Source organism: Microbacterium sp. 2RAF4, from assembly GCF_052115285.1.
GTDB lineage: Bacteria > Actinomycetota > Actinomycetes > Actinomycetales > Microbacteriaceae > Microbacterium > Microbacterium oxydans.
In genome coordinates this window covers 1,682,489-1,738,801 of sequence record NZ_JBFRGI010000002.1, presented here as the reverse complement: position 1 = coordinate 1,738,801, position 56,313 = coordinate 1,682,489, and the positions used below count along the sequence as shown (strand labels likewise).

Annotated in this window: 58 protein-coding genes (2 of these 58 only partly in view); 31 read left to right on the top strand and 27 right to left on the bottom strand. The window is 68.5% G+C overall.

The window, feature by feature from the left end; genetic code table 11:
* The 6 genes from AB4070_RS12855 to AB4070_RS12830 all read left to right on the top strand — a co-directional run.
* Positions 1-363, top strand: the final stretch of a protein-coding gene (locus AB4070_RS12855) for an ABC transporter permease (RefSeq protein ID WP_441980422.1). It extends 1,260 nt beyond the left edge of the window; the window shows 363 of its 1,623 coding nt (coding positions 1,261-1,623); the start codon falls outside the window, past its left edge; the stop codon is at positions 361-363.
* 10 nt (positions 364-373) lie between these two features.
* On the top strand, positions 374-862 hold the full coding sequence (locus AB4070_RS12850; protein ID WP_441980421.1) for a GbsR/MarR family transcriptional regulator: 489 nt from the start codon (positions 374-376) through the stop codon (positions 860-862).
* Between the two features lie 237 nt (positions 863-1,099).
* Positions 1,100-1,489, top strand: a complete 390-nt coding sequence (locus AB4070_RS12845; protein WP_282847811.1) for a GntR family transcriptional regulator — start codon at positions 1,100-1,102, stop codon at positions 1,487-1,489.
* Positions 1,486-2,400 (top strand): ABC transporter ATP-binding protein, encoded by a 915-nt coding sequence (locus AB4070_RS12840; protein WP_441980420.1) that lies wholly within the window; start codon positions 1,486-1,488, stop codon positions 2,398-2,400. Before AB4070_RS12845 ends, AB4070_RS12840 begins: the two co-directional genes overlap by 4 nt.
* On the top strand, positions 2,400-3,086 hold the full coding sequence (locus AB4070_RS12835; RefSeq protein WP_441980419.1) for a hypothetical protein: 687 nt from the start codon (positions 2,400-2,402) through the stop codon (positions 3,084-3,086). The genes AB4070_RS12840 and AB4070_RS12835 overlap by 1 nt, the downstream gene beginning before the upstream one ends.
* 147 nt (positions 3,087-3,233) lie before the next feature.
* Positions 3,234-4,358 (top strand): FUSC family protein, encoded by a 1,125-nt coding sequence (locus AB4070_RS12830; protein WP_441980418.1) that lies wholly within the window; start codon positions 3,234-3,236, stop codon positions 4,356-4,358.
* Between the two features lie 5 nt (positions 4,359-4,363).
* Here AB4070_RS12830 and AB4070_RS12825 read toward each other — a convergent pair whose 3' ends face one another.
* Positions 4,364-4,954, bottom strand: a complete 591-nt coding sequence (locus AB4070_RS12825; RefSeq protein ID WP_058630841.1) for a winged helix-turn-helix domain-containing protein — start codon at positions 4,952-4,954, stop codon at positions 4,364-4,366.
* A gap of 74 nt (positions 4,955-5,028) precedes the next feature.
* Here AB4070_RS12825 and AB4070_RS12820 point away from each other — a divergent pair, with 74 nt between their 5' ends.
* The gene (locus AB4070_RS12820) at positions 5,029-6,396 is read left to right on the top strand and encodes an MFS transporter (protein WP_441980417.1); all 1,368 of its coding nucleotides are present in this window, start codon (positions 5,029-5,031) and stop codon (positions 6,394-6,396) included.
* 24 nt (positions 6,397-6,420) lie between these two features.
* Here the strand turns inward: AB4070_RS12820 and AB4070_RS12815 are convergent, their stop codons facing one another.
* Positions 6,421-6,639 (bottom strand): SCO4848 family membrane protein, encoded by a 219-nt coding sequence (locus AB4070_RS12815; RefSeq protein WP_441980416.1) that lies wholly within the window; start codon positions 6,637-6,639, stop codon positions 6,421-6,423.
* Positions 6,640-6,709: 70 nt separating this feature from the next.
* Between AB4070_RS12815 and AB4070_RS12810 the strand changes: the two genes are divergently transcribed.
* The 4 genes from AB4070_RS12810 (at position 6,710) to AB4070_RS12795 (ending at position 12,132) form a co-directional block, all read left to right on the top strand.
* Positions 6,710-7,390 (top strand): RNA polymerase sigma factor, encoded by a 681-nt coding sequence (locus tag AB4070_RS12810; RefSeq protein ID WP_441980415.1) that lies wholly within the window; start codon positions 6,710-6,712, stop codon positions 7,388-7,390.
* Positions 7,387-7,842, top strand: a complete 456-nt coding sequence (locus AB4070_RS12805) for a hypothetical protein (RefSeq protein ID WP_441980414.1) — start codon at positions 7,387-7,389, stop codon at positions 7,840-7,842. Before AB4070_RS12810 ends, AB4070_RS12805 begins: the two co-directional genes overlap by 4 nt.
* A 57-nt stretch (positions 7,843-7,899) precedes the next feature.
* Positions 7,900-9,468 (top strand): S8 family peptidase, encoded by a 1,569-nt coding sequence (locus AB4070_RS12800; RefSeq protein WP_441980413.1) that lies wholly within the window; start codon positions 7,900-7,902, stop codon positions 9,466-9,468.
* A 213-nt stretch (positions 9,469-9,681) separates the two neighbouring features.
* A complete protein-coding gene (locus AB4070_RS12795) occupies positions 9,682-12,132 on the top strand; it encodes a CHAT domain-containing protein (protein ID WP_441980412.1) in 2,451 nt (816 codons plus the stop codon).
* Between the two features lie 322 nt (positions 12,133-12,454).
* On the opposite strand, the gene AB4070_RS12790 is transcribed toward AB4070_RS12795, so the two are convergent.
* Genes AB4070_RS12790 through AB4070_RS12770 form a run of 5 tightly spaced genes read right to left on the bottom strand, consistent with a single transcriptional unit; the run spans position 12,455 to position 16,945 of the window.
* Positions 12,455-13,231, bottom strand: a complete 777-nt coding sequence (locus AB4070_RS12790) for a DeoR/GlpR family DNA-binding transcription regulator (RefSeq protein WP_441980411.1) — start codon at positions 13,229-13,231, stop codon at positions 12,455-12,457.
* Positions 13,231-14,085, bottom strand: a complete 855-nt coding sequence (locus tag AB4070_RS12785; protein ID WP_441980410.1) for a class II fructose-bisphosphate aldolase — start codon at positions 14,083-14,085, stop codon at positions 13,231-13,233. Before AB4070_RS12785 ends, AB4070_RS12790 begins: the two co-directional genes overlap by 1 nt.
* Positions 14,082-15,026: a 1-phosphofructokinase family hexose kinase gene (locus tag AB4070_RS12780; protein WP_441980409.1), complete on the bottom strand. Its 945-nt coding sequence runs from the start codon at positions 15,024-15,026 to the stop codon at positions 14,082-14,084. Before AB4070_RS12780 ends, AB4070_RS12785 begins: the two co-directional genes overlap by 4 nt.
* Positions 15,023-16,024 (bottom strand): ROK family protein, encoded by a 1,002-nt coding sequence (locus AB4070_RS12775; RefSeq protein ID WP_441980408.1) that lies wholly within the window; start codon positions 16,022-16,024, stop codon positions 15,023-15,025. Before AB4070_RS12775 ends, AB4070_RS12780 begins: the two co-directional genes overlap by 4 nt.
* 24 nt (positions 16,025-16,048) lie before the next feature.
* Positions 16,049-16,945 (bottom strand): SIS domain-containing protein, encoded by an 897-nt coding sequence (locus AB4070_RS12770; protein WP_046748083.1) that lies wholly within the window; start codon positions 16,943-16,945, stop codon positions 16,049-16,051.
* Between the two features lie 292 nt (positions 16,946-17,237).
* Here AB4070_RS12770 and AB4070_RS12765 point away from each other — a divergent pair, with 292 nt between their 5' ends.
* The 3 genes from AB4070_RS12765 to AB4070_RS12755 are packed head-to-tail and all read left to right on the top strand — an operon-like array spanning position 17,238 to position 20,417.
* Positions 17,238-18,482 carry an extracellular solute-binding protein gene (locus AB4070_RS12765; RefSeq protein ID WP_441980407.1) on the top strand — a complete coding sequence of 415 codons (1,245 nt, stop codon included), beginning with the start codon at positions 17,238-17,240 and terminating at the stop codon, positions 18,480-18,482.
* A 31-nt stretch (positions 18,483-18,513) separates the two neighbouring features.
* On the top strand, positions 18,514-19,485 hold the full coding sequence (locus AB4070_RS12760; RefSeq protein WP_441980406.1) for a carbohydrate ABC transporter permease: 972 nt from the start codon (positions 18,514-18,516) through the stop codon (positions 19,483-19,485).
* 2 nt (positions 19,486-19,487) lie between these two features.
* Positions 19,488-20,417 (top strand): carbohydrate ABC transporter permease, encoded by a 930-nt coding sequence (locus AB4070_RS12755; RefSeq protein ID WP_171011063.1) that lies wholly within the window; start codon positions 19,488-19,490, stop codon positions 20,415-20,417.
* 45 nt (positions 20,418-20,462) lie between these two features.
* Here AB4070_RS12755 and AB4070_RS12750 read toward each other — a convergent pair whose 3' ends face one another.
* Both AB4070_RS12750 and AB4070_RS12745 read right to left on the bottom strand, forming a co-directional pair.
* Positions 20,463-21,629 (bottom strand): ROK family protein, encoded by a 1,167-nt coding sequence (locus AB4070_RS12750; RefSeq protein WP_441980405.1) that lies wholly within the window; start codon positions 21,627-21,629, stop codon positions 20,463-20,465.
* A 161-nt stretch (positions 21,630-21,790) separates the two neighbouring features.
* Positions 21,791-22,090 (bottom strand): chorismate mutase, encoded by a 300-nt coding sequence (locus AB4070_RS12745; protein ID WP_021200128.1) that lies wholly within the window; start codon positions 22,088-22,090, stop codon positions 21,791-21,793.
* Between the two features lie 63 nt (positions 22,091-22,153).
* Between AB4070_RS12745 and AB4070_RS12740 the strand changes: the two genes are divergently transcribed.
* Positions 22,154-23,329, top strand: a complete 1,176-nt coding sequence (locus AB4070_RS12740; RefSeq protein ID WP_441980404.1) for an AI-2E family transporter — start codon at positions 22,154-22,156, stop codon at positions 23,327-23,329.
* 64 nt (positions 23,330-23,393) lie between these two features.
* On the opposite strand, the gene AB4070_RS12735 is transcribed toward AB4070_RS12740, so the two are convergent.
* From AB4070_RS12735 to AB4070_RS12690, 10 genes are all read right to left on the bottom strand, one after another.
* Positions 23,394-24,308, bottom strand: coding sequence for an ABC transporter substrate-binding protein (locus AB4070_RS12735; RefSeq protein WP_441980403.1), 915 nt, complete (start codon positions 24,306-24,308; stop codon positions 23,394-23,396).
* A gap of 74 nt (positions 24,309-24,382) precedes the next feature.
* The gene (locus AB4070_RS12730; protein ID WP_441980402.1) at positions 24,383-25,105 is read right to left on the bottom strand and encodes an ABC transporter permease; all 723 of its coding nucleotides are present in this window, start codon (positions 25,103-25,105) and stop codon (positions 24,383-24,385) included.
* Complete coding sequence (locus AB4070_RS12725; RefSeq protein ID WP_441980401.1) at positions 25,102-25,785, bottom strand: ABC transporter permease; 684 nt, start codon at positions 25,783-25,785, stop codon at positions 25,102-25,104. The genes AB4070_RS12730 and AB4070_RS12725 overlap by 4 nt, the downstream gene beginning before the upstream one ends.
* On the bottom strand, positions 25,782-26,654 hold the full coding sequence (locus AB4070_RS12720; protein ID WP_113681710.1) for an ABC transporter ATP-binding protein: 873 nt from the start codon (positions 26,652-26,654) through the stop codon (positions 25,782-25,784). Before AB4070_RS12720 ends, AB4070_RS12725 begins: the two co-directional genes overlap by 4 nt.
* A gap of 79 nt (positions 26,655-26,733) precedes the next feature.
* Complete coding sequence (locus AB4070_RS12715; RefSeq protein ID WP_441980400.1) at positions 26,734-27,036, bottom strand: DUF427 domain-containing protein; 303 nt, start codon at positions 27,034-27,036, stop codon at positions 26,734-26,736.
* A gap of 162 nt (positions 27,037-27,198) precedes the next feature.
* Positions 27,199-28,635, bottom strand: a complete 1,437-nt coding sequence (locus AB4070_RS12710) for a dihydrolipoyl dehydrogenase family protein (protein ID WP_193762149.1) — start codon at positions 28,633-28,635, stop codon at positions 27,199-27,201.
* Between the two features lie 115 nt (positions 28,636-28,750).
* Complete coding sequence (locus tag AB4070_RS12705) at positions 28,751-29,158, bottom strand: hypothetical protein (RefSeq protein WP_441980399.1); 408 nt, start codon at positions 29,156-29,158, stop codon at positions 28,751-28,753.
* A gap of 407 nt (positions 29,159-29,565) precedes the next feature.
* Positions 29,566-29,853, bottom strand: a complete 288-nt coding sequence (locus AB4070_RS12700; RefSeq protein ID WP_441980398.1) for a hypothetical protein — start codon at positions 29,851-29,853, stop codon at positions 29,566-29,568.
* Positions 29,854-29,923: 70 nt separating this feature from the next.
* Complete coding sequence (locus tag AB4070_RS12695; RefSeq protein WP_441980397.1) at positions 29,924-31,561, bottom strand: hypothetical protein; 1,638 nt, start codon at positions 31,559-31,561, stop codon at positions 29,924-29,926.
* 175 nt (positions 31,562-31,736) lie between these two features.
* Positions 31,737-32,321 (bottom strand): biotin transporter BioY, encoded by a 585-nt coding sequence (locus tag AB4070_RS12690; protein ID WP_441980396.1) that lies wholly within the window; start codon positions 32,319-32,321, stop codon positions 31,737-31,739.
* A 30-nt stretch (positions 32,322-32,351) separates the two neighbouring features.
* Between AB4070_RS12690 and AB4070_RS12685 the strand changes: the two genes are divergently transcribed.
* On the top strand, positions 32,352-33,908 hold the full coding sequence (locus tag AB4070_RS12685; RefSeq protein WP_441980395.1) for a class I adenylate-forming enzyme family protein: 1,557 nt from the start codon (positions 32,352-32,354) through the stop codon (positions 33,906-33,908).
* Positions 33,905-35,149, top strand: coding sequence for a beta-ketoacyl-[acyl-carrier-protein] synthase family protein (locus AB4070_RS12680; protein ID WP_441980394.1), 1,245 nt, complete (start codon positions 33,905-33,907; stop codon positions 35,147-35,149). The genes AB4070_RS12685 and AB4070_RS12680 overlap by 4 nt, the downstream gene beginning before the upstream one ends.
* Before the next feature lie 25 nt (positions 35,150-35,174).
* On the opposite strand, the gene AB4070_RS12675 is transcribed toward AB4070_RS12680, so the two are convergent.
* On the bottom strand, positions 35,175-36,284 hold the full coding sequence (locus AB4070_RS12675; RefSeq protein WP_441980393.1) for a lactonase family protein: 1,110 nt from the start codon (positions 36,282-36,284) through the stop codon (positions 35,175-35,177).
* A gap of 10 nt (positions 36,285-36,294) precedes the next feature.
* Complete coding sequence (locus AB4070_RS12670; RefSeq protein ID WP_282848746.1) at positions 36,295-37,581, bottom strand: adenylosuccinate synthase; 1,287 nt, start codon at positions 37,579-37,581, stop codon at positions 36,295-36,297.
* Positions 37,582-37,820: 239 nt separating this feature from the next.
* Between AB4070_RS12670 and AB4070_RS12665 the strand changes: the two genes are divergently transcribed.
* Both AB4070_RS12665 and AB4070_RS12660 read left to right on the top strand, forming a co-directional pair.
* Positions 37,821-38,801, top strand: coding sequence for a DMT family transporter (locus tag AB4070_RS12665; RefSeq protein ID WP_441980392.1), 981 nt, complete (start codon positions 37,821-37,823; stop codon positions 38,799-38,801).
* 58 nt (positions 38,802-38,859) lie between these two features.
* On the top strand, positions 38,860-39,555 hold the full coding sequence (locus AB4070_RS12660; RefSeq protein ID WP_441980391.1) for a Pr6Pr family membrane protein: 696 nt from the start codon (positions 38,860-38,862) through the stop codon (positions 39,553-39,555).
* A gap of 54 nt (positions 39,556-39,609) precedes the next feature.
* Here the strand turns inward: AB4070_RS12660 and AB4070_RS12655 are convergent, their stop codons facing one another.
* Positions 39,610-41,034 (bottom strand): NAD(P)-binding domain-containing protein, encoded by a 1,425-nt coding sequence (locus AB4070_RS12655; protein WP_441980390.1) that lies wholly within the window; start codon positions 41,032-41,034, stop codon positions 39,610-39,612.
* Between the two features lie 202 nt (positions 41,035-41,236).
* A complete protein-coding gene (locus AB4070_RS12650) occupies positions 41,237-41,599 on the bottom strand; it encodes a winged helix-turn-helix transcriptional regulator (RefSeq protein ID WP_441980389.1) in 363 nt (120 codons plus the stop codon).
* A gap of 224 nt (positions 41,600-41,823) precedes the next feature.
* Between AB4070_RS12650 and AB4070_RS12645 the strand changes: the two genes are divergently transcribed.
* The 8 genes from AB4070_RS12645 to AB4070_RS12610 all read left to right on the top strand — a co-directional run bounded on the left by AB4070_RS12645 (position 41,824) and on the right by AB4070_RS12610 (position 48,688).
* Positions 41,824-42,117, top strand: coding sequence for a hypothetical protein (locus AB4070_RS12645; protein WP_058630884.1), 294 nt, complete (start codon positions 41,824-41,826; stop codon positions 42,115-42,117).
* Positions 42,118-42,314: 197 nt separating this feature from the next.
* A complete protein-coding gene (locus tag AB4070_RS12640; RefSeq protein ID WP_441980388.1) occupies positions 42,315-43,421 on the top strand; it encodes an AAA family ATPase in 1,107 nt (368 codons plus the stop codon).
* A 26-nt stretch (positions 43,422-43,447) separates the two neighbouring features.
* The gene (locus AB4070_RS12635; protein WP_441980387.1) at positions 43,448-44,335 is read left to right on the top strand and encodes a DUF58 domain-containing protein; all 888 of its coding nucleotides are present in this window, start codon (positions 43,448-43,450) and stop codon (positions 44,333-44,335) included.
* The gene (locus AB4070_RS12630) at positions 44,322-44,813 is read left to right on the top strand and encodes a hypothetical protein (RefSeq protein WP_058630886.1); all 492 of its coding nucleotides are present in this window, start codon (positions 44,322-44,324) and stop codon (positions 44,811-44,813) included. The genes AB4070_RS12635 and AB4070_RS12630 overlap by 14 nt, the downstream gene beginning before the upstream one ends.
* Positions 44,804-45,790, top strand: coding sequence for a VWA domain-containing protein (locus AB4070_RS12625; protein ID WP_441980386.1), 987 nt, complete (start codon positions 44,804-44,806; stop codon positions 45,788-45,790). The genes AB4070_RS12630 and AB4070_RS12625 overlap by 10 nt, the downstream gene beginning before the upstream one ends.
* A complete protein-coding gene (locus AB4070_RS12620) occupies positions 45,787-46,848 on the top strand; it encodes a VWA domain-containing protein (protein WP_441980385.1) in 1,062 nt (353 codons plus the stop codon). Before AB4070_RS12625 ends, AB4070_RS12620 begins: the two co-directional genes overlap by 4 nt.
* A complete protein-coding gene (locus tag AB4070_RS12615; RefSeq protein WP_441980384.1) occupies positions 46,845-47,588 on the top strand; it encodes a hypothetical protein in 744 nt (247 codons plus the stop codon). Before AB4070_RS12620 ends, AB4070_RS12615 begins: the two co-directional genes overlap by 4 nt.
* Positions 47,585-48,688: a hypothetical protein gene (locus AB4070_RS12610; RefSeq protein ID WP_441980383.1), complete on the top strand. Its 1,104-nt coding sequence runs from the start codon at positions 47,585-47,587 to the stop codon at positions 48,686-48,688. Before AB4070_RS12615 ends, AB4070_RS12610 begins: the two co-directional genes overlap by 4 nt.
* Positions 48,689-48,704: 16 nt before the next feature.
* On the opposite strand, the gene AB4070_RS12605 is transcribed toward AB4070_RS12610, so the two are convergent.
* The gene (locus AB4070_RS12605; RefSeq protein ID WP_441980382.1) at positions 48,705-49,700 is read right to left on the bottom strand and encodes a hypothetical protein; all 996 of its coding nucleotides are present in this window, start codon (positions 49,698-49,700) and stop codon (positions 48,705-48,707) included.
* 67 nt (positions 49,701-49,767) lie between these two features.
* Entirely contained in the window at positions 49,768-50,739 is a 972-nt protein-coding gene (locus AB4070_RS12600) for an alpha/beta hydrolase (RefSeq protein ID WP_441980381.1), read from the bottom strand.
* Between the two features lie 204 nt (positions 50,740-50,943).
* On the opposite strand from AB4070_RS12600, the gene AB4070_RS12595 reads away from it, so the two are divergent.
* Entirely contained in the window at positions 50,944-51,354 is a 411-nt protein-coding gene (locus AB4070_RS12595; RefSeq protein ID WP_441980380.1) for a pyridoxamine 5'-phosphate oxidase family protein, read from the top strand.
* Positions 51,355-51,391: 37 nt separating this feature from the next.
* Here the strand turns inward: AB4070_RS12595 and AB4070_RS12590 are convergent, their stop codons facing one another.
* Positions 51,392-52,099 (bottom strand): ZIP family metal transporter, encoded by a 708-nt coding sequence (locus tag AB4070_RS12590; RefSeq protein ID WP_441980379.1) that lies wholly within the window; start codon positions 52,097-52,099, stop codon positions 51,392-51,394.
* 195 nt (positions 52,100-52,294) lie between these two features.
* Between AB4070_RS12590 and AB4070_RS12585 the strand changes: the two genes are divergently transcribed.
* Entirely contained in the window at positions 52,295-53,560 is a 1,266-nt protein-coding gene (locus AB4070_RS12585; RefSeq protein ID WP_441980378.1) for an MFS transporter, read from the top strand.
* Positions 53,561-53,754: 194 nt separating this feature from the next.
* The gene (gene argG / locus AB4070_RS12580; protein WP_441980377.1) at positions 53,755-55,200 is read left to right on the top strand and encodes an argininosuccinate synthase; all 1,446 of its coding nucleotides are present in this window, start codon (positions 53,755-53,757) and stop codon (positions 55,198-55,200) included.
* 77 nt (positions 55,201-55,277) lie between these two features.
* On the opposite strand, the gene AB4070_RS12575 is transcribed toward argG, so the two are convergent.
* Positions 55,278-55,946: a GntR family transcriptional regulator gene (locus AB4070_RS12575; RefSeq protein ID WP_441980376.1), complete on the bottom strand. Its 669-nt coding sequence runs from the start codon at positions 55,944-55,946 to the stop codon at positions 55,278-55,280.
* A 233-nt stretch (positions 55,947-56,179) separates the two neighbouring features.
* Here AB4070_RS12575 and AB4070_RS12570 point away from each other — a divergent pair, with 233 nt between their 5' ends.
* On the top strand, positions 56,180-56,313 hold the 5' end (the start) of the coding sequence (locus AB4070_RS12570; protein ID WP_441980375.1) for a TetR/AcrR family transcriptional regulator. The gene runs 517 nt beyond the window's last position; 134 of the gene's 651 nt are visible here — the first part of the coding sequence; the start codon lies at positions 56,180-56,182; its stop codon lies off the right edge, out of view.

Here is a 56,313-nt window from a genome sequence, read left to right as displayed (position 1 = left end):
GGGATCCGGGTGAACGGCGGCGCTGATTCGCTCTATCGGATCGTGGCGGTGGCGGGGCTCGGCCAGGCGATCGCCGCATCGGTCTTCGCCGTGCTCACCGCGCTCGTCTTCGTCCTGCTCCCGCGCGCGACGACGGCCGTCGCGTGGAGCCTCGTCCTGCTGGCGACCCTGTTCGGGATGTTCGGTCCGTTGTTCGGACTGCCGGAATGGACGATGAACCTCTCGCCGTTCGGGGTGACCCCGGTGGTGGACGGCAGCGGCGTGGATGTACGCGGCCTGTGGTGGCTCGTGCTCGCCCTGGTCGCGGGAGGCGCAGGAGCCCTGACCCTGATGCGACGCCGTGAGCTCGCCCCCGGAGCCTAGGAGGAGCACGATGCCCGACGACAGCGGCGCACCCTCGCCCGACTCCCACCGCGGGATGGAACCCGCCGAGCAGGCCGCCGCCATGATGACCGCCGCCGGGATGCCCCGGATGCCGGCGCGCGTGATGATGGCGCTGGTCGCCGCTCCCGAGGGCGGGTACACGGCCGCCCAGCTCGGCGAGCGCCTGGGCGTCTCGGCCGCCGCCGTCTCCGGTGCGGTGCGCTACCTGCAGCAGCTGCACTTCATCCAGCGTCGCTCCCGTCCCGGCGACCGGCGCGACCGTTACGAGTTCGTGCACGATCCGTTCTACAACTCGATCGTCGGGAACATGCCGGTGTATTCGCGCCTCTCCGAGTACATCGACGAGATCGCCGCGGAGCACGACGACGATCAGGGCGCCCACGACCGCGCGATCGAGCTCGCCGAGTTCTTCCGCTTCCTCTCCACGCGCATGCTGCAGATCGTCGAGGACTGGCGCGAGCACCGCCGCGACTCCTGATCACTCCGCACCCCACACCCTCACCCGCACCTCCGCACCCGCACCCCTCCGCGCACCTCCGCGAAAACCCAGACCTTCCACCCGCATCACGCGTGTCACTCCTACGGCCGAGGCCGACGCGCGGAGCGGGCACCGGATGGTCTGGGTTTTGGCACCAGCGGCTGCCCCCCTTGACACTCATCCAGGTTCTGTGGTTACTTAGTCAAGTAACTAACCCACAAACCACGCGGAGGACTCGTGATCGAAGAAGGCAAGCCGCTCTTCCTCCAGATCGCCGAGCAGATCGAGGACTCGATCGTCGACGGCACACTCAGCGAGGAGGCGCAGGCCCCTTCCACGAACGAGCTCGCCGCGTTCTACCGGATCAACCCCGCCACCGCAGCGAAGGGAGTCGCCATGCTCACCGACAAGGGAGTGCTCTACAAGCGCCGAGGCATCGGCATGTTCGTCGCCGACGGTGCCAGGGAGCTGCTCCTCGGCGAGCGCCGCGCCGCGTTCGCCGATCGCTACATCGACCCGCTCCTCGCCGAGGCCCGCACGCTCGGGCTGGGCGCGGAAGATCTCGCGGCGCTGCTCAGGCAGCGCGCCGCACTGAACATCGACGCAGAAGGGAAGACCCCCGCATGACCACCGTCATCGAGGTGCAGAACCTCACCAAGCGCTACAAGGAGAAGCGAGCGCTCGACAACGTGTCGCTCGCCATCGAGGGAGACGCGATCTACGGCCTCCTCGGCCGGAACGGTGCAGGCAAGACCACGCTCATGTCCATCCTCACCGCGCAGAACTTCGAATCATCCGGAACCATCAAGGTCTTCGGCGAGCACCCGTACGAGAACGCGCACGTGCTCAGTCGGATCTGCTTCGTCCGCGAGAGCCAGAAGTATCCGGACGACGCGTATCCCAAGCACGCTTTCAAGGCTGCGAGCCTGTTCTTCCCGAACTGGGACCAGGCGCTCGCCGACGAACTCATCGCCGAGTTCCAGCTGCCGATGAAGCAGACGATCAAGAAGCTCTCGCGCGGTCAGCTCTCCGCCGTCGGCGTGATCATCGGTCTCGCCTCGCGCGCCGAGATCACCTTCTTCGACGAGCCCTACCTCGGCCTCGATGCCGTCGCCAGACAGATCTTCTACGACCGACTGGTGGAGGACTACGCGGAGCATCCGCGCACGATCATCCTGTCCTCGCACCTGATCGACGAGGTGTCGAACCTCATCGAGAAGGTCATCGTGATCGACGATGGGCGCATCCTGCTCAACGAAGACACGGATGCGGTCCGCGAACGCGCCGTGACCGTGGTGGGCGACGCCGCCAAGGTCGACGCCTGGGTGGGGGCGCGGGAGGTGCTGCACCGGGAGTCGCTCGGCCGGGTTGCGTCGGTCACCGTCCTCGGCGCCGTGTCGTCGGAGGATCGCGCCGAGATCACCGCGTCCGGACTCGACCTCGCACCCGTCTCGCTGCAGCAGCTGGTCGTGCGGCTCACGCAGAAGGTCGCGACCGATCCCACGAGAGAGAACGCAGCGAAAGAGGAGGTGCGCTGATGCGACGCACGGTCAACGTCATCCGCCTGCAGCTGATCAACAAGGGCACCTTCGTCTGGTATCCGCTGATCATCCTCGCCGCAGCCGTCGTGATCTCGGTCATCATCTACGCGATGATCCCGGTCGACACCCCCAAGTACGGCGGAGGCGGCCAGGCTCCGCTGTGGTACTTCTTCGCGATCGGCATGTCGGCGATGACTCTGACCTTCCCGTTCTCGCAGGCCATGAGCATCACCCGCAGGGAGTTCTTCTTCGGCACGCTGCTGACGGCGATCCTCGGCAGTGCCCTCATGGGAATCCTGTTCCTGATCGGCGGCGGCATCGAGGTCGCCACGAACGGCTACGGCGTGAACGGCTACGTCTTCTACCTGCCGTGGCTGTGGGACGCCGGGCCCCTCGGCGCCTTCGTGGTGTACTTCACCCTGGCCCTGTTCTTCTTCGTGCTCGGGTTCACCGGGGCGACGATCTACAAGAGCTGGGGACAGCTGGTGCTCCTCATCGTCAGCATCGGGCTCTCGCTGGTGCTCATCGGACTGGTGTTCCTGGCGACGCGTCTCGACCTGTGGAACCACGTCGGCGCGGCGATCATGGACCTCGGCGCGCTGGGACTGGCACTGTGGGGACTCCTTCTCACCGCGATCTTCACGGGAGTGTCGTTCCTCGCGTTCCGCAGGACCATCCCCTGATCCTCCGCGAGAGAACACGAATGCCGCGACCGCACACCCCGTGCGGTCGCGGCATCGTGGCTTTCGTCACCGGATCCCCCTAGCTTCGGAGCACGGCGGACGCAACCGGGTGCCGAAGAGCCGCGACGGTCACTACGCTCGGTGCGCGTGAAGATCCCTCCTCGTCTGCGGGCCCGCCGTTCGGGTATCGCCCGCTCGCTGCATGAAGCCGTGCTCCCCGCGCGCCTCCTGCTCGTCGCGAAGACGATGCTCGCGGTCGGGCTGGCCTGGGCGATCGCACCGCACATGCCCGGTGTCACCGACGAGTACCCCTACTACGCTCCGCTCGGCGCGCTGGTGAGCATGTATCCGACCTTGATGGGCTCGGCGAGATCGAGTCTGCAGACCTTGCTCGGGCTGGCCACCGGAATCGGCCTGGCGACACTCATCGTGATCACGGTGGGTCCGTCCTGGTGGTCGATCCCTCTCGTCGTCGGCCTCGGCGTCCTCGTGTCGGGGACGGGGTGGTTCGGCGTCGGTCGCGAGTATGTGCCGATGGCCGCCCTGTTCGTGCTGATCATCGGCGGGCAGAACGCCGACGACTACTCGCTCGGGTATCTGACGCAGATGGCGGTCGGGGTGATCGTCGGCCTGGTGGTGAACCTTGTCATCGCGCCGGCACCGCTCACCATGGCAGCAGCGGGACGGGTGGCCGACTTCCGTGAGCAGCTGGCCGCGCATCTGCACGACATCGGTTCGGCGGTCTCGGAGTCGTGGCCTCCCGAGCACGAGCAGTGGGCCGACGACGCGGCATCGCTGGCCGACACCTCCTCGGAGTTGAGGGCGGCCCTGACCGAGGCGGAGGAGAGTCGTCGCGGCAATCCTCGCGCCAAGGGACACCGCTCACGGATCCAGCAGAGCCACGATGAACTCGCTGCCCTCGATCGCATCGGCCACCTCATCCGCGACATCGCCGACGAGATCGCCGACACCATCTGGGAGCGGCCGGCCGGACTGGCACTCGACCCCGCTCTCCCGGAGCCCCTGTCGGCCGCGTGCCATGCGGTGGCCGAGGTGATCGCGCACGGCGATGCCTCCTCGAGCGAGGATCACCGCGTCCGCGCCGAGGCGGCGCGCGCGATCCGGCTGCTCCTCGAGACCGTCGACGATCGCACGGTCGACGTCCGACGGTCGATGGGTCCGGGAGTGCTCACCGCCATGCACCTGCGACGCATCCTGATCCTGAGCGGTACAGGCTCCCCCTCCGGAAAGAGGGAGGAGGAGGTCGAGTAGCCGCGTCAGATGGTGTCGTCGGCGGCGATCACATCCACCTGCCAGTAACGGCCATCGGGGTCGGTGTCGTCGTGCGCATCGTCGGCAGCACTCATCACGTCGTTGATCTTCACCATCAGGTCGTCGAATTCGGCCTCGGTCAACCGCATCGTGCGCTGGGTGAAGGCGGCGTGCACCTCTGCCGTGCGACCGGCGACGTATTCAGGCGTCCAGGCGGTCACGCGGCGCATCAGGTCGTGGTGATCCTCGACCAGCGCGGCGATCACGGCGCTGCCGAGCTCCTCGTCGGCGACCGGACTCTCCGGGCCGCCCACGTTGAGGGGGCCCTTGTGCCCCGTCCAGACGCGGTCGCGCCGATCGCGGGCCTTCTCCGGCGCCTCTTCGATCAGCCCGGCATCGGCGAGCGCGCGCAGGTGGAAGCTGGCGCTGTTCGCCGGCACGCCCAGTTCCGCGGCGATGTCGGCGGCGCGCAGGAAGTCCCGCCGGGCGAAGAGGCGGATCATCTGGCGCCGAAGCGGGTGCGAGTAGGCCTTCAGCATGGCCGATGTCATCCAGGCGGGGTCATCGCGCGCGCTCTTCGTGCGATCCTCCGTCATCCCCCGATCCTACCCGCACTTCCCATTGCGCAATAAGACTTGCGCAATACTTCTTGCGCATCTAGTCTCGACGCATGACCACCCTCACCGAGCCTCATCGCCTGTGGCGGAACACGCGCTATCTGACCTGGCTGGTGAGCGATACGAGCAAGGGGCTCGCCGGCGCGTTGTTCGGCTTCGCGATCCCCCTGCTCGCTCTGATCGTGACGAACGACCCTGCTCAGGCGGGCATCATCGGCGGGGTCGGGATGGCGGCCCGACTCCTCACGACCCTTGCGGGTGGCGTGCTCGCCGACCGCCATCGCCGTATCGCGCTGATGCTCCTCGGCTCGCTCATCGGCATCGTGCTGGCTGGCGGCTTCACGCTTCTCGCCCTGGGGGACGCCCTGACCTTCGGGTCGCTGCTCGTGGTCGACGTACTGCTCGCCGCGCGCAGCGGACTCTTCGACGTCGCCGGCGAGAGCGCCATCAAGGAGATCGTTCCCGACGATGCGATGGGGCGCGCCCAGGCAGCGAATCAGGGGCGTGATGCCGCTCTCCAGCTCGCGGGTGGTCCGCTCGGCGGTCTGCTGCTCGGCGTCGGCGGCTGGCTCGTCGGCGTGGTCATGACCCTGTGCCACGTGATCGCGGCCCTGACCGCGTGGATGCTGGGGCGTCAGGCGCGTCGCGCCGGAGTGGTCGACGCGGGCGAAAACCCAGACCATCTGCGTGCTGCGCAGCGCGTCGAGCCCGAACACGCCGCGGGCACGGCGGATGGTCTGGGTTTCGGCACCTCGACCGCCCCGCCCGCGGCCAAGCCCAACGCGTGGAAGGAGCTCCGCGAAGGATTCGGGTGGCTGCTCTCCCGGCCAGACCTCGGCGGAGTGCTGCTCATCACGACGGTCATCAACCTCGGCTTCAACGCCACGATCACCACCATCATCTACGCCCTCCAGCAGGACGGACACTCCGAGCTTCTGATCGGCACCCTGAGCGCGTCGATCGGCGCCGTGATGCTCGCGGGAGCCGTGGTGGCCCCGCTGCTCATCCCGCGCATCAAGGCCGGAATCCTGGCGATCGCGGGGCTCTCCGTGATCTCGGCAGGTGCCATCGTGCTGTCGATGGTCACCGACCCGCTGATCATCGCCGTGGTGCTCGGCGTCTCGGTGCTGCTGGTCCCGGCGCTCAACGCCGGCATGATGGGCTACTTCATGGTCGCGACCCCGAGCCACCTGCTGGGGCGTGCCAACAGTGCTGCCGGTGTTCTCGGCATGGGCGCGATGCCGCTGGCACCACTCATCGCCGGCTTCGGCCTCGCCTGGATCGGCCGGGAGTGGACCACCCTGGTGTGCGCAGCGCTCTGCCTCGTCGCCGTGGCGATGGCCCTCGGCAACCGGGCGCTGCGCGCTCTGCCCGTCGAGTCCCGCTGGGCCGAGCACGCGAAGCAGTACGAGAGGGCCTGAGCTCCCAGGAGAACGCGGTCGGCGCTAGAGCGCTCCGGTCAGCGCGGCGATCCCCGCCAGCAGTGACACGAGAGCGAGCACGAGCGCGACCGCGATGAGGACGGCATGCACCTTGAGGAACGCCGTGGCCTTGCCGTTCTCGTCCCGCGCGCGGGGGTCCCTGGCCACACGCTTGTAGAACTGCGGCCAGACCAGGGCGTTGAAGGCGGCGTTGAGGAACAGCACGATGGCGAGGGGGATCACCCCTCCACGGTATCGACTTCTTCTATGGGCCTCCCCGCGCGATCATCCGCGCGGATTCTTGGATGCAGACATGTATCAGAAAGCCCTTGCCGCGCTCCTGGTAGGTGTGATCACAATGGGCTTCATGATCGACGGTGCACCCGGCACCGCTCACGATCCTGCCTCGGACGACGGGCGCGCACGCTGGGAGCGCGCCGCGGATCTGTTCGACGCATGGCGCGAGAGCGACAGCCGCGCGATGGACGAGCTCGTACGGCTGATGACGCCCGTGCTCTGGCACGTCGTGCGTGCCTACGGGCTGGAGCGCACCCTCGCCGAAGACGTCGTGCAGACCACCTGGCTGCGACTCGTCCGCGGCCACGACTCGATCAGCGACTCACGGGCCGTGTCGGCCTGGCTCACGACCACTGCCCGCCGGGAGGCCTGGAAGGTCGCGAAAGCGCACGGCAAGGTCGACACGACCGACGCGGACGACCTCGACACGTTGCTGCCCGAACAGGCGTCGGCCGAAGAGCACGCCACCCTCGGCGACGAGAACCGCCGATTGTGGGCGGCTGTGCGGCGTCTGAACGAGCGCTGTCAGAAGCTGCTGCGCGTGATCGCTTTCGAGGATCGTCCGGACTACGCCCGCATCGCCACCGACCTCGCCATGCCCGTCGGCAGCATCGGCCCCACGCGGAATCGGTGCCTCGCGAAACTACGCGCCCTGCTGGACGCGCCACCGACAGCGCAGGCAGGGGGATTCGCATGACCGAACACGAGGACGCCCAGATGTTCGCCCGGCTCCGCTCCCTGTGGAGCGAGGTGGATCCGATGCCCGCCGGCCTCATCGACCGCATGGTCGCCGCGGTCGCCGCCGACGGCCTGAACCGCGAATACGCGCTGCTCACCCTGGTCGAAGGGCAGCTCGGCGCGGTGCGGGGCGAGGCCGACGCGCTCACCCTGCAGTTCAGCGACGGATCGACGAGCATCCTGCTGCACGTGACGACGACGGCTTCCGGACGCCGTCGCGTCGATGGCTGGGTCGACACCGCAGCCGCCGAGATCGTCCTGACGCAGGGCGAGAAGACCAGGTCGACCACGCCGGAGGAGACCGGACGCTTCGTGTTCGACGACGTCCCGCCCGGTCTCACACACGTTCGGCTGACCACCGTGATCGGGAACGAGACGCGCACGCTGGCGACCCCGCAGTTCGAGCTGTGACCACGGGCGCCGCCCGTCGATGAAGACGCGGGTCCGCCCGCAGGAAGAGGATGACGCATGGATCAGCCCAAGGGATGGACCTGGCAGGACCGCGCGGAGGGATCGATCCGACGGGGCACGGCGCTCGACCCGAGCACGGAGCCGGTGGACGGTATCCGTGCGTTTCCGACGGCGTACCTGCCGGAACGCCTGCTGATCACCCGTGCCCTCGGCGATGAGGAGGCCTACGACCGGGAGGTGCGCACGCTCCGCGACGCGGCGGACACGTTCGGCTGGCAGCTCGAGATCGAGGACGACACCCGCTCAGCGGTCGACGGCGAGCTGGTGCCGGGAGTTCCCGGTTTCCTGCGCGCACGACTGCGCACGCCGGATGAGCCGGTGCGCGGCGAATCGCCCGTCGCACCGGATGCCTGGCGGGTGCTCCAGCGCGCACGCCGCATGTCCCGCTCCACGATGCCGCGCACGAGCCTCGACCACGTGCTCTCCATCGATCCGGTCGGGCTCAATCCGTTCACCAGGACGAACCCGTTCACCCGCACCAATCCGTTCACCCGCACCAACCCGGTGCGCGGCGCGGGTGGTGCCGGCGGCAGCGACGACTACCTCGAGCCCGGACGCGGAGCACGACAGCCGGTGACCTGGTTGGGGCCTGCACCCGTGCGCGGTCCCAGCCCGAAGCGTGGACGACGACCCGTCGTCGCCGTGCTCGACACCGGCTGCGGGGAGCACGCCTGGCTTCCCGCTGACATCGTCACCCGCACCGTCGACCTCGACGGAGTGCCGGTCGGGCTGACCGATGACGCCGATCCGGAGCGCTACCCCGACCTGTACGGGCAGCTCGACGGGGAGATCGACGCGGTCGCCGGTCACGGCACCTTCATCGCCGGGCTCGTCCGACAGGCTGCTCCCGACGCCGACATCCTCTCGATCCGGGTGGCGGGAGCGCTCGGCGTCGTGGACGAGAGCACGCTCCTCGAGACGGTCGCCCAGGTCGTGACGTTGCTGGCGCGCCACCGCGAGAACCCGAAGACGGGCTTCCCGATCGATGTGCTGAACCTGTCGCTCAGCTACTACCACGAGACGCCGACCGACGGACTGTTCAGCCTCACGCTCTACCAGCTGCTCGCCAAGGCCCGCGAACTCGGCTGCGTGGTGGTGTGCTCAGCGGGGAACGACGCGATCGATCGCCCTTCCTTCCCGGCATCCCTGTGGCCATGGCCGGGCGCGGACAACGGCATCCGCCGGGACAGGAACGCACCGCTCGTCTCCGTCGGAGCGTTGAATCCGTCCGGCCAGTCGGTCGCCCTGTTCTCGAACATCGGTCCGTGGGTGCAGGCCTACGCACCCGGAGCCGCTGTGGTGAGCACCTCGCCCGCGTTCGTGGGAGGCACCCAGGCGGCGACGAGGGCCGACGTCGAGGGTCTGCGCCGCGAGACGATCGACCCCGACGACTATCGCGGAGGCTTCGCGGTGTGGAGCGGCACGTCGTTCTCGGCGCCGTATGTCGCGGCGCGGGTCGCCGCGCAGCTCGGCACCGTGCCGGTCGGCGGAGCGACCCCCAGCGCTGCGGCGAAGGCGGTGGCCGCCGTCCTGAAGTCGCTGCCGAGCCCGGTCGATCCCGTCTGACGCGCCCCCGGGACGAGCCGTCCGTACCGATGCGGGCGGCTCGTCCTGGTGCCGGGCGGCTGCCCGGGGCGCCTGGCGGTGCACCTGCAGGACGAATGCACGGATGCCGGATCAGGACGCGGCGCGTCATCCGACGAATGAACTTTCTCCCGACGGGTGTCGCGCTCCGTCCGCGCTCTTCCCCGCAGCCCGTGAGCACGGCATCCTGGAGGGATGCCCCTGTCCGCGATCGAGCTGCACCGGCGCGGAGTCGAGGCGGCGAATGCCCGGCGGTTCGCGCAGGCGAGGCGTGCCCTCGACGCGGCATCCGTCCGCGCGGACGACCCCGATCTCCGCGCGCGCATCGACGGCACGGTCGCCTACGTCCTCGCGCAGACGGGGAAGCCGGCGGCCGCCGAACAGCTGTGCCGCGAAGCGCTCGGCCGACCCGGTCTGCGGAGCGAGACGATCGCGGTGCTCAGCGGACAGCTCGGCACACTGCTCATGCACGGTGGTCGGCTGGCCGAGGCGGAGATCGAGCTCAGCCGCGCGATCGACACGCTCAGCGTGATCGGAGACGAGACGACCGAGCTCGCGAACTGCCTGATGAACCGCTCGGTGGTGCGGATGCAGCAGCGCGAGCTCGAGACCTGCATCCAGGATCTGCGGCGCGCGGTGGCCGTGTACGAGGCGAACGGCGACGAGGAGCCACTCGCCGAGGCCAGGCACAACCTCGGGTACGCAGCCCTGCTCGGAGGCGACCTCGTCACCGCGCTCACCCTCATGACACGTTCCCGCCCGAAGCTCGCCGCGATCAGCGATCTCGCTGCAGCCATCAGCGACCTCGATCGCGCGGAGGTGCTGCGCGACGCGGGACTCACGACCGAGGCCGAAGCACTCCTCGAGCAGGTCGCCGCCCAGTTCGGTGCCCAGCGGATGCGACAGGCCAGAGGCGAGTCGGAGTTCCACCTGGCTCGCTCTCTCCTGCGTCATGATCCTGCCGCGGCCGAGCGCGCAGCACGCACCGCAGCGCGGCGCTTCACCGCGCTCGCGAACGACGGGTGGGCGGCCCGAGCAGAGGCGGTGCGGCTGGAGGCGCAGCAGCGAGCGAAGCCGCATCGCCGCATCGACGACGCGGAGTTCGCTCGGACGGCGAAAGCCCTCGCGCGGAGTGGCTTCCACACGGAGGCGACGGGGCTGCGGCTGAGTGCACGCCGTGATGGCTCGGGCCGCCTGCCGCGAATCGACGACACCGCCCCGACACCCCTTCGCCTCCGCGCCGAGGAGGTGCGTGCCGCCCGCGCCGCGGCTGCCGGTCGTGACCGCGACGCCCTGCGCGCCGCCGTAGACGGGCTCGAGCTGCTCACCGCCTGGCAGCAGTCGTTCGGCGCCCTCGACCTCCAGGCCTCCGTCGCCATGCACGGCAGCGATCTGATGTTCGCGGGGCTCTCTGCTGCAGCGCGATTGCGCGACCCCGCCACGCTGTTCGAGTGGTCCGAGCGTGCGCGGCACCTCAGCCAGCAGGTCGCCCCGGTGCGACCGCCTCACGATGAGTCGCTCGCGGTGGACCTGGCCGAGCTGCGGATGCTGCGCGCCGAGCTGGCCGGGGGCGACTGGACGACGGATCCGAGAGTGCGGGCACTGCGCGACAGGGTGCGCGAGCGGCAGTGGGCGACGACCGGTTCCGGGGGAACCAGGGAGCGGCTCGGGCTCGCGGAGGCGACGGCGCTGCTCGCCCCGGACCAGGCGGTCCTGTCATACATCTTCACCGGATCCGACTTGCATGCCGTGGTCGCGACATCGGCCGGCGCGACCATCGTCGACCTGTCGTGGCGGCGGGTGCGGACGGCGCTCGACGGCCTCCGCGCCGATCTCGATATGGCCGCGCTGACGCGTGGGGGACTGATGGGTTCGGTCACCGAGCGGGCGCTCACCTCCCGGCTGGCGGTCCTCGACGCCGAGCTGCTCGATGCGGCGCAGTCCGCCGCGCCGTCCGCAACGCGCTTCGCGATCACGGTGCCTGGTGTGCTCGGCGGTGTTCCCTGGGCGATGCTCCCCGGAATGTCCGGCGTGCCCTTCACCCTCGCGACGTCTGCCTCCCGCCTGCTGGGCGGCCCCTCTCGCGTGAGGACGGCACCGTCGATGATCGGCTTCGCCGCCGGTCCCCGGGTCTCGCGTGCCGCCGAAGAGATCGAGCGCGCGGCGGCGACCTGGCGGGGGACCGGCCGCACACCGCGAATCCTGGAGCCTTCGGACGCGACGGTCGCCGCCGTCACCGAGCTCGCGGCGGCCACCGACGTGCTCCACATCGCCGCGCACGGAAGGCACGCGGTGGACAACCCGCTGTTCTCCGGATTCGAGCTCGCGGACGGCGTGCTGTTCGGCTACGACGTCGACCTGATCCCGAAGGTCCCGTCGACCGTGATCCTGTCTGCGTGCGAGCTCGGGCGCTCTTCGGTGCGGTGGGGCGAAGAGGCGTTGGGTATGACGCGGGTCTGGTTGCACGCGGGTGCCGACTGCGTGATCGCGGCCCCCGTCGCCGTTCCGGATGACGTCGCAGCCGAGCTGCTCAGCGCCGTGCACACCGGCCTGTCTGAAGGCGCCGCACCGGCCGTTGCGCTCGCGCGGGCCTCCGCCGAGACCGGCCTGAGCGCCCCGTTCCAGTGCCACGGCAGCGGATTCTGAAACTTTTGCTCCATTCGATGTATCAGAAGGGAGGCCGCTCGCTCCTGTTCTTCGGAAGGTGCCATGCGAAGGGCCTCGAAGGGAGAGGCGCGAGGGAGGCGCAGTCGGATCTGGGGATCATGCGCACTGGGGAGCGCGAACACGACACGGACACCATCTGCTCGAGGATGATGCGGCAGGCCGCCGCGGCACCCTCAGAGGGCCTCGACGATCTGGGGACGTCGGGGCCCTTGGGGTGTCCCGGGGGGAGCGACGCTCCTCAGAGCTCGAGGAAGTCGCCGAGCCAGGCGCGCACCGAGGCCAGACACTCCCCCAAGACCCGTCAGGCGACCAGCACCGCGTAGCCAGCCCCACGAAGGGCTGCGAGCACCTCGGTGTCGGCTCCAGCGTCGGTGATGACGGTCGGGAAGAGGTCGACGCCACCCACGGTCGAGAACGCCTCGACGCCGAGCTTGCTGCCGTCGGTCACCACGACCGCTCGGCGCGCGCGTTCGGCCATCATCCGGTTCACCGCCGCCTCGCGCTCGTCCTGTGTGGTCGCACCGGCGGCGGCGTCCATCCCGTTCACGCCGATGAAGGCGATGTCGAGCCGCACTCCGCGCAGCAGCTGCTCCACGAACGGACCGACCAGTTCGTAGCTGCGCGAGTGGATGACGCCACCGGTGACGACCACCTTGATGTCGGGGCGCGTGGCGAGCTGGGCAGCGATGTTCACGGCATTGGTGACCACGGTGATGCCACCGCTCCCCGCGAGGTCGTCCCGTGCGGCGAGGGCGGCGGCGATCGCGGTCGTGGTCGTGCCGCCGGAGAGCCCCACCACCATGCCGGGCGCGACCAGGCCGGCGGCGGTCTGCGCGATGCTGGCCTTCTCATGCGTGCGCAGGTGGCTCTTGTAGCGGATGGGCAACTCATACGCGACCGTCTGCGCCACCGCACCGCCGTGCGTCCGGGTGAGCAGGCGCTGCTCTGCGAGAGTGTCGAGGTCGCGACGCGTGGTCGCCGACGAAGCCTCGAACCGCTCGACGAGCTCTTCGACCGTCACCTCGCCCTTCGCGGCCAGCAGGTCGAGGATCGCGTTCAGCCGGGCGGCCCGCTTCATCAGGTCACGGCTTCCGTCGTCTGCAGCGCGAACAACCGGAGCATGCGCGCGGCTTCCTCCGCGAGAGCATCGCGGGCCGGCGCGAGGTACTTGCGGGAGTCGACCAGGCGCTCGTCCGCGTCGAGCTTTTCGCGGACGGCGCGCGTGAAGAAGCCGTTCAGATGCGTCGAGACGTTGACCTTGGTCATGCCGGCACGCACGGCATCGGCGATCACGGCATCCGCGACACCGGATGATCCGTGCAGCACCAGCGGCACGGGGAGAGCCTCGTGAAGACGCCCGATAAGGTCGAGGTCGAGCGAGGCGGTGCGGTCGGTCATCGCGTGCGAAGAGCCCACCGCGACCGCGAGAGCATCCACACCCGTGGCTGCCACGAATGCCCGCGCCTCGTCGGGATCGGTGCGCACACCCGGCGCGTGGGCTCCGTCCTTGCCCCCCACCTCGCCGAGCTCGCCCTCGACGTACACGCCGGCCTCGTGCGCACGCGCCGCGACCGCCGCCGTGAGCGCCACGTTGTCGTCGTAGGGCAGAGCACCGCCGTCGAACATGACCGAGCCGAAGCCCAGCGCGATGGCCTCGTCGACGAGCTCAGGCCGCTCGGCGTGGTCGAGGTGCACCGCCACGGGCGTCTCTGCGCGCCGTGCGACCGCGAGAGTCGCCAGAGCGATGGGCTCGAGCCCGCCGTGATAGTCGGCGCAGTTCTGGGAGATCTGCAGGATGACGGGGAGCTGCGCGAGCGCGGCGGCCCGAACCAAGCCCTCCGCGGTCTCGAGGTGGATCACGTTGAACGCGCCGATGCCCGTGCCGGCAGCAGATGCCGCGGAGACGAGGTCGCGAGCGGAGACGAGGGTCACGAGGGGTCCTTCCGGAAGGATTCAGGGTCGGGGTGCGAGACGCGCAGCTGCTGTTCGAGCTCGATCCAGCGCGGGGAGATGTCGCCCGCGAGGGGGGTGAGCACCGCGGCGGCGGACCATGCCGTGGCCCGGCGGAGGATCTGCGCGGGGTCGCGCACCCCGGCGGCGTACAGCACGGCGCAGGCTGCGACACCGGCATCGCCCGCACCCGTCGGGTTGCCGGAGAGCGGTTCGTCCAAACGCGCATGCACGAGCTCGGTCGCGGTGACGGCGAGCATTCCCTCTGCTCCGAGCGAGAGCAGCACGAGCTCCGCACCCCGGGCGATGAGGGATCGCGCTCCGGCGACCGGGTCGGCGATGCCGGTGGCTTCGACCAGCTCGGCCGCATTCGGCTTGAGCACGGTTGCTCCGGCGTCGGCCGCGACCAGCAGAGCAGGGCCGGAGGTGTCGACGATCACGTGCACACCGGCGTCTCTTCCCACTGCGATGAGCATGGGGATCAGCGATTCCGGCGCACCGGGCGGCAGGCTGCCGGACACGACGAGCACCCGGGTGGCCGCGAGCCGTTCGACCACCTCGGCGAGCAGTGCGGCCCACTCCACGTCGGTCGGATTCACGCCGCGTTCGTTGATGATCGTGGTGTCTCCGAGCGCCTCGTCGACCACCGCGATGCTGCGACGGGTCGCGGTGGCGACGGGCACCAGAGCGTGCGGCACGCCGCTCGCCCGCAGCTCCTCCGCGAACTCCTCGCCGACCCGACCGCCCACGGTGGTGACCGCGAGCACGTCGGCCCCTTCGGCGTGGGCCACGCGCGCCACGTTGAGCCCTTTGCCACCCGCGCGCGCCGCTCCGGCGTCCGCCCGGTGCGTTCCCCCTTCGACGAGTCGGTCGACGCGCCAGGTGAGATCGAGTGCGGGGTTGGGGGTCACGGTGAGGATCACGTGAGCTCCCTGGCTCGAAGCGCGGCGCCCAGCAGGCCCGCGTTGCCGGAGAGCTCGGCCGGGACCAGAGCGGGAATGCGGTGGAAGCTGAGCCGCGCGGCCAAGCGCGTGCGCAGCTCGTCGAACAGCGCACCACCGGCACGGGACAGCCCGCCTCCGATCACAACGGCCTCCGGCGCCACGACGGCGGTGAGCTGAGCCAGCGACATCGTCAGAGCGTCGAGTGCCGAGTTCCAGATCTCCGCAGCGGTCTCATCGCCGGCCGCCGCACGCGCGATCACGTCCTTCGCCCCCTCGGGGGAGATTCCCGTCGCCTCCTGATAGCGACGGGCGATGGCTCCGGCTGAGGCGACGGCTTCCAGACAGCCGCGAGCGCCGCACGCGCAGATCGGCCCGTCCGCGATCGGGGAGTGCCCGATCTCACCCGCATATCCTCCCGCGGTGTACGGGACGCCCCCGACGAGCAGGGCACCCGCGATCCCGGTTCCGATCACGAGCACCACCGCGTCGGCGTAGTCACGGGCACCTCCGAGTCGTCGCTCCGCCCAGCTCGCCGCGCGCACGTCGTGATCGAACGCCACGGGGAGTCCGAGACGCTCTGCGGCCAGATCGCGCAACGGGGAGTCGTGCCATCCGAGGTTGCTCGCGAACACCCCCAGCCCGGCATCCGCATCGACGATCCCCGGGACGACCAGCCCGATGGCCTGCGGGACGACGTCGGGGTGCGCGGCGCGGAGCTCTCCCGCCAACACCTCGAGTCGGTCGAGGAGCACCTGCGTGCGGTCGCCCTCGGCGATCGGCGTCGGCGTGCGGCGCAGTCCGAGAGCGGTCCCGTCGGCATCGAACAGGGCCGACTTGATGTCGGTGCCGCCCACGTCGAACGCCAGCACGGGCGCGCCGCCGCCGAGGGTCCGCACGGCGGCGAGCTTCTCCCCTGCGGCATCCCGCTCGACATCGGGGACGTCGGCGACGTCGGTCGTCCCGTCAGCTCGGGTCATGGTCTGCTCCGGCGGCGGGTTGCGTCATGCATCCAGGATGACGGATCGCGTGAGGTTGCGGGGCTGATCGGGGTCGAGGCCTCGGGCGACGGCCCGGTCGAGTGCGGTGCGGTGCAGGCGCACGAGGTCGGCGAGCGGGTCGATCGCCCGCTGCTCGAACCGGGCGCCGGTGGCCTCGACCTGCGCCGAGAGGCCCTCGGGTGCCTCACCGAACTGCCAGGTGACGCGGCCGGGGGCGGCAATCGCGATCGGACCATGGCGGTAGTCCATCGACGGGTACGCCTCCGTCCACGACTGCGAGGACTCGCGCAGCTTCAGCGCAGCCTCGTGGGCGAGGCCGATGGTCCAGCCGCGACCGAGGAACGTGTACTGCTCCGCGTCGCGCAGCTCGTCGTCGCCGTCCTCGGCGAGCACGGCCTCGGCATCGGCGATGGCGCCGGAGAGGTCCTCACCGAGCGAGGCGCGGAAGAGAGCGAGTGCCGTGGTGGCGAAACGGGTCTGCACCACCGACTTCTCGTCGGCGAACGGCAGCAGCACGGCGTCGTCGACCAGAGAGACGAGCGGAGAATCCGGGTCTCCGATCACGCCGACCGTGGGGATGCGGCCCTTGATGCGCTCGACGAGCTCGAGCACCTCGCTGGTGGTCCCGGAGCGGGTCAGGGCGACGACGGCGTCGTACCCGCGATCGAGGAAGGCCTCGGATGCCGCGTACGCGTCGGTCTCACCGTGGCCGGCGGACTCGCGCAGCGCCGCGTACGACTGCGCCATGAACCACGAGGTGCCGCAGCCCACGACGGCGATCCGGGCACCGGAAGCGGGGAGCAGCGCCTGCTCGGCCTTCAGGTCTGCGGCCCGAGTCCACATCTCGGGCTGGGAGTTGAGCTCTTCGCGCATGTGTGCGCCGGGCAGCGATTCGGTCATCGAGGTGCCTTTCTGGCGATATGTTGCATACTTGTGATCGTTTCAAGCTTGATTCGATCATAGTATGGCGTCGAATCGAGTCGTCAACAGCTTTACCTTGATTTGTTTGTTCTCCTGACAAATAATCGGACAAGTTCCACCCGAGCCCCGGCTTGAACGATCGCGGTTGCCTCCCGGCGAAGCGGTCACCCACGCACTGTCGCGTGATGTGCTTGCGACTGTGCACCACACCCCCTCCCGACGCGGCCCCGCCGCCGAGGGTTCGGACATCACAGTGAGGAATGCAATACACATGAAGAAGTCACTGCGGTTCGGCGCCGCCGCCATCGCGGCCGTCGCCACGCTCTCGCTCGCTTCGTGCGGGTTCGGCGGTTCTTCCGGCGACAGCGGCGACGCGGAAGGATCGACCACGCTCGACCTCCTCGTCCCGAGCTACTCCGACGGCACCAAGGCCAACTGGGAGACCGTGATCGACGGGTTCGAGAAGGCGAACCCCGACATCAAGGTCAAGCTCGAGGTGCAGTCGTGGGACAACCTCGAGAAGGTCGTCTCCACCAAGATCCAGGCCGGCGAGGCACCGGACATCTACAACGGCGGCCCGTTCGCGGGCTTCGTCGGCGACGAGCTGCTCTACCCGACGAAGGATGTCGTCTCGGACGACACCTACTCGGACTTCCAGGAGTCGTTCCTCAAGAACGCCGAGGTCGACGGCACTGCGTACGCCCTGCCGCTGATCGCCTCGGCTCGGGCCCTGTTCGTCAACAACGCGCTCCTCTCCCAGGCCGGTGTCGAGGCGCCCACCGACTGGGATTCGCTGCTGGACGCCGCGACCAAGGTCTCCGCGCTCGGGGGCGGAGTCGCCGGATACGGCATGCCGCTCGGATCGGAAGAGGCTCAGGCCGAGGCCGCCGTGTGGCTGTGGGGCGGCGGCGGATCGTTCGGCGACGCGTCGGAGATCACGATCGACACCCCGGAGAATCTGGTCGGAGCCGAGCAGATCAAGAAGATGATCGACGCCGGTGCGACGCAGGCCGACCCCGGCTCCACCCAGCGCTCCCCGCTGATGGACATCTTCATCCAGGGCAAGATCGGCATGCAGGTCGGTCTCCCGCCGACGGTCGGCCAGATCGAGGAGAGCAACCCCGACCTGGACTACTCCATCGTCCCGATCCCGACGAAGGACGGCTCGCCGTTCACGCTCGGCGTCATGGACCAGCTGATGGCCTTCCAGAACGACGGTGACAAGAAGGAGGCGATCACCAGGTTCTTCGACTACTACTACTCGGCAGACGTGTACGTGCCGTGGGTGCAGGCCGAGGGCTTCCTTCCGGTCACCAAGTCCGGCGCCGAGCAGCTCTCCGGCGAGGAGGCTCTCAAGCCGTTCCTCGATGTGCTGCCCGACGCGCAGTTCTACCCGTCGACGAACCCGAAGTGGTCCGCCGCCGACGGTGCGTTCAAGTCGCTGTTCGGCCAGCTGCAGTCGAAGCCGGCGCAGGACGTGCTGACCGAGATCCAGGCACAGGTCGACGCGGGCTGAGCCCGCTGATCGGAGAGGTTCGGGTACCCGAATGAGCCAGAAGACAGAGTCCTCGAACCTCGCGGGGGCGGCGAACAGCCGCCCCCGCACTCCGAAGACCCCGGATGCCACGCGTGGCAGGCCGGGCGGAAAGGACCTCCTCCAGGCGCTGCCCTGGATCGCACCGGCGTTGCTTCTCATCTTCGGCGTGGTGCTGTTCCCCGCCGGGGTGATGTTCTTCAACTCCACGCGTGACATCTCCCTGTCGGGCCTCGACAAGGGCTCGGTGGGCTTCGACAACTTCGTGACGGTCTTCACCTTCACCGAGTTCTGGCCGATCTTCTTCCGCACGATCGTGTGGGTGGTCGCGGTGGTGACCCTCACGGTGGTGATCTCGCTCGGTCTGGCGCAGATCCTGAACAAGGCCTTCCCCGGGCGCCAGCTCGTGCGCATGGCCGTGATCGTGCCGTGGGCCGCCTCCGTCGTGATGACGACCATGGTGTTCTACTACAGCCTCGAGCCGTACTTCGGCATCTTCAACAAGTTCCTCTACGACATCGGACTCTCCGACGACGCGGTGGGCTACGGCTGGACGAAGAACCCCGCGACCGCGTTCACCTGGTCGATCGTGATCGCGATCTTCGTGTCGCTCCCCTTCACCACGTACACGATCCTCGCCGGTCTCCAGTCGGTCCCGGCCGATGCGATCGAAGCCGCGAAGATGGACGGCGCCGGGCCCGCGCGCACCTACTGGTCGATCGTGCTGCCCCAGCTGCGCAGCGCCCTGGCCGTGGCGATCCTCATCAACATCATCAACGTGTTCAACTCGCTGCCGATCCTGAAGGTGATGACCGGGTCGATCCCGGGTTACGGCGCCGACACGATCATGACCTTGATCTTCAAGTACATCGAGCTGCAGAAGAAGGTCGACGTCGCGAGCGCCCTCTCCGTGGTGGCGTTCCTCATCGTCATCGTGATCGTCGCGGCGTACGTGAAGATCGTCAAGCCCATGAAGGAGGTCTGATCGTGACCGTGACCGAGACCGAGCTCGTGACCACCGCGGGAGGCCGCGGCCGCCGCACCACACCTCCGACCCCCGGACGCAAGCGCCGCTACACCGAAGACCAGGTGACGCTGCCCCGCGTGATCCTGCGCACCGTCGCCGGGTTCCTGGTGCTCGCGATCTTCGTGCTGCCGTACCTGATCATGTTCTTCGGCTCTGTGAAGACCAAGGCGCAGATCCGGTCGGTCGATCCCACCTACCTCCCGACCGAGTGGCACTGGGAGAACTACATCTCGATGTGGTCCACCCCCGAGACCCCCCTGCCGTACAACCTCATCTCGACCATCGTCATCGCCGTGTTCGCGACGCTGCTCGTGCTGCTGGTGTCGCTCCCGGCGGCGTACTACACGGCACGCTTCAAGTTCCCCGGCCGCATGGTGTTCCTGTTCCTCGTTATCGTCACGCAGATGCTGCAGCCGGCCGTGCTCACCTCCGGCTTGTTCCGCCAGTTCACCGTTCTCGGACTCGGCGACACCTGGATGGCGATGATCTTCATCAACGCGGCGTTCAACCTGTCGTTCGCGGTGTGGATCATGCACTCCTTCTTCGCAGGCATCCCCAAGGAGGTCGACGAGGCCGCCCAGATCGACGGTGCCGGACGCTTCACCGTGCTGTTCAAGATCAACCTGCCGCTGGTCTGGCCGGGCATCGTCACCGCGATCGTCTTCACGTTCGTCGCGTGCTGGAACGAGTTCGCCGCCTCGCTCGTGATCCTGTCGACCGACAAGAACCAGCCGCTGTCGGTCGCCCTGACCAAGTTCGTCGGTCAGTACGAGACCAGCTGGCAGTATGTGTTCGGCGTCTCGATCGTCGCGATCCTGCCCGTGGTCATCCTGTTCATGCTCATCGAGAAGCGCCTCGTCGGCGGATTGACCGCCGGCAGCGTGAAGTAGACGTCTCTCCGAACTCCTGCCATCCGGATGCGAAGGCGCCGGGTGTCAGGGGTTCGCGGGGGACGCGGCGCGCAGCTGCTCGGGGTTCCAGCGCACACCGAGCGCACCGGTCAAGGCTGCTTGCGCCGCCCCGGCCGCGAGCGACGCACGAGGGTCGGCGTAGCGGACCGGCACCTGGGCGGTCCCGCGAGCGGGATACTCGGTCTCTTCCCGTACCCTGTCGAGGAAGCGCGGTCCGAGCTCGGTCGCTGGTCCGCCGATGACCACCTCGATCGGATCGAGCAGAGCGCTGATGAGCTTGACCGCCCTGGCCAGCGCACGTGCGCCCTCGTCGAGCTGTTCTTGGTCGGCCTGCGCGGCGAGCGCACGGATCTCGGACGCGTCCATGGCATCGGAGAACTCCTCGCCCAGCATCGCACCCAGGGCTGCGGCCGACTCGAGGCATCCGCGCTGACCGCATCTGCACGCACGGGCCGCCTCGCCGAACACGACCTGCACGTGCCCGATCTCACCCGCACGGTCGCGCGGCCCCGGTGCCAGCTCGCCGTCGAGGGTGACGGCCGCACCGACGCCGCCACCGAGGTGGATGAAGATCCGGTAGCCGGACGGCGACTCCTCCATGCCGGCTTCGGCGATGGCCTCAGCGTCGACGTCGTTGATCAGCAGCACCGGTGCACCGAGCACCCGCTCGAACCGCTCCGCGAGGGGGACGTTCTGCCACTTCAGCTGCACGCTCTCGAGCACCATACGCCCGTCGGTTGTGCCAGGCAGCTGCACACCGGCGGCGAGGAGTCGGCCACCGAACTCCGCTGCCACGGTGGCCACGGCCTCGTCGAGGGTACTGTCGCGGTTCTCCACGGAGTAGTTCACGCGTCGGCCGTCCACCTCGGTGCCGTCGAGCGCGACGAGAGCGATGTCGGCATGACGGGGCTGGATCACCAGCACGAGGATCACGTGGTGTCCCGCGTCGACGCTCAGGGTGGTCGCCCGCTTGCCGCCGGTGCTCGCCGCCTGCTCCCCCTCGACGATCAGCCGGTTCTCGATGAGCTCGGCCACCAGCGAAGACGCGGTGGCGGCGGTCAGACCGGTCGAGCGCGCAATGCCCGCTCGCGTCTGCGTGCCCGGGTTCCGGAAGACCAGCTGCAGTGCCCGCCGCAGGTTCGCACGCCGAACGGACGCCTGGGTGTCGAGGCCGTCATCCGTGCTGAGCATGTGTTCCCATTCCGAGGCTCGCTCCTTGCGAGCTGTTGACAGATCGCCGCGCGATCCGTAGTCTCTCCCTAAGTTTATTCATTGAACTTAGTTGGTCAATGAACCTCACGCTCCGGACGGGCGAGTGCTGCACACACCGTCGCCCGTCCGGCACCTCCTTCTCAGCGGCTCTCGGCCGCTTCGGTGTGGTGACGGATGACCTCCGCGACCACGAAGTTGAACCACTTCTCCGCGAACTCCGGATCCAGGTGCGCCTCCTCGGCGAGTGCGCGCAGTCGTGCGACCTGCTGCTCCTCCCGGTTCGGGTCCGACGCCGGCATCTCGTGCTCCGCTTTCAGATGCCCGACCTGCTGGGTGGCGCGGAAGCGCTCCGCCAGCATGAAGATGAGTGCGGCGTCGATGTTGTCGATGGTGGCACGAAGACGGAGCAGTTCGGCCTTCGGGTCTTCGGCGGCGGTCATGCCCCCTACTCTAGAGCCGCGTGACAACCTGGTTTCGATCCGGGCCACCGCTATCGTGAGCACATGAACAACGAAGAGTCGCCGGAATCCGCGCCGCACGACGAGGGCGCACCCGCCGCCGCAGTGATCGCGTCGGCGGCCGACTCGCCTCGTCCGGTCGTGATCGAGCCGACGACGCCGAGCCGCTCCTTCTGGACGCGCATCGACCGTCCGTTCGTGTTCGGGTTCCTGGTGACTCTCGGTGGCCTGGGCGCGATCGTGATCGGTCTCGCGCTGTCGAACCTGTCCACGGTGCTGATCTACATCGCGCTGGCGCTGTTCGGTGCGCTCGGACTCGACCCTGCCGTGCGGTTCCTGGAGCGCCGCGGTCTCTCCCGCGTCATCTCGGTCGTCATCACGATCCTCGCCCTCATCGTCGTGTTCGCCCTGGTGATCTGGATGATCGTCCCCGTGGTGATCGATCAGATCGTGAGCTTCGTGCAGTCCGTGCCCGGCATGATCAAGGACTTCACACACAGCGACATCTACGGAACCCTGGAAGCGCAGTTCGGCGATCAGTTCCAGGACCTCGTCGCCCAGGTGCAGTCGTTCCTGACCGACTTCGGCAACCTGGCCACGATCGGCGGCGGCGCCCTCGCCGTCGGCGCCTCGATCGCCACCAGCATCTCCGGCGCCATCGTCGTGCTCGTCCTCACGCTGTACTTCCTCGCGTCGCTCCCCACCATGAAGCAGGGGATGCTGCGTCTCGCTCCGGCCCGCGACCGGGCTCGCGCCGGAGACATCGCCGACCAGATCACCGACTCGGTGGGCGGTTATGTGATGGGGATGGTGATCCTGGCGTTCTGCAACGCGACGCTGGCCTTCCTGCTGTACCTGTTCCTCGGACTGCCGTTCCCGCCGCTGATGGCAGCGATCGCCTTCTGCATCACGCTGATCCCGCTGGTCGGCTCCGTGCTCTTCTGGATCCTCGGCACCTGCCTCGCGCTGTTCACCAACCCGATCGCCGCCCTGGTCTTCGCGGCGATCTACCTCGTCTACATGCAGATCGAGGCGTACGTGATCACCCCGCGCGTGATGAACAAGGCGGTGTCGGTCCCCGGTTCGCTGGTCGTGATCGGCGCCCTGGCCGGAGGCACCCTGCTCGGTCTGCTCGGTGCCCTGGTGGCGGTGCCGGTGACCGCATCGATCCTCATCATCATCAAGCAGGTCCTCGTACCGAAGCAGGACGCCAGGATCTGACCCCCGCCCCCAACGACGAAGCGCCCGGACCCTGTGCGGGTCCGGGCGCTCCTGTCTGTGCGACTCAGCTGAGGTCGTTGTCGGACAACCACTTCTTGGCGATGTCCTCCGCCGACTTCTGGTCGACCGTGCTCTGCACGTTGAGAGCGACGAGCTCCTCAGCGGTGAGCTTCTTGCTGACCGCGTTGATCGTGTCGGAGATCTCGTCGGCGACATCGCTCGATGCGATCGGCACGACGTTCGAGGCCAGGATGATGTTCTCCGGGTCTTCGAGCGCGACGATGTCCTCGGTCTGGAACGCCGGGTCGGCCGAGTAGATGTCCGCCACCTGGATCTCACCGGCGAGCAGGGACTCCAGCGTGGTCGGGCCGGTCGCGGAGAAGCCGAGGTCGACACCGTAGACCTCCTTGGCCTTCGCGGGGCCGTAGGGGCGCTGCTCGAACTCCGGTGCGGCGCCGATCGTGACCGGGGTGGTCACCTTGGAGAGGTCGCCGATCGAGGTGAGGCCGTTCTCCTCGGCGAAGCTCTTGAGCACCGTGTAGGTGTCCTGGTCGGAGGCTTCGGCGTAGTCGAGAGCGGTCAGGCCATCGGGGAGCGCGTCCTTCAGTGCCGCGTACACGTCGTCCGGGCTCGTGGCGGTCGCGTCCTTGTCGAGGTATTCGAGCAGGTTGCCCGTGTACTCGGGGAACAGGTCGATCGCGCCGGACTCGACGTCGGGCATGTAGGCGTCGCGCTGACCGATGCTGAACTGGCGGTCGACGTCGAAGCCCGCACCCTCGAGCGCCTGGGCGTAGATCTCGGCGATGATCTCGTTCGAGTAGTAGGCCTGCGAGCCGATGACGATGGTGTCGTCACCGGAGCTCGATCCTTCGCTCGGGGCGTCGAGCGGGTTGCTGTTCGCGCAACCGCCGAGGACGAGCACCGCGGCGAGCGCGGCTCCACCGGCGAGGGCGAGACGTGACTTCCGTGCTGTGAACATGGGACTTCCTCTTCTCTGGGACAACGGGGGTGAGGCTGTGGAACGGTGTTCGGCTGTGGGAGGTGTGGTGCGTGTCAGGCAGTGGCCGGTGCCGGTGTGGCGGCCACGCGGGAGCGGCGCTTCGTGGTCGGCGCGCGCAGCCCCGCGGGAACGGCAGCGTGCTGGAGGAGGGCGAAGATCAGGTCGACGACCAGCGCGAGCACGGCCACGAGGATCGCGCCGCCGAGCACCTGGTCGAACTTGCGCAGGGGGATGCCCTGGATGATCGGCCAGCCGAGACCGCCGAGGTTCACGTACGCGGCGATGGTGACCGTGGCGATCACCTGCAGCAGAGCCGCGCGGATGCCACCGACGAGCAGCGGGAGCCCGAGGGGCACCTCGACCTTCCAGAACACCTGCCACTCGGTCATGCCCATCGATCGCGCGGAGTCGAGCACGCGACGGTCGATGGCCTCGAGCCCGGTGTAGGCGCCGGCGAGGAGGGAGGGGATCGCGAGGAGCACGAACGTGATGATCGCGGCCTCGGGCACCCGCAGCACGCCCAGGATCAGCACGAGCAGCACCATCAGGCCGAACGACGGGATGGCGCGTGCCGCACCCGACACCGCGACGGCGATCTCGCGGCCCTTGCCGGTGTGGCCGATGAGCCACCCGAGCGGTATCGCGATGACTCCGGCGATCAGCACCGAGATCAGCGTGTAGTACATGTGCTGGCCGAACAGGACCGGCAGCGAATAGGTGCCCACCCACCGGTCGGGGGAGAAGAGCCAGGCGAAGGCTTCCGTGAAGACGTTCATGCGGCGGCCCCCAGTGCGGCGGTCTGCTTCGCCGCGGACGGCGTCTTGGTGGCGCGGGTCCAGGGCATGAGGGCGCGGCCCAGGAGCATGAGCAACAGGTCGATGAGGAGGGCGATCACGACGACGGCGATCACTCCGGCGAAGACCTCGGCGAGGATGCGTCGCTGCAGACCGTTGGTGAAGAGGTAGCCGAGGTTGGTCACTCCGACGAGGATGCCGACCGTGGCGAGGGAGATGGTGCTCACGGCTGCCACGCGGAGACCGGCGAGCACCACGGGACCGGCGAGCGGGAAGTCGACCGTCCAGAATCGGCGGAAACCGCCGTAGCCCATCGCGGTGGCCGACTGGCGGATGGCGGGGTCGACCGAATCGAGGCCGTCGGACACGGCCCGCACGAGGATCGCGACCGCGTAGATCGTGAGGCCGATGATGAGGTTCACGGGACTGCGGGCCGGATAGCCGGCGACCGAGGGGAGCAGGATCAGCAGCGCGAGCGAGGGGATCGTGTAGAGCAGTCCGGTGAGGACGATGACCGGCCCCTTCACCAGCTGGTAGCGCCACGCGACCCACCCGAGGGGCAGCGACAGCACGAAGCCGAGCACGATCGCGATCGCACTCTGCTGCAGGTGGATGGCGGTCAGCTCGAGGATGAGGCCGAGATTGTCGACGATCCAGTTCACGGAGCGCCCTTCGTCACGCTCTCCTCGCTCAGGAGAGCGTCGGTCACCGCATCCGGCACATCGACGATCGACCCCTGAGTACGCCCCTCGGAGTCGACCACGACCGTGCCGCGGGGAGTCTGCTTGAGGTGCAGGGCGCGGCGACCGCGGTCGGCGCCGATGAACGCCGAGACGAAGTCGTCCGCAGGGTTCTCGATGATCTCGCTGGGGCTGCCGACCTGCACGATGCGCGCGCCCTTGTCGAGGATGACGACCTGGTCTCCAAGCAGGAACGCCTCGTCGATGTCGTGCGTGACGAACACCACCGTCTTGTCGAGCTCGTGCTGCAACCGCAGGGTCTCCTGCTGCAGGTCGGCCCGCACGATGGGGTCGACCGCGCCGAAGGGCTCATCCATGAGCAGGATGTTCGGGTCGGCCGCGAGGCCGCGGGCCACACCGACGCGCTGCTGCTGTCCGCCCGACAGCTGACTCGGGTACCGCTCGGCGAGCGCCTGGTCGAGGCCGACCGTGTCGAGCAGTTCCCGTGCACGCTTATGGGCGGCAGCCTTCTTCACTCCGGTCAGGCGCAGCACCGTGGCGACGTTGTCGATGACCGTGAAATGCGGCATGAGGCCGGAGTTCTGCATCACGTAGCCGATGCGTCGGCGCAGGGCCACCGGGTCTCCCTGGAGCACGCTCTCGCCGTCGATCTCGACCTCGCCGGAAGTCGGCTCGACCATGCGGTTGATCATGCGGAGCAGAGTGGTCTTGCCGCAGCCGGACGAACCGACGAACACCGTCGTCTTGCGCGAGGGCAGCACGAGGCTGAAGTCGTCGACGGCGAGGGCGCCGCCGGGGAAGCGCTTGGTGACGTTGCGGAACTCGATCATGGGCTGGTCTCCAGTCGGTCGATCGATGTGCGAGCGGACGAGTCTGTGCTCTTGTGGTGCCTACGGGCTCTTCAGATGCCTACGGGCCGACTTCGACACGGGGATCGAAGGCCACGAACCCGGAGAAGTCCTTGCCCACCCGATCGAAGGCGGAGGGATAGGGGTTCGGATACGACCACGCGTAGTCGGTGTGGAGCTCGCCGTCGGTCTGCACCGAGTAGTACTGAGCCTCGCCCTTCCACGGACAGGTGTAGGGCGTGGGGCTCTCGACGAGCGCTCCGGGCGTGATGGACGCCGGCGGGAAGTACCAGTTCCCCTCGATGCGGGCGAGATCGCTCTCGTCAGCTTCGGCGATGACGGTTCCTGCGAGTACAGCCTTCATGGTCCTGCCTCCTCGGATGTGGGTATGAGCGTATAAGACGGGTGCGACATCGCGGGTGAGGGTTGCGCCGCGGTCGTCAATGTGGGAAACAATCCGGATCCTGTTCGGCACGATCGTGCGAATGGATTGCCTTCTGATCGCGGGATCAAGCCCTGATGTCCATCAGGCGGAGTCGCGGCCGTAGCCCTCCAGCAGTCGCAGCCAGATCTCGCTGATCGTGGGGTACGACGGCACCGCGTGCCAGAGGCGGGCGATGGGGACCTCGCCAACGATCGCCACGGTCGCCGCGTGCACCAGCTCCGCCACCTCGGGCCCGACGAACGTCGCACCGATCACGACGTCGCGATCGGTGTCGACCACGAGTCGCGCCTGGCCTTCGAAGCCGTCTTCATAGAGGCTCGCGCCGGCGACCCAGCCCAGGTCGTAGTCGACGGCCTTCACCGCGATGCCGGCCTTCGTCGCCTGAGCCTCGGTGAGTCCCACCGATCCGACCTCGGGGATCGAGAACGTGACCTGCGGGACGGCGGCCTGATCGGCGGTCGCGACGTGACGACCCCACGGGGCGTCGTCGACGTCTTCGCCCTTGGCACGGGCGACGATCACATCGCCGGCAGCGCGCGCCTGGTACTTGCCCTGGTGCGTGAGGAGCACGCGACCGTTGACGTCGCCGACCGCGTAGAGCCAGTCGGATCCGGGGACGCGGAGCGTGTCGTCGACGTCGATCCAGCGACCGGGTTCCAGGCCCACGACGTCGAGGCCGATGTCACCGCTTCGGGGCGAGCGACCCGTCGCGGCGAGCACCTCGGTCGCGGTGATCTCCTCGCCGCCGTCGAGGGTGATGGTCACGCCGTCCGCGCCGCGGCGCACGGATGTGGTGCCCGTGCCGGTGCGCACGTCGACGCCGAGCTCCTTGAGGCCCGCGGCGACGCGTTCGCCCGCGAAGGGCTCCATTCCGCCGAGCAGACCGCTGCGGGCGATCACCGTGACCTTCGAGCCGAGTGCGGCATAGGCGGTCGCCATCTCGACGGCCACGACGCCTCCGCCGATGACGGCCAGGCTGTCGGGCAGCTCCTCGGCGCTGGTGGCCTCCCGGCTGGTCCACGGGGTGGCGTCGCGGAGACCGTCGATGGGCGGGATGACCGCGTCCGATCCGGTGCTGATGGCGACAGCGTGCCGGGCCGTGAGCACGCGCTCGGCGCCGTCGGCATCGGTCACGGTCACCTCGCGTTCGCCCGTGATGCGGCCGTGTCCACGCGCGAGGTCGATGCCGGCCGAGTCGAGCCACTTCACCTGGCCGTCGTCCGACCAGTTGCTCGTGAACGAGTCGCGGCGGTCGAACACAGCCCGCACGTCGAGCTTTCCGGTCACCGCCTGCGAAGACCCGCCCACGTGCTGTGCGGCCCGGAGCGCCTGCGCCGAACGCAGCAGCGCCTTCGACGGCATGCACGCCCAGTAGGAGCATTCACCTCCGACGAGCTCGCTCTCCACGATGATCGCGGTGAGCCCGCCCTGCACGGCACGGTCGGCGACGTTCTCGCCCACCGGACCACCGCCCAACACGATCAGGTCGTACTCGTCGGTCTTCTCCGCAGCGTTCATGCGTCGCACCTCTCCGTGAGCCGATTACGTGGCCCAGTCTCGCTCATGAGCAACGCCGAGTCACGGGTGAGTTGTTCCCTGCGGCGTGGCGCGAGGGGACGAGATCGCGCTGATCTCAGCGCAGAGGGAGGTCGAGCGCCTCACGCATCCGCCGCGCCAGACGCAGCATATGGTTTCGGCGACCGATCGTCGATGGCAGCGGAATTCGCTTACCATCGACACGCTCGAGCTCGATCATCCGAACCGAACCCACGAACGGGAGCCAGCCCACACCCGCTCCTCCGGCGCCGTAATAGAGCTGCTTGTCGACGGCCGCGATCTCTCCTGATCTGAAGTGGCGTCTGCGAAACCAGGTGCACACGACAACCGCGCCTGGCTCCACCCACACCCCGAGGAAGAGCGATCGTACGAACGCGGCCGCCGCAAAGAAGCACACGCTTGCACCGATCCACCACGACGATGTGCCCCAACTCACGGCGACCGTCAATACACTCGCAGCGGTACCCCAGAGGAAACTGCCCACTCGAGCACCTGCCGCCGAGCCCGCTACCTTCTCCAACTTCGCCCAATCGGTCGATCAGCCTCATCCCAATTAGAGGCCGCTGAATGGCCGGGGCTTCACGAAGGAGCTTGTGCCTTTGTGGCACATCTGCGAAGAGCCGCCTACTCCGGCACTGTCCACCCACGTCGCTCAACGTCGCTCAACGTCGAACCATCTGGGATACGCGACCTGTTTCAATCACTACCAGTACAGACCGAGCAGCTCCCGATAATAGGGGGTCTTGAGCAAGTCGGGATGCGCACCCTCGATCTGCCGGCGAGCCTTCGAGAGCAAACCTTCCGCAGCGCGCAAGAACACGTCAATGGGCACCGTCGCCGCGCTTGCCGGGCACCCGTTCCCACCGGACACTGAGGTCGAATCATCCACCTCTAGAAGTAGCGACCACCGCGCTTCCGAGACTGGATTCGACGTGCCTTCCTCGACGTCGACTCAGAGCCGTCATCGACCGATGCAGCGTCACTTTCCTGCTGCGCGCGCGCATTTTGGTGAACGACCGCGAGTTCCACAAGCTGAGGTATCAACAAGATGACGAAAAACGCCAATATGCTAATTGCTTTCATGTCGAGTGGATACGGGGGAATGAGCGTCACCACCGCAACAATAGGAAGGATCATCAAAACGCGTTTGAAATATGTGGCCATGAACTCTCGCAGCATCAGCGGAACCTCTTCTTGATCGCGCGGATCGCCTTGGGGTTGGTAACGGGCAGTTGACTCGAGCGCTGCGCTAGGTAGCTCGCGAACGATCGCGAAGCATCCACGACGCTAAAGACAAAGGAAGCGGAAGCCACTTTTCCCGCTCGACTGCTGAATCGAGAATGGTCACGAAGAGTGTTCCCGGACTTGTTGTCTTCGCCAAACCTCGCAGCACGTTGCCCCCTGCCTTAATCGCGCGTCCTGCAACGGCAAACACTCCACCAGCGAGTCCAGTAACTATGTCGAGCACACCCTCCGGACGACCCGTTGACACCTTGTATACACCCATCGCCACAGTTGCCACCGCCGCAACGGCCCCGATCACGGCACAGACCGCGCACACGAGCGCAAAGAGCCCAACCACTGCTGCTGCCATTATGACGCCTTCGGCGCCTTCTTCCCAAGCAGCGGCACGACCATCGAGATCACGTGCGTTCAAAGGGTCGGTCGGCCAGACGTAGTCGTTGTCCACACCACCTTCGATCGGGTCGACTTGCAGGAACCTCCCGAGAGCGGGGACATACAACCGCACCCCCATCTCCACCACCAACGCAGACCCCGCCGACTCCGCAGGCTTCAACGCCCCCTGATGCCACAACGTGTTCCCCGCCACCTGTCCGGTGTCATCCGACGCCACCGTCCCGATCGCGAACGTCACAGGATCCACCGGCTGACCGAACGGATCCCACAACAACAACCCGCTCGTCGCCGCCCCGGTCCGCGTCACCAAACCGTGCCCACCCAACCCGGGGAACGACCACGTCACCTCCCCGGCCTGGTTCGTCCACGACACCCCACCCGGCAGGCCCACACTCCGCGTCAAACCCGCACCAGACCGCTGCCCCCACGCCGCATCACCACCCGCCGCATACAGGTAGCTCGTCGTCACCGCAGGCTCCGCACCCGCCGGATCGATCGTCCGCGATGCCATACGCCCGGTCGCATCCCGCACGATCCGCACCGTCGTCCCATCGTCATACGTCGTCCCGATGTGCCGGTTCGCCGCATCGTACGAGAACTGCATGTCACCCAGACGAACCGTGTTCCCCCGCCCGTCGTACACGACCTCCGACGCCGACAGGCCATCCGCGACAGTCGTCGCACCCGGGACCGCCCCCGTGACTGTCGAGGACAGTAGCCTGTCCGCCCAGTCGTAACAGGACGTCGTCGTCGTGGTCACGGCCGCTTGTCCCGGCGCCGTCCACACATCCGTCGAACCCGTCCGGTTGCCGGACATGCCCGCGGCCGCATTCGGACCGCACCCACCCGACGACCCGAACCCATAGGTGAGCTTGTGCCCGGGAATGGTCGCCGACACCAGCCGCCCCGCGGTGTCATACCCGTACGTCGACGAATACGACGTCGACCCCGTCGACGATTGCTGCTTCACCACACGGCCCGACTGCGAACGCACGACAGCATCCGACACGACCTGACCGCCGACCAGCCACTCCTGGCCGATCACCCGTTCCGCCGCATCACGGCTGACGCTGTTCAACGCCGAACCATCCGGATACGCGATCTGCTTCAACCGCTGCAACGCGTCATACGTCACCGACGCGAGCTGCTGACCATCGACCGTGACCGCCTTCACCTTGCCGTCGGCGTCGTACGTGTACGCCGTCACCGATGCCGCACCACTGGCTGGTGTCGTCGAGATCTGCGTCACACGCCCGGAAGCGGGGTCGTATGTGGGCGTGGTCACCGTGCCCCACACGTCTGTGTAGCTCACGACCCGACCGAGCAGGTCGGAGACCGTCGTGATGGTCGAGCCGTTCGGCGACCCTGCGACCGCTACCCCGCTCGTGACGGTGGTGTATCCACCGTTCTCCACATGAGTCGACCTACGCCGCTGACACCGCCCGGGCGCGCCGGGCATCCGCGAAGGCACGCGGGTAGGCGCGACGAAGCGCGACGACCACCAGCGTCGCTGCCACCACCTTGATCAGGTCTCCCGGGAGGAAGGCGAGGCTCGACAACGCCGTGGGCCCGAGCGGAACACCGGTGACCAGCGCCTGCACCGGGATGCCGAAGGTGTAGACGACGAACACCCCGCCGATGAGCGCCGACACCGCGGAACGCCACCACGTGAAGCGCCCCGTGCGCATGAGCAGGCCGATCACCACGACGCCGGCGATCCACCCCAGGAGATACCCGGCGCTCGGTCCGACGAAGACGCCGAGGCCTCCGCGACCGCCCGCCAACACCGGCAGACCGACTGCGGCGAGCGCGAGCACGAGCACGACCGCGAGAGGTGCGAGGCGGGGGCCCAGCACGAGCCCGGCCAGCATGACCCCCAGGGTCTGCGCGGTGATCGGCACACCGCTCGGCAGGGGCACGATCACGGTGCCGAGAACGACGATCAGGGCGGCGAAGACGGCGATGCGTCCGAGCGAGGCGCTCGTGTCGGTGGCGCGGGACGTGGGCATGAATCCTCCTGAACACCGTTCACCTGAACGGTGTTCATTAGAATAGGGAGGCACTCGCTCACACGCAAACCGCCCCCGCACACCCGCCGAGGAGTCACCACGTCCCTCTCTCCGACACTGCTCCGCGTCGCCACCGAAGACCGCGGGCGTCCGGCGATCGTCAGCTCCGACGCGCGCCTGACCTACGGCGAGCTCCACACCCAGTCCCGCCGGATCTCCGGGAGTCTCGATCGACTTCTCGGCACCACGCCCACGGGATCGCTCGACTCCTCACCGTTCCCCCCGATCGTCGCCATCTGCCTGTCCACCGCCTTCGACACCGCCCGCATCGTCGTCGCCGCGGAAGCGGGTGACCGCATCCTCACCGTGATCGATCCGCAGTGGCCCGCCGGGCTGCAGCTCGAGCTGATCGTCGCGTCCGGGGCGTCGTCCCTCATCACAGATGTTCCCTCGCTTCGGGAGGCCCTGGGCTCGAGTGGATGGCCGGGCCTGATCCTCGGGCTCGCAGACCTCGAACCAGACGCCTCGGATGCCGTTACCGCTCTGGAGCCCCCGAGCGGCTCTCCCTTCCTGCTGCTCACCTCGTCCGGCACAACGGGGGCTCCGAAGTCGTTCCTCAAGACCCGGGCACAGTACGCGGCGAACATCGACGTCTCCGGCGGCCACCTGGGCGCAGACGACCGTGTCGCCACCTTCGCACCGGGGCCGATGTCGTACAGCTTGACCCTCTACACGCTGTTCGAGGTGCTGGCCACGGGCGGCGAGCTGCACGTCGCCGACCGCCTCGACGACCTGTGGCTCACTCCCCGCGTGCGCGACGACGGAATCACGCGTCTGGTCACGGTACCTGCGGCCATCGGTCCTCTCGTCGACGCGGCCCTGCGCCACCCCGGACGATACGACGCCATCTCCCTCATCGTCACCGGAGGCGCTGCGCTCTCGGCCGCCACCCGAGCACGCGTCGCCCACGCACTCCCGCACGCTCGCACGATCGGGTATTTCGGCACGGGCGAACTCGGCTTCATCGGCGACGACCGCGCCGGCGACGATGCCATCCGCCTCTACCCGCACGTCGAAGCCCGCGTGCGCGACGAGGAAGGAAACGATCTGTCGCCGGGCGAACTCGGCAGCCTCTGGGTGCGCTCTCCGTCCTGCTCGACGGCCTACCTTCCGGGCACGACCTCGGCGCCGTTGATGGACGGCCACGGCTGGGCGAGCGTGCATGACCAGGGGCGGCTGCACGGCCGGGACTTCACGTTCGTCGGCAGACATGGCGACGTCGTCACGACCGGGGGACACACCGTCGCCCTCGACGAGGTGGAGCGCACCTTCGAGGGGATGCCGGGTCTCGGCGCCTGCTGTGCGATCGCCCAGCCGGACGATCGCCTCGGCACGCGGATCGTGCTGGTCGTCGAGGGGGAGGCGCCGACCACCGCGGAGCTGCGTCGGTGGGCGCGGGAGCGGTTGGTCTCGGCATCCGTGCCTCGTCGTTGGCACGCGTTGCCGGAGTTGCCGCGAACCGCTGGCGGGAAGATCCGTCGCGCGGCCGTCGCAGAGCTCGTGGCGCGCGGAGAAGGACGACCATGAGCGCGGGACGAACCGTCGTCATCACCGGCGTCGGTGCCGTGACGCCGAGCGGACTCACGGCACCGGAGCTGTGGACCTCCGTGCGCACGGGACGCAGCGGCATCACCGCGCTCCCTCCGGACATCGTCGGATCCGGGCCGGTACAGGTCGGCGGACTGGTACGCGGATTCCCCTACCCCTCAGACCTGTCGGCATCCCTCGCGCGGCACCTCTCACCCATGCAGCTGTGGGCGATCACAGCTGCGGATGAAGCACTCACGGACGCAAAGTGGAACGACCTGCCGGGGGACGCGTCAGGGACGCAGGTGATCATCGCCACCGGATCAGGACCGATGGATGCGACGGTGCGGGCCGCGAGCGCCCTGAGCGAGGAGGGTCCGCGCCGGGTGCCGCCGGGGCTCACCGTCTACGGCACGGCCGACGCCGTCGCCGGAGTGCTCAGCCGACGACACGGCTTCCTCGGGCAGACCCACGCGGTCGCCGCGGCCTGTGCGAGTGGAGCCGTGGCACTCGGGGAAGCCCTCCGGAGGATCCGACACGGCTACGCCGACACCGTGCTCGTCGTCGGAGTGGAGGACTGCCTGAACAGGCTGCACCTCGCCGCGCACGCGAACCTGCGCTCGGTCGTGACGGGATTCGGCGACGATCCCGCTTCGGCCGCACGGCCCTTCGACGGCGCGCGCGCGGGCTTCGTCATTGCCCAAGGAGCGGCCGCCGTGCTGCTGGAGGCTGCAGACGTCGCCCGAGCTCGCGGTGCCCGGCCCCTCGCCACGCTCGCCGGATTCGGTGCGACCAGCGACGCGCATCACGCCACGGCACCCGACCCAGCCGCGACCGGGGCGACGAAAGCGATCACCGCCTGTCTGGAGGACGCGGGCCTCCACGCGGCCGACATCGACCACGTGAACACCCACGGCACGGGCACGGTGCTCGGCGACGCAGCCGAGCTCGTCGCCCTCGAACGGGCCCTGGGCGCGCGTGCCCCGGCCGTTCCCCTCACCGCTACCAAGTCGAGCACCGGACACCTGCTCGGTGCTGCGGGCGTCGTCGAGGCCGTCATCGCCACGCTCACGCTGCGCGACCAGGTACTGCCCCCGACGATCAACCTGTCTCATCCGTGCGCGGAGGGGTGGGACTTCGTCCGCGACTGCGAACGACCGCACCCGATCCGCACCGTGCTGTCGACCTCATTCGGCTTCGGCGGCCACAACGCCGCGCTGCTCCTCACCCGGGCGGAGTGAGCTCCGGCTGGTGAGCCCAGCGGGGTCAGCGCACCGGAAGGAAGTGCGTCGGCGTCGGAACCTGCGCCTCGTGGCGGATGCCGAGGGGCGCACCCGTGCGCTCGTCGAGGTCGATCAGGCTGATGGTGTCGGACCGCTGGCCGGCGACGAGCATCTTGCCCTCGTGGACGAGATGGTGCCGCGGCCAGTCGACGCCGGAATCGGCCAGCGCCACCGACTCCAGAGCCTCGCCGCCCCCGCGCACCCGCAGCGCCGCGATCGTGTTGCTCCCACGCAGGGCCGTGTAGAGGAACTGCCCGTCACGGGTGCGGGCGAGCTCCGCCGGGAAGTCTGTCCCCACTTCGGCGATCGGGCTCGTCAGGGTCACCGACACGACGCTCCAGGTGCCATCGACCGCGCGACCGAGTGTGAACACCTCGCAGGAGTACTCGGTGACCACGTGCAGGTGCCCGCTCGGGTGCAGCACCATGTGCCGCGGTCCGGTGCCGAGCGGGAGAACCACCTCGTGGTCGAGCACCAGCCCGCTGCCGCCCTGCCGCCAGAACCGCACGAGGTCGAACCCGAGGTCGGTCGTGGCGACGCGTCCGTCGGGGAGGAACACCGCTGCGTGCGCATGCGAGACACGGTCGCCGCCCATGCCGTACGGGTCCATCGCCGGGGCGCCGTCTCCGGGAGGGGTGGGAGCGGGAGCATCAGGATCCGCGTCATCCCCGAACAGTGCCGCGCGGAGTGCCGCCGCCGCATCCGCCTTCGCGGGGACGATGCGCCCTTCCGCGTCCAGCCCGAGCCTCACGACACGGCCGTCGCCGTAGCAGCTGGCGATCAGCGCCGAGCCGTTCGGGGCGACCGCCACATGACACACGTACTGGCCAACTGGCGCGGGCGCGCCCAGCGGGGCCAGCACACCCTCACCCGCACGGACGAACGCCTGCACCGCGGAGTCACCCTCCAGTGCCGCGTAGACGACGTCGAGGGTCGGATGCTGCGCCAGCCAGGACGGCGACGGAACCTCCACCGCAGGGCCGCGGTAGGCGAGGGTGGATGCCTCGCGGCCCTCGTCTCCCGCGAGCAGGCCGATACCCTCGGCCGAACCGTCCATCGCGGGGCCGTAGCCGCCGAGCCAGAAGCGCGTCATCGGGTTCGGGTCAGTCGAGCAGGTCGTGGCGGACGATGACCTGGTCGCGCTCCGGGCCGACACCGATCACCGAGATGCGCGTGTTGCTCATCTTCTCGAGCGCCAGCACATAGTCCTGCGCCGTCTGCGGCAGGTCCTCGAAGGTCCGAGCGACCGAGATGTCCTCATTCCAGCCGGGGAAGTACTCCAGGATCGGCTTCGCGTGGTGGAAGTCTGTCTGGTTGACCGGCACCTCGTCGAACCGCTCGCCATCGACGTCGTAGGCGACGCACACGGGGATCTGCTCCAGGCCCGTGAGGATGTCGAGCTTCGTGAGCACGAGGTCGGTGATGCCGTTGATGCGCGTGGCGTAGCGCGTGATGGGGGCGTCGTACCAGCCCACCCGGCGCGGACGGCCGGTCGTGGTGCCGAACTCGAAGCCCTGCTTGCGCAGCCACTCGCCCTGCTCGTCGAACAGCTCGGTCGGGAACGGGCCGGAGCCCACGCGGGTCGTGTAGGCCTTGACGATGCCGACGATGCGGTCGAGCGCACCGGGACCGACACCCGCACCCGTCGCCGCGCCACCGGCCGTCGCCGAAGACGAGGTCACGAACGGGTAGGTGCCGTGGTCGATGTCGAGCATCGTGGCCTGGCCGCCTTCGAACACCACGACCTCATCACGGTCGAGCGCCTCGGCGATCAGGTAGCCCGTGTCGGCGACCATCGGCCGCAGCCGCTCTGCGTAGGAGAGCAGGTCTTCCACGATCTCGTCGCACGTGACCGCACGGCGGTTGAAGACCTTCACCAGCAGGTGGTTCTTCTGGTCGAGAGCGCCCTCGACCTTCTGGCGCAGGATGTTCTCGTCGAACAGATCCTGCACACGGATGCCGACGCGGTTGATCTTGTCGGCGTACGCGGGCCCGATGCCGCGGCCGGTCGTGCCGATGTTGCGCTTGCCGAGGAACCGCTCCGTCACCTTGTCGAGCGTGCGGTGGTACTGCGTGATGATGTGCGCGTTGGCGCTGACCTTGAGTCGCGAGACGTCGATACCGCGGGCGGCGAGCGCCTCGAGCTCGGAGAACAGCACCTCGAGGTCGATGACCACGCCGTTGCCGATCACCGGCGTGACGCCGGGCGACAGGATGCCGGAGGGCAGCAGGTGCAGCGCGTACTTCTCGTCGCCGACGACGACGGTGTGCCCGGCGTTGTTGCCGCCGTTGAACTTCACCACCCAGTCGGTGCGCTCACCGAGCAGATCGGTGGCCTTGCCCTTTCCTTCGTCGCCCCACTGCACGCCGACGATAACGATTCCTGGCATGGGTAACCCCCTGGCTTTCGCCGGGTTTGCACCGGCCGATGAGCTGGCCCTCTTCGGGCCGTCCCATCCTATCGAAGGGTCGCTCGACCCTCCGGTCGCGATATGACAGCCTCAGCGGCCGTTGAAGGTGGAATATCGCGACCGGAGCAATCGGCCGGAGCGGTCGTCGTCCGAAATACGACGGGGGATGGCACTCGCGCGGCTCGCTCGATGTCGGACACCCCTGCCAGGATCGGAGGATGCCAGCAGCCGCATCCGGCGACCCCGAGATCACCTCCGACCGGATCACCTCCGACGGGATCCGCACCGACGCCGGGACATCCAAGAAGACCGAGACGCCCAAGAAGCAGGGTGCGCTCGTCCTCATCGCCGCACTGGTCACGGTGGTGCTGTGGGCGTCCGCGTTCATCGGCATCCGCGGTGCGGGTCCGCACTACGACCCCGGCGCTCTGGCGCTGCTGCGCATGGCCGTCGGCACGGCCGTGCTGACGATCATCGCGGTGCGACACGGCATCCGCATCCCTGCCCGACGCCACTGGCTGCTCATCGCCGTGTGGGGCATCGGCTGGTTCTGCGTCTACAACCTCGCCCTCAACAGCGCGGAGCTGACGCTCGATGCCGGCACCGCCGCGATGGTCGTGAATCTCGCGCCTCTGATGGTCGTCGTCTTCAGCGGGCTGTTCCTGCGGGAGGGATTCCCGAAGCCGCTCGTGATCGGCGCACCCATCGCGTTTCTCGGGGTCGTGCTCATCGGCATGAACTCCACCTCCAGCACCGGCCCCGACATCACAGGACTCCTGCTCGCCCTCCTCGCCGCTGTCATGTACGCCGGCTGCACGCTCGTGCAGAAGCGTCTGCTCACCTCTGGTGTCGACGCCACCACCCTCACGTGGCTCGGCGCTGGGGTCGGTACCGTCGCACTGCTGCCCTGGATCGGCAGCCTCATCGGCTCCCTCCAGACGGCGCCGTTGGACGCGACCCTCTGGGTCGTCTACCTCGGCATCTTCCCCACGGCGATCGCCTTCACCACCTGGGCGTATGTCCTGCAGCGCAGCACCGCGGGGCAGACCTCGGCGACGACGTACGTCGTACCCGCGATCGCGATCCTGATGTCCTGGGCGATCCTGGGTGAGGTGCCGACGCCGCTGATGTTCCTCGGCGGAGCACTCTGCCTCCTCGGCGTGCTCATCACCCGGCTGCGGTGGCGACGGCGCGCCTGAGTCGTCGCCCCACCGCCGCGGTCTACGGAGTGACGCTACAGTTTCGCTCGGAGGCGAAATGACGACCTGGTGGCCCTACGCACGACTGGCAGCATCGGTTCTGGCCGTGGCGGCGATCGTCGCCCAGCTGGTGCGTACTCTCGAGATCGCCCTCAGCTCGGAGACCGCGTGGGGCGCACACCTGCCCACAGTGTTCGTGAACTTCTTCAGCTTCTTCACGATCCTCTCGAACGTGCTGGCGGCCGCGGCCCTCGCCATCGGCGGCGTCTGGGCACTCGCGAACCGCAAGACCACGTCGGCCGAACCGCGGTGGCTGGCGGTGCTCCTGGCGTGCGCCAGCACCTACATGATCGTCACCGGCATCGTCTACAACACGCTGCTGCGCGGGATCGAGCTGCCGCAGGGCTCGACCGTCCTCTGGTCGAACGAGGTGCTGCACGTGGTCATCCCGCTCATCATGCTCATCGACCTGCTCTTCGCGCCTCGCCGTCGGGCGCTCGGCTGGAGTGCGGTCGGGATCGCCGCGATCTTCCCGATCGTGTGGGTCGCCTACACGCTGATCCGGGCGAACCTCGTGATCGCGCCGGCGACAGGAAAGCACTGGTGGTATCCGTATCCGTTCCTCGATCCGCACCTCAACGGCGACTACGGGGGCGTGGCGCTCTGGGTCCTCCTGATCGCCGCGATCATCATCGCCGCCGCGGCTTTCGTCGTCTGGGTCGGGCGACGACGGGGCACCCGCGACACCGTGTGACGTCGACGCCCCTCCCGCTCCGCGGACGGAGGGAAGGGGCATCGGCCGAGAGGCTCAGACCGCGGCGAGTGCCTCGCGGTCATCATCACGCGGCTGACCCGCGATGATCCGTGTCGTCTCGGTGGCGTCCGGATCGACGTCGAGATAGCGCTCGAGCGAATCGTCGAGCTCTTCGAGCCACGGCGTGTGGTGCACGACGGCGATCGTGCCCGTCATGACCGACTCGTAGGTGCGGTCGCGATAGCCCATGATGTCTTCCTTCTTGTCGTGCTTCCACGCGAGGAAGATCTCCACGACCCGGTCGATGTCGAACTCCGGGTAGTCGGTGAGCTCGAGGAGATCACGGATGTAGTCGGCCTGGAAGCGGATCTCCGCCGCGGCCGAGTCGATGCGGTCGAAGCGGGCGCGCCACTCGGCGATGGAGGCCGCGCGCTCCTGCTCGTCGGGCAGTTCGAGACGACCGAGGATGAGGTCGCGCACGTACCAGGCCTGCACGTCGAACATGTTGAACGTGAACCACTGGTCCTGCGCGCCCAGGTAGGTCAGGCGCGGATTGCCCTGCCACACGACGCCCCGGTACAGGCCGTCCGGGTAGACGTTGTTGGGCGACGACAGGGCCAGGTCATCGGGCAGGAACGGGTACTTGTGCAGGTATCCGGTGCACAGGATGACCGCATCGACGTGCTTCGAGGAGCCATCCGCGAAGAACGCAGTGCTGCCCTCGAAGCGCTCGAGGACCGGACGCTCTTCGATGCCGTCGGGCCAGTCGTATCCCATCGGTGCCGAACGGAAGCTCGCCGTGACCGAACGGGCACCCATCTTGAACGCCTGGCTGCCGATGTCCTCCGCCGAGTAGCTCGACCCGATCACGAGCACGTCGCGGTCTGCGAAGGCCTCGGCGCCTCGGAATTCGTGGGCATGGCTGATGTACCCGGGGAAGGTCTCGATCCCGGGGAAGTCCGGCACATTCGGGAAGGAGAAGTGCCCGGTGGCGACGATGACGCGATCGAACGCCTCGACGCGCGACTGGCCGGTCGGCAGATCTTCGCTGGTGAGGGTGAAGACCTCGCGCTCCTCATCGAACTCGATCCAGCGCACCACGGTCTGGAAGCGGATCAGCTTCCGCACATCGCTCTTCTCCAGGCGTCCGGCGATGTAGTCCCACAGCACGGGGCGCGGCGGGTACGAGGAGATGGGACGGCCGAAGTGCTCGTCGAAGCTGTAGTCGGCGAACTCCAGCGCCTCTTTCGGACCGTTCGACCACAGGTTCCGGTACATGCTGGAATGCACGGGTTCCCCGAACTCATCGAGCCCTGTGCGCCAGGTGTAGTTCCACTGTCCGCCCCAGTCGGCCTGCTTCTCGAAGCAGACCAGTTCGGGGATCTCCGCCCCCGCGCGGGCTGCGGACTCGAAGGCCCGCAGCTGTGCCATGCCCGAGGGGCCGGCGCCGATGATCGCTACTCGTTCTCTGTTCGTCACGTATCGTCCTCACACTTGCGTCATGTATCGATGAGCGGCCGCATCCGAGCGAGGAACAGGTCTGTCCCGGTGGGAGCGGAGAGCTCGACCGACCCGGAAAGCGGCTGCTCTTCGACGTTAGCAGGGCCGGTGATCGGTCCCGGCGGTGGGGGGATCCCGCGCGACAGGGAAGAGGGCGGAAGGGGCACGCCACCCGTGCGGGTCAGAGATCGGGAAAACGCTGGATGTTCGCCTCGACCCAGTCGCGCAGGCTCTGCAGGGGCTTCGCGGCGTCGGTGCCGAGCGCCGTGAGGGAGTACTCGACGCGAGCCGGCACCTCGGCGAAGATCTCCCGTGAGATGAGATCGCGGTCTTCGAGGCGTCGCAGGCACGCGGTGAGCACCTTCGGGCTGATGCCTTCGAGCTTCCGCTTCAGCTCTCCGAACCTCATCGGCCCGTCCTCGAGGGCGCCCAGGATCAGCGCGCTCCACTTGTCGGCGAGCAGATCGAGAATGCCTCGGCACGGGCACTGCGCGTCGTAGACGTCGTGAGGCCTGCCGGCGGCGCACGTGCTGAGAGAAGTCATGACCCGATGGTATCCGAAAGTTACCATTACTCCTTGCGGGTAACTGCTTCCCTTCGAGTAGTAGCTGAGCGCGGCGCTCCCGTCGCCCTCGACCTCCGCTCGAAGTAGCCGAATCCGCGGGAGAACGGCCGCCTCTCCTCCGAGACGAGATCATCCGCTGGATGTACGGCGTCGGCACTCAGGGCCGATGCCCCATGGCACTGCCCCGTCTTAGCGTGGAAGACATGTCAACCACCGTCTCCCCTTCAGCCCTGTCCGACCCTGCCACCTCGACCGCGAAAGGGACGGTCAGTCTCGTTCTCGGGATCTGCTCTCTCTTCGCCGGCTGGACCTTCTTCGCGCCGGTCATCGGACTCATCCTCGGCATCCTCTCGCTGCGTCACGAGCCGCAGGCACGCACCAGGGCCGGGTGGGGAGTCGCCCTCAACGCGATCGCCATGAGCCTCTGGGTCATCACGCTCGTCGTCGTCCTCGCATTCGGAGGGATCGCAGCCGTCGCGACGATGTTCGGCCAGTGACGACGTCTGCCGCATGCATGATCCTTCGACGGATGCAGGGGGTCTGCACGACGAACCCTCCTGCATCCGCGATCGGTTCATGCAGGTGAGCGGAGCGTGATCGTCAGACCGCACACAGCCGGCCGCTCCGTCGTTGCGATTACGCTGGTCCGCGGGGGACGGCCGCGACGCGGGTCCCCGAACGAGGGAGCCTACCGATGACCGAGTCCTCCACGCCGGACCTGCGGACGATCTCCGCACCGCCGCCTCCGCCCGGCCCCGCGCAGACGCACCCGCCGACACCTCCCGCGTCGCCCACCAACGCGGCGCGCACCAACGCCGCCCCCACGGACGCAGAGATGTCCAGGGCCTCCGAGGTGCTGCGAGTCATCTCCACCTCGTACTCCGCGAAGATGGTCGGCCAGGATCGTCTTCGCACCAGCCTGCTCGTCGCGCTCATCGCGGGCGGACACATCCTGCTCGAGAGCGTGCCGGGACTCGCCAAGACCACCGCGGCGAGCACTCTCGCCGACACCGTGAAGGCGCAGTTCAAGCGCATCCAGTGCACGCCCGACCTGCTGCCGAGCGACATCACGGGCAACCAGATCTACGATGCGGCGACCGGCTCGTTCCGTACGGTGCTCGGCCCCGTGCACGCGAACTTCGTGCTGCTCGACGAGATCAACCGCTCCAGCGCCAAGACGCAGAGCGCCATGCTCGAGGCGATGCAGGAGCATCAGACCACGATCGGCGGGGAGATCCACCACCTGCCCAAGCCGTTCCTCGTGATCGCGACGCAGAACCCGATCGAGCAGGAGGGCACGTACGAGCTGCCCGAGGCACAGATGGACCGCTTCCTGCTCAAGGAGATCGTCGAGTACCCGAGCCCTACCGAGGAGCTCGAGGTGCTCAGCCGCATCGACTCCGGCGTGCTCGACCCCGACCGGCACGTGACCAGCGCGGTCAGCCTCGACGACGTGCACCTGCTGCAGGATGTCGCGAGCCGCATCTACGTCGACCCCGCGATCCGCAACTACATCGTGTCGATCGCCTACGTCACCCGCAATCCCGCGCCGTACATCGGCGAGGAGCGGGCCCGCTTCATCAAGTACGGCGCGAGTCCGCGTGCGAGCATCGCGTTCCTCCAGGCCTCTCGCGCGCTGGCCCTCCTCAAGGGACGCGCGCACGTGCTGCCCGAGGACATCCGCGAACTGCGGCACCTGATCCTCCGGCACCGCGTGCTGCTGACCTTCGAGGCCGATGCCGAGGGCATCCGCAGCGAGGAGATCATCGACCAGATCTTCGCCTCGGTCCCGACTCCCTGACCCGGCGCCTCGGGACTCATCGCCACATGCCCAGCCTGATCACGCAGGTGAAGAGCAAGCTCTTCATCCATTCGACGCGCAAGTCGCTGCACGCGCTCGACGGCGCCTACGCGTCGTTGCTGCGCGGACGGAGCCTCGACTTCGAGGACCTGCGCAAGTACGAGTACGGCGATCAGGTGCGCGACATCGACTGGCGTGCGACCGCCCGACTGGGGACGCCCCTCGTGAAGCGCTCGCGCGCCACGCGCATGCACACCGTGCTGTTCGTGGTCGACACCGGGCGCTCGATGTCGGCCCTCGCGGCGGACGAGCAGTCGAAGAAGCAGCTCGCGATCCTCGCCACGGGTGTGCTCGGTGTGCTGACCCTGCGTCACGGCGACGACTTCACCACGGTCTACGGCGACTCCGTGAAGGTGCGCCGCCTCGCACCGGGACGCAGCGAGGGCGCCCTCGAACACGCGCTGCGCACGATCGACAGGGCCGTGGACGAGAGCAGCGCCCCGAGCGACCGCGATGCCCTGCTGTCCTTCGTCACACGCACGATCGCCCGTCGCATGATCGTGGTGGTGATCACCGACGAGGCTCCCCTCACGAGCGAGACCGAGCGGATGCTGCGTCGACTTCGAGTGCAGCATGACGTGCTGTGGCTCACGCTGCGCGACGCCGAGCCCGTGCTCGATCACGCCACAGGGCGCATCCGCAGGGACGTCGACAGCCGGTGGCAGGTGCCGGGCTTCGTGCAGGGCGACCGGGAGATCGTGCAGGAGCTGACCGCCCAGCGCGAGGCCGAAGCCGCGCACCTCGTCGACCTGCTCACCCGCATGGAGATCAGCCACTCCACGCTGGACGGGCAGGACCATGCCGTCGCTCAGCTGCTGACGTTGCTGAACCGGAGGTCGAATGCCCGGCTCTGACGACCTCTACCCTCCGGCCCAGTACGGCTGGGGGTGGCTCCTGCTCGCGATCGGCATCCTCGCGCTGCTGGTGCTCGGTGCGTGGCTGTTGATCGCGCTCACGCGACCCCGTCGCACCCTCGCCACCGCGGACCCGAATGCCGGGCAGGCTCCGCTCATCATCGACGTGCTGTCGCAGCTGCGCACCGAGTACCTGGCCCGGATCCAGCAGATCGAGACGGACTACCGGGAACGGCGCCTGTCGGCCCGGCAGGCGAACGTCGAGTTGAGCAGGGTCGTGCGCGCCTTCGTGAACGAGTACAGCGGTCTGGAGGCGCCGGTGCTCGCGCTCGACGACCTGGTGGCGCGCGGTGTCCACCCGGCTCTCATCGATGCGCTGGGCAGGCACTACTACCCGAGCATCTTCCGGCCCGGCCCGGTGATCGACCCCGTGGCCGGCGCCGAGGCGGCGAGGACGGTGGTGCGCACATGGCACTAGCGAACGTCTGGATGCTGGTGGCCGCGGTCGCCGTCGTGCTGGTCGCGCTCGCGATCGGGCTCATCCTCGGGCTCCGGCGCGAGGGGCGTGCCGGGGCCGGAGACGCCGCCCGCGTCGCCCGCGCCGAACGCCTGCGAACACTCCCTTCGTTCCGCCGAGCCCTGACGCGACGGGCACTCGCGCTGTCCGGCATCCTCGCGCTCGGCGCGGCAGCCGCGATCGTGTCGGGGGTGGTGGCCGCGCGGCCGATGTCGGCGCAGACCGTGCAGCCCGTCAACACGAGCCGCGACATCATGCTGTGCCTCGACGTCTCCGGCTCCATGACCGAGGTCGACGTCGAGGTGCTGAACGTCTTCGACGAGCTGTTGGACAGCTTCGAGGGGGAACGCATCGGCCTGACGATCTTCAACAGCTCGCCCGTGCAGATCTTCCCCCTCACCGACGACTACGACTTCGTCCGCGAGCACCTGGCCAGCATGACCGAGAGCTTCGACTTCGTCGATCAGGTTCCGGAGCATTGGATCGGCACGCTCAACGGCAACGGCGCCTCCCTGATCGGCGACGGCCTGGCGGCCTGCGCGATGGGCTTCGACCACCCGGACGATGAGCGTTCACGCTCGGTGATCTTCGCCACCGACAACGAGGTCAACGGTGCCTCGATCGTGACGCTGGAGGAAGCCGCCGCCTACGCCGCCTCGAAGGACGTGCGCGTCTTCGCCGTGAACCCCGTCCAGGGCAAGGATGCCGACGTGAGCGCCGAGCTCAGCGCGGCGGCCGAGGCGACGGGAGGTGCCGCGTTCGGGCTGCGCGACACGACCACGGTCTCCGACATCGTGGACCAGGTGCAGGAGCAGGATGCGACCGAACTGCGCGGAGAGGCGCAGGTGGTCTGGACCGACACCCCGAACCTGTGGATCGTGGTGCTCTGCCTCAGCCTGCTCGGGTTCGTCGTGGTGCTGTGGAGGGTACGACTGTGATCTTCCAACCCGTGCTCAACCCGCTGCTGATCGCTCTGCTGTGCGCACCGGTCCTCGCCGTCGCCGTCTGGGTGCTGGTCCGTCCGCCGAAGTCGGGCGGCGTGCCGATCACGGACGGACGAGCACTCGCCGGGCATCGCGCACTGTGGGCCATGCGACTGCTGCTGGTGCTCGCCTGCACCGCGCTCCTGCTGCGTCCGGGCATCCCCGGCGGAGCCACGCAGACCCTCGCGACCGACACCGACATCGTGTTGGTGGTCGACACCACGGCGAGCATCGTGGCCGAGGACTGGGGCGACGGGGAACCGCGACTCGACGGCATCCGCGACGACGTGCGCGCGCTCGTGGAGGAGTACCCGGGAGCACGCTTCGCGCTCATCACCTCGGATGCCGCCGCCCAGCTGCGGGTTCCGCTGACCACGGACACCACCGCGCTCATGGGTTCGCTGCAGGTTCTGCGCCCCGAGGTCACCAGCCAGTCACGCGGAAGCTCGATCGGCATCGCCGCTCCGCTGCTCTCGGACACGCTCGCCTCGGCGGCCGAGTCGTCCCCTGACCGCTCGCGCATGGTCTTCTATTTCGGGGACGGGGAGCAGACGGTCGACACCGCACCGGAGTCGTTCGGCTCCAGCGCGAAGTACACGGACTCGGGAGCGGTGTTCGGTTACGGCACAGCCGATGGCGGCCCGATGCGCATCACCACGGGGGGCGTCTCGGATCAGGCAGGCGACTACATCCAGTACCAGGGAGCCGACGCGCGGTCGGTGATCGACGAGTCCAATCTCCAGGCCGTCGCCGACGACCTCGGTGTGGAGTACTCGCATCGGACGGCGGACACAGCGCCCGTGCTTCCCGCTGCCCCGTCGACCACCACCGATTACGCCGATTCGGGCGAGGTCGGCAACCTCGTCGAGCTGTACTGGATCGCGGCTCTCATCGTCCTCGCCATCCTCGGGGTCGAGCTCGCCCGTGCCACGATGCTGATCGCGCGGCTCCGACGACTCCGCGCCCCGAGGCACGTCTCGAACTCTCGAAGCGGAGAGAGGGGAACCTTGTGACCGTGTCCTCAGACGGTGCCGCCGCGCTGCTGCGGTCGAATCGACTCCGCCGCCGCATCCGTTTCTGGGTGGCGATCGGGACGATTCCCCTCACACTCGCCGCGCTTCTCTTCGTGGGCAAGCTGCTGAGCATGTACGCATTCGCACACCAGGCCATCACCGCCTACGTCGGCGATGACTTCGCCGGCGCCGAGGCCTCCGCGCGCGGACAGGACTTCCTCAACTGGTTCGAGCCGTACAAGGCCCCCTTCAACATCGGCACGGCACTCGGTGCGGCCGAGCAGCTCCCCGAAGCCCGTCTCCAGCTCGAAGAGGCGCTCGACCTCGCGACAGGACTCGAAGTGTGCGCGGTACGGATCAACCTCGCGCTGGTCATCGAGCGCATGGGCGATGCCGCCCGTGCGGACGGCGACGGCGCGGGCGCAGCGGCGCTCTACGGCGAGGCGCTCGGAATCACCGTCGACACTCCGGAGGAATGCCGCAGCGACGAGGCACAGCAGCAGTCCCCCGACCCGCAGCGCGACATGTCCGACTCCCTCGACGGCACGGCGGACCGGCTGAAGCAGAAGCAGCAGGAGCAGCAGCAGCAGCCCCAGCCGCAACCTCAGCCCGGCGAGAAGGAGCAGCCTTCCGAGGACAAGCTGAAGGGCCTCCAGGACAAGCTCGAGCAGGGCACGCAGGAGCGTGATCAGCAACAGGGCGACGATCCCGGTGGCTCGGGGACGGAGAAGCCGTGGTGAGCGATCGCGAGAAACAGCGCGCTCGCTACATCGCCGGCACCGAGGGCGCTCCCCCTGTTCCTCCGCCCGGCGGCTATCGCGGGGCACGTCGTGAGGCCTGGGGATCGACGCCCACCCCGCCCACAGCGGTTTCCACGCCTGCGGAGGAGCCGAAACAGCCCGCGAACGCCCTCGGCTGGATCGCCCTCACCGCATCCATCCTCTTCGCGCTCATCCTGCTCGGCACCTTCGTCGCCGGCGGCACCGACCTCCTCTACGGGATCACGATGCTCGCATTGCAGCTCGTGGTCGTCGGCGTGATCATCGCGGCGCTCCTCTCCGCGCGCGGACGGAAGCTCGGGGTGATCGCCCTGGTCATCACGATCCTGTTCAACGTCGCGACGGTCGGCGGCATGAGCGCACTGCAGACCTCTGCGTCGGGTAACTACGAGGGCACGAAGACGGCCGCCCAGAGGCACGCGGAAGCCTATCCCGCGATCAAGGGCACCGATCCGCAGAAGGCGCTGTCTCAGCAGTCGCTCGACGAGGTGCGAGCGCAGACCGAGACGCTGTTCGCCGACATCCGGGCGCGACTCACCGACGAATTCGGGTTCACCTGGACGCGGGTGGGCGACGAAGACCTGCGCCCGGAGCGCAACGGCTACGGCGGCGAGTCGATGCTGGTCGAGTTCACCTCCGCCGCGTGGGCGACCAACGAGCCCGTCCAGGGCTACGACCGAAAGCGCGCCGTGATGGCCGTGATCAGCGAGGTGGTCGTCGACCACGGGCTGTGGGACCTGTACTCGTTCAATGATCCCGCGGTGTCCGGCATCGACCCCGCGATGATCGCGAAGCTGTACGGCAGCGACGACCCGCGCACGCAGACCACGTGGGAGTACTACACCGAGAACTTCCCCGACCCACTCCGCTTCTACGCCACGATCAACGACCTCTCGAACGATTCGGACGGCGGCTTCCTCGCCGCACGGGAGGCGCAGAACGCGCGCACCGGCGAGCCGCTGGAAGGGCTGCAGCTCACGGCGATCGCGAGCGGAGTGCTCAGCGAGGCGGATCGTGCCGAGTTCCAGGAGAAGTTGAAGGACTACCCCGGCTTCGAGTGAACCGCTCGGTCGCGGTTCAGGAGCCGAGGGTCAGGAGCATCCGCGCCACCACGTACCTGGCGTGGCCGCGGGACGTGCGCGGGTCATACCCGAGCGCATCCACGAGCACGCTCAGGCGTTCCTGCACGCTGGAGTGGTGCCGTCCGAGGCGCGCAGCGGCGGCGCGCACGCTCCGTTCCTCACTGACGGCGTCGAGAAGCTCCCGGCTGCGCTCATCGAGTGCGGCGAGCACCGCCGCATCAGGGTGGAGGGGCGCCTGACCCGCAACCTCGGCGACGAGCAGCAGACCACCCAGGTCGGCGGCATCGACCACCGGTTCCTCCGGGCTCGTCAGTCGCACCGCCACGAGCGCCGACGCCCACGAGGCGGGAAGACCCTCCGCCGGGCCGACGATGCCGAGCCCCAACCGCAGATCTGCACGGTGCGGCCAGGCATCGACGGACTCCATCTCGGCGTCGAGGATCGTCGCGCGCGTGAGCCCGTGCCGGGTGGCGACGACGGCCGAGGGATGCACCGGCAGTGGAGCGGGGTCGGGAGGAGAGGCGACGAGCCGCAGGGAGTCGGCACCGATGCGGAGTCGAGGCAGTGCCGCGGCCCTCTCCTCCGCACCGGCATAGGAGCTGATGGCGAGTTCGACCGCGCTCTCCGGGCCGACCGATCGACGCGCCCTGATGATCCCCAGGGCGAGACTGAGCCGTTCCAGGATCATCGCGTCGTTCGTGTGCGCATCGCCTTCGCGCTCGATCCAGGCGACCGCATCCGGTCCGCTCTCCCTCACCGGCCAGGAGTGAGACGGCTCGACGGGATCGATGCGCACCCCGTCGGCCCGCACCCGCATGATCTGTCTGCCGTCACGCTGTCCGACGGTCGCGCCGCTCAGCACCGCTGCACCTCGAAGCATGCTCTCGACCCCCACGGAACGGGCGACGAGGGCGTCGAAGTAGGTGACGACCTTGAGCGTCTCGCTCGCATCCGGGTCGAGGGCGGTGAGACGCCCCAGCAGATCTTGCATGTCGGGCTCCATCGCACGGGGATTCCACCCTACGGGGTCGGCGTTCCCTCTTCCGGTCGACGCGGGCTCAGGAGAGCAGCCGGTTCACCCAGTCGTCGCGGGCGGCGAGCATGGCCTGCGCGACGGCCGTGTGCGGAGCGAACATGTCGAAGCCGTGGAACCCCCCTGCCCAGACGTGCAGTTCCGCCTGCACCCCGGCCTCCCAGAGCTTCGTGGCGTAGGCGACGTCCTCGTCGCGGAAGACCTCCGCGCTGCCGCAGTCGATGAAGGCGGGCGGCAACCCGCTCAGGTCGGTCGCGCGCGCCGGGGCGGCGTAGATGGAGACGTCATCCGTCCCCACGCGGTCGCCCAGGAGCGCGGTCCACCCGGTCACGTTCGAGCCGCGGTCCCAGACGCCGATCCCATCGATCTGGCGCGTCGACACGGACTCGTCTCGGTCGTCGAGCATCGGGTAGATGAGCAGCTGCCCGACCAGTTCAGGGCCACGTCGATCGCGGGCCAGAAGAGCCGTGCCCGCCGCCAGCCCGCCCCCGGCGCTGCCTCCGCCGATCAACAACCGGGACAGGTCGATGCCGAGCTCCTCGGCGTGCTCCGCGGTCCACAGCAGGCCCGCGTAGCAGTCCTCCACAGGGTACGGATCCGGGAACTCGGGGGCGAGCCGATACTCGACGGTGACGATCACGCCGTTGAAGCGCTCGGCCCAGTCGAGGAAGCCTGCAACGCCGAGCCAGCGGTTGCCGATGATCATGCCGCCGCCGTGGGTGTGGAAGAAGCCGGGGCCGGTGCCGGTCCTGCCTTCCTTCTCGATCACGGAGACGACGATCTCGTCGCCACCATGACCCGCGATCGATACGTCCCGTCGGGTGAAGCCGCTGTCGGCGAGCACCGCGAAGATCTCGTCCTCCCCGCTCACAGGCGACTGGCGCAGCAGCGGGATCATCTCTGACGTCAGGGTCGGCGGCAGCTGGTCGGCGACGAGGGCGAGAGCGGCCTCGAGCTCCGGGTCGAACGGCGGTCGCGCCAGGGTGGTGTCAGTCATCAGAACTCCTTTGTCCTCGGGTCGCCATCGCAGCGGCTTCCCGTCAGCCTCGCGCACACCGCACCCGAGGGTAACCCGCCAGCCGAGGCCGATCCTGCGCCGTGCGTCCGCCGAGTGGCGGGTTCTCCCGCGCCGCGGGTGAGGACTCCCTTGAAGGGTGCCCTCGCCCTGGCTACCCTGGCGCCACAGGGAAGGAGTGCACGCATGATTCGAGTACTCGACGAACAGCAGGCTTACGAGTTGCTGACCACGACCACGATCGGGAGGATCGGCTTCGTCCACGAGGGGCGGGTGCAGATCTATCCGGTGAACTTCGCACTGTCAGGGCGCGATCTGCTGCTGCGCACATCACCCGAGGGCGTCCTCGCCGATCTCACGCGAGAAGACGCCACGTCGGCCGCGTTCGAGGTGGACTACCACGACCCGCTCGGCAGCACGGCCTGGAGCGTGCTGGTGCACGGCACACTGTCTCGGGTGGCGGACGACGACGTCGCCGGCGTCGCCGCGCGCGTCAATCCGTGGGCGGGAGAGGATCGCGATCTTCCCCTCGCCCTCCAGATCGAGAGCATCGCCGGACGCAGCGTGCGCCGCGAATCCACGCGCGGGAAGATCTGAGCCGACCCCCGGTGATGCTCTCCTGCTGAACGCGTGATCAGGAAGCGAGCGCCAGCCCCGCGGCGAGCGCGAAGCCCAGCACGGTGGCGAGACCCGTGGACTCCTTCGCCTTGGACTGCGCCTCGGGGACCATCGAGTCGACCAGCATCACCAGCAGCGCACCGGCTGCGAAACCGCTCGCCGCCGAGCGGAAGTCGTCGCCCGTGATGCTCGCGAGGCCGAAACCCGCGACGGTCGCGAGGGCGCAGATCACGGCCACCCCCGCCCACAGCAGCAGCACGCGCGACTTCGCCATGCCGCCTTCGAGCAGGTCGGCAGCCGAGCCGATCGACTCCGGCAGGTTCGAGACGAGGATGGCGACCACGAGTGCGATGCTCACCGGCTCGCCGGAAGCGAGTCCGATGCCGAGCACGAGCTGCTCCGGGATGCCGTCGAGCAGGGCACCCACCGCGAGCTGTCCTCCGCCGGCCTGCTCCTTGGTCTTCGCCGCTCGGGCATCGAGGATGCGGTCGGCGATGTAATAGCTGACCGCTCCCGCCGCTACACCCACCACGAGGGGGATGGGACCGGCGAGGTCGAGCCCTTCCTCCCACAGTTCGAAGGCGATCGATGCCATGAGAGCGCCGGCGCCGAAGCCCAGCACGATGCCGAGCCACTTCGGGGGCCACTTCCGCAGCAGAGCGAGCACCGCACCGACGAACAGCGGTGCTGCCGCCACCGCGCCCCACAGGATTGCGCCGCCCATGTCCGACCTCCGTGCGCCTACTCTCCCACTTCATCGCGCCTCAGCCGGCCCAGCCCCGTGCGAAAACGGAGACGTGTCGTGCGTGCCTCGGCGAGCCGCACCGCGACACACCGTGTCGCAGCCGGTGCTCCTCCGTTTTCGCGCGGCACCCGCACCGTGGATGCATAGGATGACGAGAACGGGAGCGAGGCGGCGATGCGCGACAGACCGATGGAGGTGCTGCGCGTTCCGGCGTTCGCTCTCTTCTGGTCGTCGTCGACTCTCGGCGCGTTCACCGGCTCCGTGACCGCCGTCGCCTTCCAGGTGCTGATCGTCACGACGCTGGGGGCCTCTCCGTTCGAGATCGGCCTGCTCAACGCCGCGAACGTCGTGCCGTACCTGCTGTTCGGGCTCATCGTCGGCGCCCTGATGGACCGCTGGCGACGCAAGCCCGCCATGGTCCTCGCGAGCATCGGCCGCGCGCTCACGCTGGGTCTCGTGCCCGTGCTGTGGTTCACGGGGACTCTTTCCGTGTGGTCGTTCGGCGCGCTGCTCCTGCTCTACGGCGCGCTCACACTCATCGCCGATTCCGCTGCGCAGCCGATGCTGCCCCGCCTCGTCCGGCGCGATCAGCTGGTGGCAGCGAATGCGAGGCTCGGTCAAGCCGGCACCGTCGCCCAGACGACGGGGCAGGCCTTCGGCGGCGCACTCGTCGGCTGGCTGGGGGCGCCGTTCGCCATCCTGATCGATGCCGTCGCGTACGTCGTGAACGGCGTTCTCCTGAGCCGCATCCGTGTCGAGGAGGTGAAAGCTCCACGCCGCACCGATGGCCGGCACCTGGGACACGACATCATGGAGGGTCTGCGCTGGACCTACTCCCACCGCACTCTCGCACCCATGGCGGTGTCGGTGAACGTCTGGTTCCTCGGCAACAGCATCGCGCTGACGGCATTCGCGCCGTACGCACTGCGAGAGCTCGACGTCGGCGCACTGCTGTTCGGCATCGTTCTCGCGATGGGTGGGCTCGGCGGCCTGATCGGGGCACTCCTCGCCCCCACGGCGGGTCGCCGGTTCGGAGTCGGCGGCGCGGTCCTCGCGGGGCGCCTGCTCTCGGCAATCGCGTGGACGGCGGTGCTCGTCATCCCGCACGCCGAGAACGCCACGCTCCTCGTCGTGGCCATCCCTCTGGGCGTGGGGCAGTTCCTGTTCGGCCTCGGGATGGGGCTGGAGGATCCGAACGAGATGGGATACCGCCAGGCGGTGGCCCCCGACCAGATGCAGGGACGGCTGAACGCATCGATCCGCACCGTGAACCGCGTCACCTTCCTCGTCGGGGCCCTGATCGCCGGCGGCCTGGCGACGGCGTTCGGCTATCGCGTGACGATCGCGGTCAGCGTGGTCGTCTTCCTCGTGGCGGCGATGATCGTCCTGTTCTCTCCCCTGCGCACCGCGCGCCACGAGGATGCTTCTCAATCGGACTAGCTTCCTCGCACCTCACCCAGCCCGGCCCCGGCGAAAACGGAGACGTGTCGGGCGTGCCTCGGCGTGCCTCACCACGACACACCGCGCCGCAGCCGGTGCTCCTCCGTTTTCACACCAGACGAGGCCAGACGAGACCAGACGAGGCCAGACGGCGCGAGACGGGGCGACACGCCGCCGCGGATAGACTGGGAGCCATGTCCAAGGTCCTCCAGTCCCTGCCCGTCGGCGAGCGCGTCGGCATCGCCTTCTCCGGAGGACTCGACACCTCCGTCGCCGTCGCGTGGATGCGCGAGAAGGGCGCCGTGCCCTTCACCTACACCGGCGACCTCGGTCAGTACGACGAAGACGACATCGCCTCGATCCCCGGCCGCGCGCTGGAGTACGGCGCCGAGGCATCGCGCCTGATCGACTGCAAGACCGCCCTGGTCGAGGAGGGCTTCGTCGCCCTCTCCTGCGGGGCCTTCCACATCCGCTCCGGCGGCAAGACCTACTTCAACACGACGCCCCTCGGCCGCGCGGTCACCGGCACCATGCTGGTACGCGCCATGAAGGAGGACGGCGTCGACATCTGGGGCGACGGCTCGACCTACAAGGGCAACGACATCGAGCGGTTCTACCGCTACGGCCTGCTCGCCAACCCGCGCCTGCGCATCTACAAGCCCTGGCTCGACGCCGACTTCGTCACCGAGCTCGGCGGCCGCAAGGAGATGAGCGACTGGCTCGTCGCCCGCGACTTCCCGTACCGCGATTCCGCCGAGAAGGCATACTCGACCGACGCGAACATCTGGGGCGCGACGCACGAGGCGAAGACGCTCGAGCACCTCGATGTCTCGCTCGAGACCGTCGACCCGATCATGGGCGTGAAGTTCTGGGACCCCTCGGTCGCCATCGAGACCGAAGACGTCACCGTCACGTTCGAGGCCGGCCGCCCGGTCGCGATCAACGGCGTCGAGTACTCCGACCCGGTCGCTCTGGTCATGGAGGCGAACACGATCGGCGGTCGCCACGGCCTCGGCATGAGCGACCAGATCGAGAACCGCATCATCGAGGCGAAGTCGCGCGGCATCTACGAGGCTCCGGCCATGTCGCTGCTGTTCATCGCCTACGAGCGCCTGGTCAACGGCATCCTCAACGAAGACACCCTCGCCACCTACCACGAGCAGGGTCGACGCCTCGGTCGCCTCATGTACGAGGGACGCTGGCTCGAGCCGCAGTCGCTCATGCTGCGCGAGTCGATCCAGCGCTGGGTCGGCCTCACCATCTCCGGAACCGTCACGATCCGCCTGCGCCGCGGTGACGACTGGACCATCCTCGACACCATCTCGCCGAACCTCTCCTACGGCCCCGAGAAGCTGTCCATGGAACGCGTGGGAGACGCCGCCTTCGGACCGGTCGACCGCATCGGCCAGCTCACCATGCGCAATCTCGACATCGCCGACTCGCGTGCACGCCTCGAGCAGTACGCGGGACTCGGCCTCGTCGGAGGTGCGACCGGCGAACTGGTCGGCCGCGTGACCGCCGGGGAATCCAGTGAGATCACGGAGTCCGTCCAGGGCTCGATCTCGGAGGCCGATGAGACCCTGGCCGACGCCGTCGACTCGGCCTCCGAGGGCGCAGCCTTCGACTCCGGCACCGACTGACACGACGACGGATCCACCGATGCGCCGGCGCCCCTCGGGGTGCCGGCGCATCGTTCGATCAGAGGTACTGCTCGGGATCAGCGCGCCCGCGACGCGGTGCGGTCGACGACCCCTGGCAGCACATCATCGAAGAGGATCACCAGGGCCGCCCGGGTCTGCACCGCATCACGACGGACGATCGCCTCGCGGATCTCGCGCGTGGACCTCTCGTTCGCCGTCCAGTCGAACGATCCCGCAGAGCGCTGCGTGAAGCGCCGGATCTGCGGCCCGAGCAGTTCGATCACGGACTCGCGCAGGGCATTGCCCTCGAGACGGGCGAAGCCGATGGCGATGGCGCGCAGCGCGACTCCGTAGGCCAGGACGTCGCGCGCTCGCCCCGCGGCGGACATATCGTCCGTCAGCTCCACGAGATAGGCGACGTCATCCTCCTGGAGGAGCGGCATCGCATGGCGCACCGAGCCGATCCAGCTGTCGCCGAAGAGGGCGATGGCGTCGCGGATCTGGTCGAGATCGGGCGGCGCCACGCGGGTGGCACCGTTGCGGTGCATCTCGACGAGCCCCTGTTCCGCCAGGCGCACCAGGGCATGTCTGACGGGCATCGGGGAGGTCCCCAGGCTCTCCGCCAGCTCTCCGTCGCGAAGGCGCTCCCCCGGCCGCAGCTCACCGTCGACGATCGCATCCCGCAACCGGCGGTAGACATCATCACTCTTCGTTCGGCGTTCCCGCACGACATCGATGCCTGCCAAAGCACACCCTCCCTCGACCACAGCGGTCCCCCACCACTTGAAAACGGTCGACACTCGCGTACCGGACGCTCTCGCGTCCGAGACCGGCGCCATCCCCCGTGCGCGCCCACGCGCAACGCGTAACATAACACGCTCGGCTCCGCGACGGCTGCGTGGAAGCGGCGCCTGAGGACACTCCCTGAATGGGAAGAATAATCTTGCACAACAATGTGCATGATCCGTACCATGAGGTCATGACCACTCGTGCACCCCGTCGCGACGCCATCGAGAACCGCGCCGGCATCCTCTCCGCCGCGCGCTCGACCCTGGCCGTCCATCCGCACGCCTCCATCGACGTCATCGCTCGTAGTGCCGGGCTCTCGCGTCG

Bases quoted from the DNA above. Each gene is read 5' to 3' on its own strand.
- AB4070_RS12850 (WP_441980421.1), top strand. From the start codon at position 374: ATGCCCGACGACAGCGGCGCACCCTCGCCCGACTCCCACCGCGGGATG.
- AB4070_RS12840 (WP_441980420.1), top strand. From the start codon at position 1,486: ATGACCACCGTCATCGAGGTGCAGAACCTCACCAAGCGCTACAAGGAG.
- AB4070_RS12835 (WP_441980419.1), top strand. From the start codon at position 2,400: ATGCGACGCACGGTCAACGTCATCCGCCTGCAGCTGATCAACAAGGGC.
- AB4070_RS12825 (WP_058630841.1), bottom strand. From the start codon at position 4,954: ATGACGGAGGATCGCACGAAGAGCGCGCGCGATGACCCCGCCTGGATG.
- AB4070_RS12820 (WP_441980417.1), top strand. From the start codon at position 5,029: ATGACCACCCTCACCGAGCCTCATCGCCTGTGGCGGAACACGCGCTAT.
- AB4070_RS12810 (WP_441980415.1), top strand. From the start codon at position 6,710: ATGTATCAGAAAGCCCTTGCCGCGCTCCTGGTAGGTGTGATCACAATG.
- AB4070_RS12805 (WP_441980414.1), top strand. From the start codon at position 7,387: ATGACCGAACACGAGGACGCCCAGATGTTCGCCCGGCTCCGCTCCCTG.
- AB4070_RS12800 (WP_441980413.1), top strand. From the start codon at position 7,900: ATGGATCAGCCCAAGGGATGGACCTGGCAGGACCGCGCGGAGGGATCG.
- AB4070_RS12795 (WP_441980412.1), top strand. From the start codon at position 9,682: ATGCCCCTGTCCGCGATCGAGCTGCACCGGCGCGGAGTCGAGGCGGCG.
- AB4070_RS12790 (WP_441980411.1), bottom strand. From the start codon at position 13,231: ATGAAGCGGGCCGCCCGGCTGAACGCGATCCTCGACCTGCTGGCCGCG.
- AB4070_RS12775 (WP_441980408.1), bottom strand. From the start codon at position 16,024: ATGACCCGAGCTGACGGGACGACCGACGTCGCCGACGTCCCCGATGTC.
- AB4070_RS12770 (WP_046748083.1), bottom strand. From the start codon at position 16,945: ATGACCGAATCGCTGCCCGGCGCACACATGCGCGAAGAGCTCAACTCC.
- AB4070_RS12765 (WP_441980407.1), top strand. From the start codon at position 17,238: ATGAAGAAGTCACTGCGGTTCGGCGCCGCCGCCATCGCGGCCGTCGCC.
- AB4070_RS12760 (WP_441980406.1), top strand. From the start codon at position 18,514: ATGAGCCAGAAGACAGAGTCCTCGAACCTCGCGGGGGCGGCGAACAGC.
- AB4070_RS12750 (WP_441980405.1), bottom strand. From the start codon at position 21,629: ATGCTCAGCACGGATGACGGCCTCGACACCCAGGCGTCCGTTCGGCGT.
- AB4070_RS12745 (WP_021200128.1), bottom strand. From the start codon at position 22,090: ATGACCGCCGCCGAAGACCCGAAGGCCGAACTGCTCCGTCTTCGTGCC.
- AB4070_RS12740 (WP_441980404.1), top strand. From the start codon at position 22,154: ATGAACAACGAAGAGTCGCCGGAATCCGCGCCGCACGACGAGGGCGCA.
- AB4070_RS12735 (WP_441980403.1), bottom strand. From the start codon at position 24,308: ATGTTCACAGCACGGAAGTCACGTCTCGCCCTCGCCGGTGGAGCCGCG.
- AB4070_RS12730 (WP_441980402.1), bottom strand. From the start codon at position 25,105: ATGAACGTCTTCACGGAAGCCTTCGCCTGGCTCTTCTCCCCCGACCGG.
- AB4070_RS12720 (WP_113681710.1), bottom strand. From the start codon at position 26,654: ATGATCGAGTTCCGCAACGTCACCAAGCGCTTCCCCGGCGGCGCCCTC.
- AB4070_RS12715 (WP_441980400.1), bottom strand. From the start codon at position 27,036: ATGAAGGCTGTACTCGCAGGAACCGTCATCGCCGAAGCTGACGAGAGC.
- AB4070_RS12710 (WP_193762149.1), bottom strand. From the start codon at position 28,635: ATGAACGCTGCGGAGAAGACCGACGAGTACGACCTGATCGTGTTGGGC.
- AB4070_RS12700 (WP_441980398.1), bottom strand. From the start codon at position 29,853: ATGCTGCGAGAGTTCATGGCCACATATTTCAAACGCGTTTTGATGATC.
- AB4070_RS12690 (WP_441980396.1), bottom strand. From the start codon at position 32,321: ATGCCCACGTCCCGCGCCACCGACACGAGCGCCTCGCTCGGACGCATC.
- AB4070_RS12680 (WP_441980394.1), top strand. From the start codon at position 33,905: ATGAGCGCGGGACGAACCGTCGTCATCACCGGCGTCGGTGCCGTGACG.
- AB4070_RS12675 (WP_441980393.1), bottom strand. From the start codon at position 36,284: ATGACGCGCTTCTGGCTCGGCGGCTACGGCCCCGCGATGGACGGTTCG.
- AB4070_RS12670 (WP_282848746.1), bottom strand. From the start codon at position 37,581: ATGCCAGGAATCGTTATCGTCGGCGTGCAGTGGGGCGACGAAGGAAAG.
- AB4070_RS12665 (WP_441980392.1), top strand. From the start codon at position 37,821: ATGCCAGCAGCCGCATCCGGCGACCCCGAGATCACCTCCGACCGGATC.
- AB4070_RS12660 (WP_441980391.1), top strand. From the start codon at position 38,860: ATGACGACCTGGTGGCCCTACGCACGACTGGCAGCATCGGTTCTGGCC.
- AB4070_RS12650 (WP_441980389.1), bottom strand. From the start codon at position 41,599: ATGACTTCTCTCAGCACGTGCGCCGCCGGCAGGCCTCACGACGTCTAC.
- AB4070_RS12645 (WP_058630884.1), top strand. From the start codon at position 41,824: ATGTCAACCACCGTCTCCCCTTCAGCCCTGTCCGACCCTGCCACCTCG.
- AB4070_RS12640 (WP_441980388.1), top strand. From the start codon at position 42,315: ATGACCGAGTCCTCCACGCCGGACCTGCGGACGATCTCCGCACCGCCG.
- AB4070_RS12635 (WP_441980387.1), top strand. From the start codon at position 43,448: ATGCCCAGCCTGATCACGCAGGTGAAGAGCAAGCTCTTCATCCATTCG.
- AB4070_RS12630 (WP_058630886.1), top strand. From the start codon at position 44,322: ATGCCCGGCTCTGACGACCTCTACCCTCCGGCCCAGTACGGCTGGGGG.
- AB4070_RS12625 (WP_441980386.1), top strand. From the start codon at position 44,804: ATGGCACTAGCGAACGTCTGGATGCTGGTGGCCGCGGTCGCCGTCGTG.
- AB4070_RS12605 (WP_441980382.1), bottom strand. From the start codon at position 49,700: ATGCAAGATCTGCTGGGGCGTCTCACCGCCCTCGACCCGGATGCGAGC.
- AB4070_RS12600 (WP_441980381.1), bottom strand. From the start codon at position 50,739: ATGACTGACACCACCCTGGCGCGACCGCCGTTCGACCCGGAGCTCGAG.
- AB4070_RS12595 (WP_441980380.1), top strand. From the start codon at position 50,944: ATGATTCGAGTACTCGACGAACAGCAGGCTTACGAGTTGCTGACCACG.
- AB4070_RS12590 (WP_441980379.1), bottom strand. From the start codon at position 52,099: ATGGGCGGCGCAATCCTGTGGGGCGCGGTGGCGGCAGCACCGCTGTTC.
- AB4070_RS12585 (WP_441980378.1), top strand. From the start codon at position 52,295: ATGCGCGACAGACCGATGGAGGTGCTGCGCGTTCCGGCGTTCGCTCTC.
- argG (WP_441980377.1), top strand. From the start codon at position 53,755: ATGTCCAAGGTCCTCCAGTCCCTGCCCGTCGGCGAGCGCGTCGGCATC.